Here is a 57,671-nt window from a genome sequence, read left to right on the forward strand (position 1 = left end):
ATAGTATATGGATAGGATCATCTAAAGGGCCTGTAAAAACTAAGGGGATAAAACCTGATATTGTAGCTCCTGGAGTAGATATAATTGCTCCGTTTATAAATAATGAATACAATACATCTATGGGGACAGGTGTAAGTTCATCCATTGTAAGTGGTGTATTAGCATTAATAATTGAATACATTAGAGAACAATATGAGTTTTATCTTGGAGCTTTGTATACACATCAACTTAAAACTTATCTAATGCTTGGTGCAACTAAAAAAGATATATATATATATCCTAATGTATCGCAAGGATATGGAAATTTAAATTTAAAAGACACTATGATAGCAATTGCAAATAACTTTGAATAAATATGAATTTTATAAAATATAATGTAAAAACTAATACAAAAGAAAAGAGGTGATACATATGAAAAATGAAAAATGTAAAGCTTTAAGTGGAAAGAATAATAAAAGATTAAAATCTAATAGGCCTACAAATAGCGAATGTAGTGCAGCATGGGCAGGAACTGAAGATTTAAAAAAAGAAAGTAATGTGTCTATACCCCCATTAAGTAATGTTGAAGAAGCTAAAGATTGGGTTGATAATGGAAGTAGGTTATAGATAAAATGCATGCACTTAGTGCATGCATTTTTTATTCGCTAGGAACTAAAATATAATTACCTGCCTTTAAATCATAGTCTTTAGAAACAATATCAGAGTTTTCTTTATAAACTACTTTTCTAAAATCATCTAAATTATTTATATCTTTATTATAAAATTTTATAATGTCATCCAATGTTTCACCATACTCTATAAAATGCTTAACAAAATGTCTATCACTCATAATATTTTTGTATGCATTTGTATAAGGTATTTCTGAAAGTTTATTAAAAAAAGATGTATTTTCAACTAGATAATTTACAGTATTATCCACACAAGTTATATAATTATATATTCCAGATTTTAAAGCTTCGCCTATAGAGTTACATTTATCAACATTAGGAGATATAAATAATAATATAACTATAAATATTAATATATATTTCAAAAGATAAACACCTCCTAATTAGGAGTATTAGTAAAAAAAAATAAAATAAACGTATTTCACAAAATTTTTTTATGTAAAATTGTAAAAAATAAAACGTTGACTTAAAAAAAATAAGTTGGTATAATCTTATTAAATAATTGCAATAATAAAAATAAAGACTATGAAGAGAAGAGTAGGTATAAAAGGTAGTTATAGCGAATTGAGGATGGTGGAAGCTCAATACGAAATTTATATTGAAGAACATCTCGGAGTCTCTAACCGAAATAAATTATTTAGAGTAGGCTTAGACGGGAGGTCCCGTTATAGACTGTAAGCAATGCTTAGCTAAGAGGCCAAATATTTGGCAATTAGGGTGGTACCGCGATAGTAATAGTCTTTCGTCCCTGTTTATATAGGGAATGAAAGGCTTTTTTTAATACAAAAAAATAAATTTAATTAGGAGGATTTAAAATGCAAAGAGATTTTATAGAAGTAAAAGAACTTTTTAGAAACAAAGAAGAACATATCGGAAAAACTGTAAAAGTGGCTGGATGGATAAGAACATCTAGAGCATCTAAAAACTTTGGATTTATAGAATTAAATGATGGAAGTTTCTTTAAAAATTTACAAGTTGTAATATCGGAAGATAAATTAGAGAACTTTAAAGAAATAACTAAGTTACCAATAAGTTCATCTATATTAGTAGAAGGAGAATTAGTATCTACAGATGGAGCTAAACAACCTATAGAAATACACGCTAATAATATAGTATTAGAAGGAGAGTCAGATAGTTCATATCCACTTCAAAAGAAAAGACATACTTTAGAATACCTAAGAACTATAGCTCATTTAAGACCAAGAAGTAACACTTTCTCAGCTGTATTTAGAGTAAGAAGTTTAGCAGCATATGCTATACATAAATTCTTCCAAGATAGAAACTTCGTATATGCACACTCACCAATCATAACAGGAAGTGACTGTGAAGGTGCAGGAGAAATGTTTAAATTAACTACTTTAGATTTAAACAATGTACCTAAAACTGAAGAAGGTGAGATAGATTACTCTAAAGATTTCTTTGGAAAAGAAGCAAACTTAACAGTTAGTGGACAATTAAATGCAGAAATAATGGCTCTTGCATTTAGAAATGTATATACTTTTGGACCAACGTTCAGAGCTGAAAATTCATTTACTCAAAGACATGCGTCAGAGTTTTGGATGATAGAACCTGAAATAGCATTTGCAGACTTAGAAGATAACATGGAATTAGCAGAAGATATGATAAAATATGTTATAAGCTATGTTATGGAAAATGCTCCAGAAGAAATGGAATTTTTCAATAGCTTTATAGATAAAGGATTAATAGATAGATTAAACAATGTAGTAAATTCTGAATTTACTAGAATTACTTATACTAAAGCTGTAGAAATGTTACAAGAATCAGGTCATGAATTTGAATATCCAGTAGAATGGGGAGATGACCTTCAAACAGAACACGAGAGATATTTAACAGAGCAAGTATTTAAAGCTCCAGTATTTGTTACAGACTATCCAAAGGATATAAAAGCATTCTACATGAGAATGAATGAAGATGGAAAAACTGTTAGAGCTATGGACCTTTTAGTTCCTGGTGTTGGAGAAATAGTAGGTGGATCTCAAAGAGAAGAGAGATACGATGTCTTATTAGATAGAATACATGAAATGAACTTAAATGAAGAAGATTACTGGTGGTATTTAGAGCTTAGAAAATTTGGAACAGCTACTCATTCAGGATTCGGATTAGGATTTGAAAGAATAATAATGTACATGACTGGTATGGCAAACATAAGAGACGTAATACCATTCCCAAGAACTCCAAGAAATGCTGAGTTCTAATATATAATAAAAATAAGTGAGATTAATCTCACTTATTTTTTTATTTAATAAATTTACACTTAATAGTATTAAAAAATTAATATTGTAAAATTTGATATTGTAGACATTAAAACCGTATTAGAATATAATAATAATAAGGTTTTAAGCTAAATGTTAATCAGGAGGTAGCAATATGTCAGATGATAGAATAATAGATTTTAATGAGTTAAAAAATAAAGTAAAAGATTCTGATGTTGATAAATTTGAACAATATATATATACTCTTTATAATTCAGTAATGACAGGCAGTATAACTATGGTTGAGTTTTCAAAGAAAATAATGGATTATATGAAGGAAAATAATATATCTCAAGAAAAGTTTGTGAATATACAGAAAAAGTTTATGGAGAGATATGGAATGGATCCTTCTGAAATAGATAGTCAATTAAGAAGTTTTGGTATAGATCCTAGTAACATAGACTTCAATAATATAAATAATACAAACTTTGAAGATATGAAAAAGAGTATAGGATTTTATGAAAAGTATAGCCAAAAAATAAACCCAAAAGCTGCAGTAGAAACATATATAAAGAATGACCATAATGATATAAAAATAACTATAGACAAAGAAGATGTTACTTTAATAAGTAAAGGTAAAATAAACTTAGTGGATGCAGAACTAAACGAGTTTTTATTATCTTATAAAAACGTACTAAATAAGACTATAAAAATAACTATGTGTGAAAATATAACAGAGTATGATTATTAAAAAAAGAGATAGGATAAATCCTATCTCTTTTTAGTGTTCAGAAAGATCACTTTCACTGAACTTGCTATTAAATATATCATAAATTTTATTTATAGGTTTTTTAAGTGGTAATGCAAATATTAAAGATATTATAATATATATAGATAGTATCATTATATCTTTATATAAAACTGGATTATAAACACCACCTATAGCCTCTCTTAGCATAGATATCGAATAAGTGAATGGTAAATATGGATTTACCATTTGGAAGAATTCTGGAGTAACTTCTATAGGGAATGTACCACCAGAACCAGCTACTTGAATAACTAAAAGAATTATTCCCATAGCTTTACCCATATTTCCAAATACAGATACTAAAGAGTATACTATAAATGTAAACACGATACTTGTAAATACTGATCCTAAAACAAGTAATAGTGGATTGATTGCATCAACTCCTAGAATATATATATCACCTATACTAACTATTAAGGCTTGAATTATTGCAATAGCAGTAAATGTAAGCCCTCTACCAAAGTATATTTGATAAGGTTTATAATCTCCGTGCACTTCAGCCGATAAAAGTGAAGATAATAAAAGTAGACCGACCCATAAAGACAACACAGTATAAAATGGAGTCATAGCAGAACCATAGTTTGCCATTGGATATAATTTATTTTCTTTTACAGTTACAGGCTCTTTTAAGAAGTCTTTTTCTTTTGCTATATCATTTTTAAGTAGATTTACTAAATCATTTAACTCTTCTTGATTATTAACCTGTTTTATTGAGTCTGTAAGTTCATTTACTATATTTTCAGCTTTAGGTAATTCTTCTTTTATATAATTTATACCATCAATTCCTTTATCTGACAGTTTAAATGCAGTATCTAATATACTTTCGGCTTTAGGTAATTTAGCCTCAGCTTCTTCTAAAGTTTTTATTATATCATCACTAACAGAATATCCTTTTTCAAATATATTATTTATAGGTGTTGCAATTGAAGAATCAAAGTTATTATATAGAGAAGATGTAATGTTGTTGACATCATTTCCTACTTGTAAAATAGTATTTAATATATTTGAAGTAGGAGTTTCTCCATTTTGTATTTGGTCTTTTAATACATTTAAAGAATTAGTTCCTTGTGTTAACTTTGAATCTATATCCTTTAATTTATTTATAGTATTAGTTAAAGGATGATTAGGTGTAAGATTATTTAATCTATCTAAAAAGCTTATTAATGACTTATTTATAGAAGATAAGTTATTTAACTTAGCAGATAAACTATCTATTAATGCTACAGCATCATCAGACCCATTATTTATTGACTCAATTAGTGTATTTGTAGTATCTATAATAGAGTTTGATATATCATTCATTAAATTTAAATCATTTTTAATTATAGGAATTATTCCATTTATACTATCTTGAGATGTTTTTAAAAATTCTTTAACATCGTTAGATAGACTTTTAGATTTAGTTAAAGTATCTTTTATTAAAGGAATATCCTTTTTTATATCAGTAACTAAATCTTGAACTTGAGTAGCGCCACTAGATGCTAAATCAACAGTTTCGTTAATATCATCAAATTTGCTTTGAATTTCAACTAAAGAATTTTCTATATCTGATAATTTAGGAATTTGATTTTCAAGTTCTAGACCTAATTCATTAGATGCTTCAAATAAAACTTGACTAACTGTTTCAACTACAGTTTGATTTATCTGAAGTTGAATAGTTGAAGCACCCTTATCAGTTATTTTAGGTGCTATAGCATTTATTTTTTCATTTACTGTATAAACTAGCTCTCCTTTTTTTACATCTGAAGTTATAAGAGAAGTTAAGTCTTTTGAAAAATTGCTAGGAATTTCTATAGAAGCATAGTATGAACCATCTTCAACTCCTTTTCTAGCTTTCTCTTTGTTTACAAACTTCCAACCTAAATCAGTGTTTTCTTTTAAATTACTAACAAGTTCATCACCTATATTTATATCTGTACCTTTAATTGAGGTACCTTTATCATTATTAACAACAGCAACGGAAATATTACTAGTACTTCCATATGGATCCCATGATGCTTTTATATTAAACCATGCATACAAAGATGGTAATATGCAAAGTGCGCTTACTACTATAAGCATTGCGTAGTTAGTAAAGATATCTTTTATGTCCTTTCTAAATATGTAGAAAATATTTCTCAATACAATAAACACCTCCAAAAGTAAGAATTCTAACGAATTTAAATTATAATGTTTTTAAAGTAAAAAGTCAATATTTAAAATAAAAATATTTAAATATAAATTTAAATTATATAGTAATTATAACCAAATGAAGATATTATATAAGAAATAAAAAGATGGTCATATGACCATCTTTATCTTAGTATAAGCTTTGCCAATAATGTTATAATAGGTAAAGCTATTAATGTTCTAGTTAAAAATACTATAAATAAGTCCTTTAAATTAAGTGGTATATCAGACTTAAGTATAACTGCTCCAGTTTCTGTTAGATATAAAAGTTGCGTTATAGATAAAGCTCCTATTATAAATTTAGTTAATATGTCAAATGTATCACCTGAAACCATTATAGAAGGAAGGAACATATCTGCAAATCCAACTAAAACAGCAGGTGCAGCTTCAACAGCATTTGGTATTTGTAAGGCTTTTAATATAAATACTATAGGGAATGAAATCCAATGGAATATTGGTGTAAACTCAGCTACTATAAGTGCTAAAGTTCCCCAAGCCATAACAAGTGGCAATAATGCTAAGTACATGTCTATAACAGTTTTACATCCGTTTTTTATAATTAATTGTAAAGATGGAGCATTAGAAGCTCTGTCTAAAGCTTTAGATAAAGCAAATTCTACTACGTTTTCACCATCAGGTATTAAATCTTCTTTAAGATGAGGTACATTTTGATGTGTTTCATCTTTTATTTTTGATAGTGGGTATACACGAGGCATTATAATAGCACAAGCTAGTGATGCAATACATACAGTTCCGTAAAATGGTACAAATAAGTTCATTAATCCTAATTGGTCAGCTATAACAGTAGAAAATGGTAATGATACTAATGAGAAACAAACTGATATTATACAAGCTTCTTTTGCAGTATAAAAACCTTGTTTATATTGTGTATTAGTAATCATTATTCCAAGTGTACCATCTCCTAACCAAGATGAAATCGCATCTACAGCTGAACGGCCAGGTACTTTGAATACTTTATACATGAATTTGGAAATTAAAGTTCCAACAAAATCCATAAGACCGAAGTCAACAACTAAAGGTAATAAAAATCCTGAAACTAAAAATATTGCAAGTAGACTAGGTAAAACCCCTAATATAGTTTGACCAGTAACTTCAGATCTAATAAATTCTGGTCCAAAGTTAAGAACAGTCATAGATATAAATAAAGCTCCTAATATTCTAAATACTAGCCAAAACATAGGAACATCTAGAACACTTTTTAAAAAATCATTTTTAATATTTATAAATTTACTTACTATAGATAAGATAGCAGATGAAACAATTACTACAAGAGCTATGTGGTCTAGATAATTAGCAAATGAAATTTTAAGTAATTCAGCTAAGAAGCCTATTCCTATATTTATTGATGAAATACCTTCAATAGGAACAAATTTACCATAAGGTAGAGGTATTACAAATAATAGTAAACCTATAAGCGATGGTATTAAAAATTTAAAAAAAGTATTTGATTTATTTTCGTTACAAAAATTAATATTTTTCTCCATAATAATATCTCCTTTTGAATGTTTAGTTATTAATTTATATAAATGCATTTATATTTAAAATTAAAAAAGTCCCTTGGCTAAAAGCCAAGAGACGAAAATTTTCCGCGGTACCACTCTGGTTGATAGAATATAATAAAATAAAATTATAATTCTATCCACTTAATCTCTTAAGGCGAGAACACCTATAGTCATACTTAGTTTCAAACTATATTCTCCAAAGCTCTCTTCACTTAAACTTCAATGTTAAGCTTCCACCATCCTTAACTCTCTATAAAATTCATTTAAGCTAATCTCTTTTTCACAGAATTTTTTAATATTTATTTTATATAATCGTAATAGAAAATATAAACATTGTCAATAAGAAAGTTATAAAAAATTATAAAAATTAAAAATTAAATTTCAATGATAGAATTTTAACAAATAATTAAACATATTATTATATAAGTGAAATTATATGTTTTTGGAGGGGGTTTAGATTGGATAAAAACTATGAAAAAGGAATTGAATTATTAGAAAATAATGATATTGAAAATGCAAAAAAATATTTTCTTAATTCTGTAAAAAGTGGAGAAAAGAGAGCTTTGTATTACTTAAGAAAAATAAGAAATAAACAAAATATAGATAGTAAAAGAAAAAAAGAGTATAGTTACAAAATTATTCAAAGCAATTTAGGATATAAAGTATATATACCAGATAGTTTTAAATTTTTAGATACAATAAATGATAAATGTTTTGATACCATAACAATTGAAAAAGATGATAATTTTGATTTATATAATTTAAAAACACAGGGATTTTTAATAGAAATCCCTAATGATTGTTTAGAGCTAATTTCAATAGATTCTATTATAAATCATATGCCAAATATAAGTGAAGTTATGGATTATGAAAGTGAAAATACTATTGGAAAAATTGTAAAAACTAAACCTATATATGGAATAGTTAGTTATACGTTAATAACAAAAGGATATAAGGGTATATATCAATTTAAAATATCTGTAGATGAGTTTTTAGAAAATGAATATGTAAATGTTATATATAAAATACTAAATAGTTTTGAATGTATAGACAAATAATAAAAAGCTATATGTTTTAATTAAAACATATAGCTTTTTATTATTTGTTAGCTTTTGCATTTTCAATTTCTTCAGCTAAATTATTAAGATATTCCCATCTTTCGTATTTATACTCTAATTCTTTTTCTAAGTTAGACTTTTCATTAAGCATTTCTTGAAGCTTTGTAAAATCTGTTGAATATTTATCTAAACTTTCATCAATAGTATTAATTTTTTCTTCTAATTTAGCAATATCTTCATCTATGCTATCAAATTCTCGTTGTTCGTTAAATGTAAACTTTAACTTTTGATTATTTTTAGGTTTTTCTTTTTTGATAGAATTACTATCTGTTTTAACTACTATATCGGCTGTTTCAGTAGGATTGTTTTCTTTAAAAATTAGGTAATCGCTATAATTACCAGTATATATATTAATATTTCCATTACATTCGTATGCAAATATTTTATTACATATTCTATCTAAGAAATATCTATCGTGGGATACACATATAACAACTCCAGGGAATTCATCAAGATAATCTTCTAATATGTTTAAAGTTGATATATCTAAGTCATTTGTAGGTTCATCTAAAAGCAGAACATTAGGAGCTGACATTAAAGTTCTTAGTAAATGAAGTCTACGTCTTTCACCACCTGAAAGCTTTCTTATATAAGTGTATTGCATAGTTCCATCAAATAAGAATCTCTCGCATAGCTGAGATGCAGTTACTCTTTGTCCATCTGAAGTTTCTATATAATCACTTACTTCTTTTACATAATCAATAGCACGCATATCTAAGTTCATATGAGAATCATCTTGAGAAAAACAACCTATTTTGACAGTTTCTCCAATTTCAATATGGCCACTATCAGGATTAAGTTTTCCATTTAAGATATTTATAAGAGTAGATTTACCCATACCATTTTTACCTATTATACCTATTCTATCTACACGAGAAATAGCATACTCTAAATTACTTATAACCTTCTTATCATTAAATGATTTAGAAATATTATGTATTTCTATTATTTTTTTACCTAGTCTACTTGAAGCAGTTACTATTTCAAGATTTTCTCTAGATGATAAACCATCTTGATTTATAAGTTCATCAAATCTTTGTAATCTAGCTTTTTGTTTTGTCGTACGGGCACGAGCTCCACGTTTTACCCATGCAAGTTCAGTTCTTATTAAATTTTGTCTTTTTTGTTCCATGCTAGACTCAAGAGCTAATCTTTCAACTTTTTTTTCTAGAAACATTGAGTAGTTGCCTTCATAGCTATATAAGTTACCTTTATCTAACTCTATTATTCTATTAGTAACCCTATCTAAAAAGTATCTATCATGAGTTATCATAAGTAAAGATATGCTTTTACTATTTAAATATTCTTCTAACCAATCTATAGTATCATTATCTAAATGGTTAGTTGGCTCATCAAGGATTAACAATTCACAAGGTGTTATAAGTGCTGATGCTAATGAAATTCTTTTTCTTTGACCTCCAGATAATTCAGAGATTTTTTGATTGAAATTATTTATTCCAAGTTTAGTTAAAACGGATTTTGCTTCACTTTCTAAATCCCATAAATTTAATGCGTCTATTTTGTCTTGTAATTTTATTAATTCTTTATTCAGTTCATCGTTATAATCTAAATTTAGTTTATCTAATATTTTTTGATAGTCACAAAGTAATCTCATTTCACTAGAAGTACCTTTGAATACTTGTTCTATTACAGTGGAGTTTTCATCATAATGTGGATTTTGAGGAAGATACTCTATCCTAACTTTATTTGGTTTTATAATATTTCCGGCATCTACATATTCTTGACCTGCTATTATTTTAAGTAAAGTAGATTTACCAGTACCATTTACACCAATAAGACCTATTTTATCTCCTTCATTTATTCCTAAAGATATATTATTAACTAGTACTTTTTCAGAGTAACTTTTGCTTATATTTTCTAAAGATATTAAATTCATGTTACCACCCTTATTATTATTTTAATTTACTAAATTATTATAACAGTTTTTATATTATATAGGAATTTTAAATGAAAAATAGGCATAGATAATTTATCTTTGCCTGTTTTTTATAACTTTTTTTATTTTTTTCTTTCTTTTTATGTATGATCTATCAAATGTGTCTAAAGTTTGAGATTCAAGTGTATTCTCTTCTTCAATCTTTGATTTACAAAAAATTCTTATTTCAGAAGCAAGAGCTAGTTCTTCGCCTAAGGCTATTAAAAAAGATCCGAGTATCCCTAAAGATTCATCATCTTCTATTTCTTCTGAGATTATAGCTGAAAATATTGCGACTAAGAACATATATTGATTTGCATAAGTATTACAATAATTATTATAATTTAATTTGTTTGACATATTACCTCCTTTTGTATATATATTTATAATATATGAAGAAAATAAAAGAGTGACACTTTAAATTAAATTATAAAAAGGTGGGTATTTATATAATATATTTGATTATAAATAAATATAATACTAAAATATAAATATATATATTGAAAAGTGGTGAGATAGATGAAAAAGATAAAATTTATATATAACCCAAACTCTGGAGATAAAAAAATAGTATACAAATTAGATGATATAATAGCTAAATTTCAAGATAATGGATATACAGTAGTTCCATATCGAATTTCAAAAAATAATACTATGGAACATGGATTAGGAGATATTCATGATAACTATGATTACATATTAATTGCAGGTGGAGATGGAAGTATAGATAGGTTAGTAAATTATATGAAAAAAAATAATATAAATTTACCAATAGCAATACTACCTACAGGAACAGCCAATGATTTTGCTAATGTACTTAATATACCTTTAGGTATAGATGAAGCAATAGATAAGATAATAAGCTCGACGCCTAAACACATAGATTTAGGAATTATAAATGATGATTATTTTGTTAATGTAGCAAGCTCAGGAATGTTTACTGATGTATCTCAAAGAGTTGATGAAAATTTAAAAAATTCTATAGGAAGAATATCATATATTATAAAAGGTGTTGAAGATGCTCTTCATTTAAGAAAATTTAGTGTAACTGTCAAATCAAAACAGTTAGACTATGAAGGTGATATGTACTTAATATTAGTACTAAATGGAAGAACTGCTGGGAATATAAGTTTTGCACATCAGGCTATGTTAGACGATGGGCTTTTAGATGTTATAATATTTAAAGCAATGCCAATACCAAAGACTATTCCGCTTCTTTTAGATATTATAAAAGGGGCGCCTATAGACAAATACAATGAAATAATATACTTTAAAACAGATGAGTTATTTATTGAATGTAAAGAAAATATAGTAACTGATATAGATGGAGAAAGAGGACCTGACTTTCCTCTTCACATAAAGTGCGATAAAAAAGGAATTAGAATTTTAGGAATTGAATAGAATTAAATTATAAAATCCACATTGTTATAAATGTGGATTTTAGTTTATACTTAGTAAGAAGGTTAATTAATGATTAAGAATAGGAGTCAAGCATGGAAAAGTTATATTATAAAGATCAATACATAAAGGAATTTACAGCTGAAATTATAGATATAAAAGAAATTGGTTCAAAGTTTCATATTCAATTAGATAAAACTGCATTTTTTCCAGGAGGAGGAGGTCAGTTTTGTGATACTGGTAAAATAGAAAGTCATGACATTGTAGAAGTATATGAAAAAGACGGAATAGTATATCATGTAAGTGAAACTAAACCTATTAAAATACATAAAGTAAAATGTTTTATAGATTGGGATAAAAGAGAAGATGGAATGAATCAACATTTTGGACAACATGTACTTTCGGGTTGTTTTTTTAAGTTACTAAATGCAAATACAGTAGGGTTTCATTTAGGAAGTGAGTTTAGTACTGTAGATATAGAAGGAATACTAAATGAAGAACAAATAAGAAAAGTTGAAAAATATGCAAATGAAATGATAGAAAAAGATATATTAACAGAGTTTTTAACACCAAGCAAAAAGGAATTAAAAAAAATTAGGCTAAGAAGAGCTATACCGAATACAAATGAGCAAATAAGAGTAGTTAAAATAGGTGATTTAGATATAAATGCTTGTTGTGGAGTTCATCCAAGATCAACATTATCCCTTAGAATGATAAAAATAAGAAGATTTGAAAAATGTAGAAGTGCAACTAGAATAGAGTTTTTAGCAGGTAAAAGAGCTATAGAAGATAGTCTTAAAAAAGATGAACATTTAAGTGAAATATGCAGATATTTAAGTTGCAATGAGAAAGAAGCTATACAAGGAATTAAAAATTTAAAAGATAAGTTAGATGATATATCATATAAGAATAGAAAATTAGAAGAAAAAATTTCTGATTATCAAATAAAGGAAATGATAGAGGAATCAGAGAAAATAGGAAAAGTAGCATTAATAAAAAAAATATATAAAGATGTAGATGTGAAGTTTGCTTCTAAGCTTTCAACTAAATTAGTTGAAAATGATAATATAATCTCTATAATGGCAATAAAATTAGATGGAAAATCAAACTTTATATTTTCAAAATCAAAAAATATAGATAAATTAAACATGAGTGATTTATTGAAGGATTCGATAAAATTAGTAGATGGAAGAGGTGGTGGAAGTCCCGTATTAGCTCAAGGTGGAGGAAAAGATAATGGTAACATTGAAGCTGTTTTAGATTATGTATCAAATAAAATAAAAAATGAATTAAAATAAAAATAGAGTAGGAATATTCCTACTCTATTAATATATTTTTTAATTTATCTACGTCTATTAATTTTACATAGTCATTAGTATAATCAATTAAATTATCATTTTTCATATTTATAAACTCTCTAGATAATGATGGTCTAGGTACGCCTAAGCTTTCAGCTAATTTAGTTTTAGTTGTAGGCATCTTTATAAAATTACTTTTTTGACTTTCATATTCATCAAGTAGAAAACTTGAGATTTTTTGTCTGATACTCAAATAAGAAACCGTTTTAACTGCTTTATTAAGCTCTATTATCTTATTAGTCATATCATTAAAAAATGATATTAAAACTTCCTTGTTTGTGGAACAAAAATCTACAAAATCATATTTATTTATAAACATTATTTCGCTCTTAGAATTAGAAATAACTGTAGCTGGATACACATTAACATCTGAAAATGTTATAACTTCTCCAAATAAGTTGCCTTTTGAAAATGAAGACATAAGAATTACCTTATCTCCTGGTAAAATTCTTTTTATATCGACCCCACCTTTAAGAATCAAACCTATAGAAGTACAAGGATGCCCTTCAAGAGCTATAATATCATCTTTATTGTAATGTTTTATAATATAATTAGATCCTTTAAATAAGTTTAGTATTTCATTTCTTGTTAAATTTTTAAACATATAGTCACCTTATTAAATTATTAGTATAGATATATTGTACATCAAATATTATTATTTATCCAATAATATGTACTCTATTTTTACAACATAGAGTAGTATTCAACAGCAAAATCTCTAAAAATTTTAGCTGATTTACTCATGTAATTATTATGATCCCATGAAATATTTAAATATCTCTTACAAGATGGGTCTATTATTTTAAGTAATTTTAAGCAATTATCACTTTGCATATTCCATGATACTTTAGGAATAAAACTTATCCCTAAACCAGCTATAATTAATTGGCGAACTATGTAAGGAACATCACTTTCAAACACTATTTTAGGGCTAAAACCAGAATAGTAACATAATGAATCGGAAATTTTTCTAAATGGCTTGTCTGATTCAAAACTAATAAAATTTTCTTCAGAAACTTCTTCTAAAAAAATACTATCTTTAGATGCTAAAGGATGGTTAATTGGAACGCCTATTAACAACTCTTCTTCCAATAAGTTAATAGAAGTAGGGCTTTTTACCTCATCTAAGGTTGATGATATGCAAAAATCAAAGTCATTATATTCAAGGTTTTTAGACATATGTTGATGTAATTTAAATGTAACATCAGGATGTAGTTTTTTAAAGTTTAATATTAAGTTAGACAAGGTAGTAGATCCTGCTAAAACCAAAAGTTTGATCTCATTATTTGATTTATCATTAACATCTAAGAGTTCCTTAGTTCCGTTTTCTAATATAGATAGACACTCATTAACAGTTCTTAAAAAAATTTTGCCATTAGAATTTAATTTAATAGATTTTCCATTTCTATCAAATAAATCTATGCCTAACTCTTTTTCTAAAGAGTTAATGGTTCTACTCAATGCAGGTTGTACTATATTTAATTTTTTAGCCGCATTAGTCATATGTTCAGTTTTAGCAACTGTCTGAAAGTATTTAAGGTGCAATAATTCCATATAAATAAATCACCATCCTATATATTTATATAACAAATTTGCTACTAATGTATAACAAATTATATATTATACTTTTATTAAATTGTAGATTAAAATATTCTAAAAGGCAAAATGTTTTCTTTGAAATCATCAAGTATACTCAATTGACGTAGATACATATAACCTCTAGGCATATATTTAAGGAAAAAGAAGTAAGATGTAATAAGGGGGGATGCAAATGAGTTTTGATTTTGCAAGTGTATTTTTAAGCCAATTTATTTTGATGTTCTTAGCAATAGTTACAGGACTTTTATTTGGAAAAATTAAGTTTGGTAAATTTAGGTTTGGAATATCAGGGGCATTATTTACAGGATTGTTAATTGGATGGGGGGCTTTTAAGTATGCAGCATCAGTGCCTGAGGGTGCAGCAGCATTTAAAGCATCGCAAAAACTACTATCAGTAGGTGTTGTATCAAGTGATTTCTTTAATATATTCTTAATATTATTTGTTTGCGCAGTAGGCCTTTTGGCAGCAAAAGATATGGGAATCGTATTGAAAAAATATGGATTAAAGTTTGTTATATTAGGAATGGTTATAACTTTCACAAGTGCAGGAGCTACATATGCGGCAACATTCTTTAGTAAAGATGCAAATCCATATGAAGTATCAGGCGTGTATACAGGTGCGCTTACAAGTTCACCAGGTCTTGCAGCAGCAATAGAAACAGCTAAAGGGCATGCAACTGAAAGAACTAAAGAATATGACAAGATGAATACAGAAGAAAAGAAAAAATTCTTGCAAATGGCAGGAGTAGAGAACATACCAGAAGATATAGAGGCATTTCAATTAACAGATGAAATAAAACAACAATATATAACAAATGCAGAAGCAAGTATAGGAGCAGGTCATGCAATAGGATATCCATTCGGAGTTTTAATAGTTATATTAGCAGTAAACTTCTTCCCAACAATATTCAAAATAGATGTAGAAAAAGAAAAATTACAATATAAGAAAGAACTAGATGATGCAAGAAAATCAAGTAATACAGGTAAAGAAATAAAAGAAAGTAAGTTTGATATATTAGGATTTGTAATAGCTTGTACTTTCGGATATATAATTGGAAATATAAATATATACTTACCATTTATAGGATACTTTAGTTTAGGATCTACAGGTGGAGTGTTAATAGGAGCACTAGTGCTTGGATATATAGGTAAGATTGGAAATATAAGCTTTAGAATGGATTCTAAAGTACTAGGAGTTATAAGAGATATTGCATTAGCATTTTTCTTAGCAATAGTAGGTTTAAGATATGGTTATAAAGCTGTTGATGCACTAGTAGGAGCAGGAGCATATCTAGGAGTAGTATCATTAGTAGTAGGTGTAGTAGGTATGTTAATAGGCTTCTTCTTAGGCAAATATGTATTAAAGATAAATTGGCCAATGTTATCAGGTGCAATATGTGGAGGAATGACTTCAACTCCAGGGCTAGGAGCTGCAGTTGAGGCACTAGGAAGCGATGAGCCAGCAGCAGGGTATGGGGCTACTTATCCTTTTGCACTTTTAGGTATGGTTATATTTACAATTATACTTCATAAACTACCTATGTAAAGGATAGATAAAAAATTAAATTATATACAGGGGGAAACTTATGAATAATAGATTAAGATGTAATGAATTACAAAATAAAGTAATGAGTGCTAAAGATGCAGCAAAATTATTTGAAAATGATATGATAGTTGGAACTAGTGGATTTACACCTGCAGGATATCCTAAGGCAGTACCATTAGCAATAGCAGATAGAGTAAAAAATGGAGATAATATAGAATTGACATTAATAACAGGTGCATCTGTTGGACCAGAATTAGATGGTGCACTAGCTGAAGTAGGAGCAATAAAAAGAAGATATCCATATCAAACTAATGCAAATTGTAGAAATTCAATAAATAATTCAAAAATAAATTATTCAGATATGCATTTAAGTCATACACCACAATGGGTAAAATACGGTTTCTTTGGCAATATTGATATAGCTATAGTAGAAGCTGTAGCTATAACAGAAGAAGGGTATATAATTCCATCTACTTCAATAGGAAATTCAAATGTATTTGTAGAGTGCGCAGACAAAGTAATAGTGGAGATAAATACATCACAACCAATAGAATTAGAAGGAATACATGACATATATAATGTAGATACACCACCAAATAGAAAACCCATACCTTTAATAAGGGTTGATGATAGAATAGGTACAAATTATATACCTTGCGACAAAGAGAAAATAGCAGCAATAGTATTTACAGATTTAAAAGATCAAACAAGACCAGTAGCACCTATTGACTCAGTTTCTGCAAAAATGGCTAATAATCTTATAGAATTTTTAAAAGATGAAGTAAAAGCAAATAGACTTCCTAAAAATTTACTTCCACTTCAATCAGGAGTTGGAAGTGTTGCAAATGCAATACTTGGAGGATTAGTAAACTCTGAATTTGAAGATTTAGTAGTATATTCAGAAGTTATTCAAGACAGTGTTATAGACCTAATTGAATCTGAAAAAGTTAAATTTGCATCAGGAACATCTCTTACTATATCGCCAGAAAGATTAGATAAGTTTTATGATAATTTTAGTAAATATAAAGATAAGCTAATACTTAGACCACAAGAAATTAGTAATAGCCCTGAGGTAGCTAGGAGATTAGGCGTAATAGCTATAAATACGGCTATAGAAGTTGATATTTATGGAAATGTAAATTCTACGAACATAATGGGAAGTAGAATGATGAATGGAATAGGTGGATCAGGAGACTTTGCTAGAAATGGATATTTAACAATATTTACAACTGAATCAATAGCTAAAAATGGGGATATTTCAAGTATAGTTCCTATGGTATCACATCATGACCATACAGAACATGATGTGATGGTAATAGTTACCGAACAAGGAGTAGCTGACTTAAGAGGATTATCTCCAAAAGAAAGAGCTTTAGCTATAATAGAAAATTGTGCACATCCAGATTACAAAGATGAATTGTATGATTATTTCAATAGAGCATGTACAGGAAAATATAAGCATACACCTCATATTTTAGAAGAGGCATTATCGTGGCATGATAAATTCTTGAAAAAAGGAAGTATGATGGAAAAAGAAGTTAATGTATAAAAATTATTTTTAAAAATTAATGAAAAATGCTAATAAATAATTGCATACGATATCATTCAATTAAGTAAAAATTATGAAAAAAAGGTAGTTTAACTATAATTAATTTAATTATATTTTAACAGTATGAAAGATTAAATTTAGAAAATTTCAAATTTTACAATCTATCAATCATATGGAGGAAAAGCTTGGGAAAAACGATTGCAAAATAGGGGGCATATATGTAATAATTTTATTAAAAGGACATTCTAAAGGGGAGATAAGGGATTAAGATTTATATTAATTTAATGTATAAAAACTCTAAATAAAAATTTATTATCAACAAGATATATTTTAGAGATAAAAGAATAGGGGGATTTTGTATGACGAGTAACAAAGAACAAATTCAAGATGGATTTAAAAAATGGGAAGAAGGTAAGGTTAATAAATCTATAGCTAGATTTCCAGAAAGAAAAGAAAAATTTGAATTTGATACAGGTCAAGAAATGAAAAGATTATATACACCATTAGATGTAGAAACTGACTATGAAAATGATTTAGGTTATCCAGGACAATATCCTTTTACAAGAGGGGTTCAACCTACAATGTACAGAGGAAAGTTTTGGACTATGAGAATGTATGCTGGATTTGCTACAGCAGAAGAATCAAATAAAAGATACAAATATCTAATAGACCAAGGATCTATGGGGCTTTCAGTAGCATTTGACCTTCCTACACAAATGGGATATGACTCAGATGATGCAATAGCTGAAGGAGAAGTAGGAAAGGTTGGAGTTTGCATAGATTCATTAGCAGATATGGAAATACTATTTGATGGAATACCACTAGATAAAGTATCTACATCAATGACTATAAATGCACCAGCATCAGTACTTTTAGCTATGTATATAGCAGTTGCTGAAAAGCAAGGTGTATCACCTGATAAATTAAGAGGTACTATACAAAATGATATATTAAAAGAATATGTAGCAAGAGGAACATATATATTCCCAGTAAAACCATCTATGAGATTAATAACTGATATATTTGAATATTGTTCAAAAGACGTTCCAAAGTGGAACACGATAAGTATATCAGGATACCATATAAGAGAAGCAGGATCAAATGCAGTTCAAGAAGTTGCATTCACATTAGCAGATGGTATAGCTTATGTTAATGCAGCTATAGAAGCAGGTTTAAACGTTGATGACTTTGCACCAAGACTTTCATTCTTCTTTAATGCACATAACAACTTATTAGAAGAAGTTGCTAAATTTAGAGCAGCAAGAAGAATATGGGCAAAAGTTATGAAAGAAAGATTTAACGCAACTAATCCAAAATCATGGGCACTTAAGTTCCATACTCAAACAGCAGGTTGTACACTAACAGCTCAACAACCTGAAAACAACATAGTTAGAGTTGCAATTCAGACATTAGCAGCAGTACTTGGAGGTACTCAATCACTACACACAAATTCAAAAGACGAAGCACTAGCACTTCCAACAGAAGATTCAGTAAGAGTAGCACTTAGAACACAACAAATAGTAGCACACGAAAGTGGTGTTGCAGATAGTATAGATCCATTAGCTGGTTCTTATTATGTAGAAAGCTTAACTAATCAAATAGAAGAAGAAGCTTTAAGACTAATAGGAAAGATAGATGAATTAGGAGGAGCTCCTCAAGCTATAGAAAAAGGATTTATACAACAAGAAATAATGGATAGTGCATATAGATATCAAAAAGAAATTGAAAATAAAGATAGAATAATCGTTGGTGTTAACAAATTCCAAATAGAAGAAGAGGCTCCTAAGGGATTATTAAGAGTTGATCCAATGGTAGGAGAAAGACAAAAAGACAAAATAAAAGAACTTAAAGAAAGAAGAGATAATGAAAAAGTAAAATTAGCCTTAGAATCTTTAAGAAAAGCATGTAACTCTGATGAAAATGTAATGCCATATATACTAGATGCAGTAAGAGAATATGCAACTTTAGGAGAAGTATGCGGAGTTATGAGAGAAGAATTTGGTGAATATAAACAAACGGTTATGATATAGGAGGGTAAGTGTATGAGACCAATAAGAGTATTAGTTGCAAAACCAGGCTTAGATGGCCATGATAGAGGTGCAAAAGTAATAGCTAGAGCTTTAAGAGATGCAGGTATGGAAGTTATATATACAGGACTTAGACAAACGCCAGAGCAAATAGTTGCAGCAGCTATACAAGAAGATGTTGATGTAGTTGCTATGAGTATATTATCAGGAGCACATAATCATTTGCTTCCAAAAGTAGTAGAATTATTAAAGACTGAAGAAGCGGATGATATATTAGTAATAGGTGGAGGAGTTATACCAGAAGAGGATATTCCGTATTTAAAAGAAAAAGGAATAGCTGAGATATTTACTCCTGGAACTCCAACATCAGTAACAATAGATTTTATAAAAGAAAACCTAAAAAGAGCATTAGCTTAAAAAGGAGATTACAATGAAAGATATAGTGAATAGAGTCCTAGAAGGCAAAAAAAGAGATTGTGCTAGACTTATCACTATTGTAGAAAATGAGCAGCCAGGATATGAAGAGGCTTTAAAAGACATATATAAACACACTGGGGGAGCATATGTTATAGGAATAACTGGCCCTCCTGGTGCTGGTAAATCTACTCTAACTGATAAGTTAGTAAAATTAATAAGAAAAGAAGATAAGAAAGTAGGAATTATAGCTATAGACCCAACAAGTCCATTTACAAAAGGAGCTATTCTTGGAGATAGAATAAGAATGAACGATTTAAATACAGATAAAAACGTATTTATAAGGTCTATGGGGACAAGAGGAAGCTTAGGCGGTTTATCAAATGCAACTCAAGCCGCTATTAAAGTATTAGATGCTTATGGGTGTGATTATATATTCATAGAAACAGTAGGTGTAGGACAATCAGAAATTGATATAGTAAAAACAGCAGATACAACGCTTATGGTAATGGTTCCAGGTTTAGGTGATGATATACAAGCTATAAAAGCTGGAGTAATGGAAATCGCTGATGTGTTCGCTATAAATAAAGCAGATAAAGATGGTGCAAAGAAAACATCTTTGGAAATAGAAATGATGTTAGATTTTAAGAAAGATTGGGATTTTAGACCTCCTGTAAGTTTAGCTGTAGCTGAAACTGGAGATGGAATAGATAAAGTATTTGAAAATATTTTAAAACACAGAGCTTTTTTAGAAGAAAATAATAAATTAAATGAACAAAGGTTAGAAAGAAATAGGATAGAGGTTAAAGAGTTAGTACAAAGAAAAGTTTCTAAATTAGTTAAGAACTTAGAATATACTGAAGAAGTTGATAAGTTATTATCTAAGACTATAACTAAGGAGATAGATCCTTATTCTATAAGTAATATGTTGTTTGAAAAGGTTACAAAATAACTATTTAGGGGGAAATCGTATGAATATATTAAGAGTTGACCATGTTGGAATAGCTGTAAATAATTTAGAGGAAACTTTAAAGTTTTATGAAGAAGTTTTAGGTTTAAAATGTGAAGGAACTGAAGTTGTTGAAGACCAGAAGGTAAAGGTAGCTTTCTTACCTGTAGGAGATACAGAGTTAGAATTATTAGAATCAACTACTGAAGATGGTCCAATAGCTAAATTTATAGCTAAAAATGGAGGTCGTGGAGGAATACAACACGTTGCAGTAAGAGTAGATGATATAGAAAAAGCTATAGAAGAAGTTAAGGAAAAAGGATATAAAATGATAGATGAAAAACCTAGATATGGAGCTGGAAATGCTAGAATTGCATTTTGTCATCCAAAGGGAACTGATGGAGTATTATTAGAATTAAGTGAGAGAAAATAACTAGAAATTAAAATCTTTGGGGGTGATTTTATGTCACAAGAAAAACTAAATTTACTTTATGAAAAAAGACGAAAAATAGAGCAAGGTGGGGGACAAAAAAGAATAGATAAGCAACATGCATCAGGAAAATTAACTGCAAGAGAAAGATTAAATAAATTATTTGATGATAATACTTTTGTAGAGTTAGATGCATTTGTTAAACATAGATGTACTAATTTTGGTATGGAAAAGCAAGAAATACCAGGTGAAGGAGTCGTTACTGGATACGGAAAAGTTGATGGGAGATTAGTATGTGCATTCGCTCAAGATTTCACAGTACTTGGAGGTTCTCTTGGAGAAATGCATGCTAAAAAAATTGGAAAAGTAATGGATACGGCACTAAAACTAGGAGCTCCAGTTGTTGGACTTAATGACTCTGGAGGAGCCAGAATACAAGAAGCAGTTGATGCTCTTGCTGGATATGGAGAAATATTTTATAAAAATACAATAGCATCAGGAGTAGTACCTCAAATATCTGCAATAATGGGACCTTGTGCAGGTGGAGCTGTTTACTCTCCGGCATTAACTGACTTTATATATATGGTAGATCAAACTAGCCAAATGTTTATAACAGGTCCGCAAGTCATAAAGACAGTAACAGGAGAAGAAGTAACAGCTGAAGAATTAGGTGGAGCATCAACTCACAATACTACTTCAGGAGTTGCTCATTTTATAGCAGCAAATGATGAAGATTGCATATTACAAATAAGAAAACTATTATCATTCTTGCCTTCAAACAACTCAGAAAAAGCACCTATAGGAGAATGTTTAGATAATCCAAATAGAAAAAACGATGTATTAAATAGTATAATACCAGAAGCTTCAAATAAGCCTTATGATATGAAAGATATAATTTACGAAATAATAGATGATGGAGACTTTTATGAAGTTCAACCATTCTTTGCTCAAAATATAATAACTGGATTTGCAAGAATAAATGGAGAAAGTGTAGGGATAATAGCAAACCAACCAAAAATTATGGGTGGATCACTTGATATAAATGCTTCTGACAAATCAGCTAGATTTATAAGGACTTGTGATGCATTTAATATACCAATACTTAATTTAGTCGATGTTCCAGGATTTTTACCAGGTACTTCACAAGAGTATGGTGGAATAATAAGACATGGAGCTAAAATGCTTTATGCATATAGTGAAGCAACTGTTCCAAAAGTTACACTAATAACTAGAAAGGCATATGGAGGATCATACCTTGCAATGTGTTCAAAAGACTTAGGAGCAGATATGGTTTTAGCGTGGCCAACAGCGGAAGTTGCTGTTATGGGACCAAGTGGAGCAGCTAATATAATATTTAAAAATGATATAAAAAATGCAAAAGATCCTAAAGAAATGAGAGAGTTAAAGATAAAGGAATATACAGATGAGTTTGCAACTCCATATAAAGCGGCAGAAAGAGGATATATAGATGACGTTATAGAACCTTCATTGTCTAGAATAAGAATAGCAGATGCTATAGATATGTTAGCTTCTAAGCGAGAAGATAGACCGCCTAAAAAGCATGGAAATATACCTTTATAGGAAGGTGGTAAATTATGAATATTAGCCAATTATTAGAATCATTGAAAGATCCATCAGCAGTACTTTCATTAGGAGAAAAGTTATTAGTAGGGGTTAGTGTAGCTATACTTTCTATGACCGTAGTTTTTATAATACTAGTTATGATAGCACTTATAATAACTATATTACAAAAAGATAGAAGTGGTAAAAAGGAAGTTAAATCTGAAGTGAATTTAGAAAATGAAGTAGTTGAAATTCAACAAAGTAATAATGAAGATTTTGGGGAATTAGTATCTGTGATAACTGCAGCAATAGCAGCGACTACAGGAAATAGTACAAATAATATAATAGTTAGAAAAATACAAAGAAGTAACAATAATAAAACAAATTGGGAAAGAATGGCTAAAAATACTACTAAGTAAAACAGGGGGAATTTACTATGATAAAAAAATATAATATAACTGTCAATGGAAATACATATGAAGTGGAGGTTGAAGAATTAGGAGTAGAAGCATCAGCGCCAAGGCCACAAGTAGCTCAAGCTCAACCAAGACCGCAACAAGCTCCAAAGGTACAAACAGCAAAAGCACAAACAGCTCCAGCGGCAGGTGGAGGTAGCGTTGTAGCTCCAATGCCAGGAACTATAAATGATGTACGTGTTAATGTGGGAGATAGTGTTAAAAAAGGTCAAGTATTACTTATACTTGAAGCTATGAAAATGGAAAATGAAATAATGGCAAGTTGTGATGGTACTGTTAAAGCTGTAAATGTATCAAAAGGGGCATCTGTTAGTGCAGGAGATGTTTTAGTAACTATAGGTTAAATTACAAAATTTTAAAAGGGGGATTTACCCGTGGGAGAGGTTATTAATAATTTTATTCAATCAATGGGTATTGTTAATATAGACTGGCGACAAATTGTAATGATTCTAATCGCCTGTGTATTATTATATTTAGCAATAGCAAAAGGATTCGAACCTTTATTACTGGTACCTATAGCTTTTGGTATGTTACTTACAAATCTTCCATTAGCAGGTGCTATGAATACACCAATGTCATCAATAAGTGATATTTCAGTAACTACAGATTCAATTAATGGATCTATTGCTACAAAATCACCAGGAGGTTTGCTATATTACTTGTACCAAGGGTGTAAACTTGGTATATTTCCACCACTTATATTCTTAGGGGTTGGAGCGATGACTGACTTTGGACCTATGATATCAAATCCAAAGAGTATATTATTAGGGGCTGCAGCTCAGTTTGGTATATTCTTTACATTTATAGGGGCGTTACTTTTAGGATTTACTGGACCAGAAGCTGCATCTACAGGTATAATAGGCGGAGCAGATGGACCTACTGCTATATTTTTAACGACGAAATTAGCACCACATTTACTAGCACCAATTGCGGTTGCAGCTTATTCATACATGGCTTTAGTTCCAATTATACAACCGCCTATAATGAGAGCTTTAACAACTAAAGAAGAAAGAACGATGGTTATGACTCAATCAAAACCAGTATCTAAAAAGGTAAAAATAATATTTCCTATAGTAGTTACAATAGTTGTATCACTATTATTACCATCAGCGGCTATACTAGTTGGATTATTAATGTTTGGAAATTTACTTAAAGAATGCATGGTTACAGATAGATTATCAGATACTGCATCTAATGCATTAATGAATATAGTAACTATATTTTTAGGTTTATCTGTTGGAGCATCAGCAGAAGCAGAAATATTTTTAAGTGCTCAGACTATAAAAATATTTGCATTAGGGGTAGTAGCTTTTAGTATAGGAACAGGATCTGGAGTGCTTTGTGCAAAACTTATGAATAAGCTTAGTAAAGATAAAGTAAATCCATTAATAGGAGCAGCAGGTGTTTCAGCAGTACCTATGGCAGCTAGAGTAGCGCATAAAGTTGCTCAAGAAGAAAATCCAGGGAATTTCTTACTTATGTATGCAATGGGACCTAATGTTGCAGGTGTTATAGGATCGGCAGTAGCTGCAGGTATACTGTTGAGTTTATTTGGATAGCAAAAAGGATATGAACTAAGTTCATATCCTTTTTAGATTACCTTAGATATAAAATATATAGATATTAAGTTAAAGATTATTGCAAGAGGGATTCCTATTGTAAATTTAGGGTGTTTAGTTTTATGTCTAAAAGTATACATACCTAAATAAGCTCCGATACCTCCACCTAATATAGAGAAATTTATTAAAGTTGCTTCTGATATTCTCCACTCGCCCTTAATAGCTTTATGTTTATCTATATACATAAGAGAGAATGTTATAATACACATTACTAAAAAATAAATAATTACTATTTTCATAAAATAACCTCCTATACATAATTAATTAATATTATAATATAAGTATGGGGAGGGATTATGAAATATAAAAGAAATATTTTAGAAAAAAAAGCTTTTGAGAAATTAATAGATAAGCTAAGAGATATAAAAATAAGCAAACGAATACTTTGTTCATATCTTATAATTTCTATACTTCCAGTTATATTATTGTTTATATATGTAAATTATACAGCTACAAACTTAATAATAAACAATACGGTATCATCAGATAAAATAGCATCTAACTTAATAAAAGAGTCTATAAGTAGTTATATAGATAAATTTGACTCAATTACAAATGAAATTATATGGGACTCTACATTATTAAATGATATAAAAAATTATACATCACTTACAAAAAATCAAAAAAAAATTTTTAATGAAAAAATATTTAAAATATTAAAATCAAGGACATCATACATATCAGATATAGCAGATTTTACAATATTAGATGAAAATTTCAATGTGGTTTACAATGAAGGATTTAGATATATAAGCTATAGTACTAAACTAGATAAAGTAAAAAAAGGTATAAAAGATTCGAAAGCTATAAATTGGACATCAATAAACCAAGGAAAATCAAATTATATAGTAATGACAAAGCCAATAAAAATACAAGATTCTGCTTATGGGTATTTATTTTTAGCTCTGAAAGATAAAGTTATTTTGGATATGTTCAAAGATTATAATAAAAATTTTAATGGATTTGGGATTATAGCAGACGAATTTAATACGATTATTTGCACAAATAGTGATTATATAAAAAGTAATTTAAATAATATTAAGAGTAGTAAACTAAAAGAATTTTATTTTGTAAAAAATATAGATAAAAATGTAGACATTGTAAAATATAATAATAAAAAATTTATATTATCAACTCAAAAAATAAGTTATACATCTTGGACTTTGTACGGATTGATTCCGTATTCATATATATATATAAGTTGTATGAATCTATATAAAACACATATCATAATTAGCTTATTTGTTATAGCTATATCAATAATAATATCAATTTTAATATATAAATCTATTGTAAACCCACTAAACGAAATTGTACAAGCTATGAATGAAATGAATGAAAATAACATTGGAGATGAAATTCATATAAGTGGAAATGATGAAATATCATTTATAATGAAGCAGTACAATAAAATGTCTAGAAATATTAAAAATTTATTAAACACAGTTAAAGTTAGAGAAAATGAAAAAAGAGATGTTACCTTTAAAATGTTACAAGCACAAATAAATCCTCATTTTTTATTTAATACACTAGGAAGTTTAAGATATATAGCATTATTAAATGATGATAATAGTGTTGCGAATGGACTAGAATCATTAGCTAAACTTTTAAGAAATATTATACTAAATAAAAATGATTTTATTACAATAGAACAAGAAATTGAAAATATAAAAAATTATATAACTATACAAAAAATAAGATATGGAGATAATTTTGATATAAATTTTGATGTTGATAAAAAACTTTATAGTCAAAAAATGCTTAAATTTATATTACAGCCAATAGTTGAAAATAGTATATTGCATGGATTTGAAGAATTAAATGAAGAGAGTTATATAAAAATAACATTAAGAGAAAAAGATAATATGATAGCTTTTGAAATCGAAGATAATGGATTAGGAATAACAGATGATAAGCTTGAAAATGGTAATTTTGATATAGATAGATTTGCAGGTATTGGAGTAAAGAATATAAAAGATAGATTGAATTTATATTATGAAGGAGTATTTTTATTTGAAATAAAATCAGCTAAATATAAAGGTACGAAAGTAAAGATAGTTATTCCTAAAAACTAGGGGGAAGAGTAAATGAATATATTAATTGTTGAAGATGAATATATAACTAGAACTTTTTTAACTTCTATAATAAATTGGAAAGAAAATAATATGAATTTGATAGGAACGGCAAAAGATGGATTTGAGGCAATGGAGATAATCAAACAAGAAACAATAGATATAATAATAACAGATTTAAAAATGCCAAAGATGAATGGTAATGATTTAATAAAAGAATTAAGAAATGTTAATTTTGATGGAAAGATTATAGTATTAAGCAATTACGATGAATTTGATATGGTAAAAGATGCTATGAAAAATGGAGCTTTTGAATACTTATTAAAAGCAACTATAAATAAAGATGAATTATTAAAAGTAATAAATAATGCAAAGAAAGAACTAGAAAGTACTAATAAAAATATAAAAAGATACAATTTAATAGATATATCTAATGAAAAGTTAAAAGTACAAGAATTTTTAGAAGAATACTTAATAAATAAAGATACTATTGAATTAGAAGAAAATTTAAAGTGTAAATATCTTACTAATTTAAATTTAATTTATGCAATAGCAGAAAATAAAGATATAGATGATGTGAAAAAAGAAAAAAAGCTAGGAGAGTTTATTAGTAACATAGTGAACACTCATGCTTTATATACAAATTTAGATTTTACATCGGTTATTAATATCAGAAGAAATGAATATGTAATTATAATAAAAATTAATAAAAAAATTGATTTGGAATTATTATTATCTAATATAAAAAGAAATGTACATTATTACTTAGGTATAAACTTTAAAGAAGTATTTTTAGAGAAATTTAATGACATAAATAGTGTATTAAAATATATAAATAAAAAGTATGAAGAAGATAAATATAAATTTAATGATAAAGTATATAATTGTAGACTTGAAGTAAAAAAAGTTATAGGATATATAGAAAATAATATCAGTAAAAAAATTTCACTTGAAAAGTTAGCTAGCGTTGTAAATATGAATGAATCCTATTTAAGTAGAATATTTAAAGAAGAACTAAATATTACTATATCAGACTACATAAAATTAAAAAGATTGGAATATGCAAAGGAACTATTAAAACAAAAAAATATGAGAATAAAAGATGTTGCAATAAATGTAGGAATATCTGACCAATTGTACTTTAGTAGAATATTTACAAAACAATTCGGAATTACTCCAAGTGACTATAGAGACAAATATAACAGGATGTAATTATTATCCATATATACGTAAAGATTTTATATTAAAACATAAGTTAAAATTATGTTAAGAATATGATTTCATAAGGGTTAAGGAGGTATGTATGAAACATCCATTTAAAAAAATAATGTCTATTATGGCAATTACTACAATGATATTAGGATCTATAGTAGGGTGTTCATCAACTGGAGAAGACAATAAGAGTGAATCAGTAGAGACATCTAGTGAAAACAAAATCGAAGGTAAATTAGATGTAGCTGTATTTGAAGGGGGATTTGGAACTGCATTTTGGGAAGAAGCAGAGAAAAAGTTTGAAGAAAAATACCCAGAAGTTGATGTTGTATTAAATGCAAGTCCAAATATAGGAGATGTAATAAGACCTCAAATAGCTAGTGGAAACTCACCTGATTTTATATATCATAGTGCACAAAATGCACAAAGCGTTGCAAAAGCGCTTATAAAAGATAAAAACTTAGCAGATTTAACAGATGTGTTTGAAAGTCCTGCTCCAGGTGAAGATACACCTATAAAAGATAAAATTATGGATGGATTTTTAGATAAACCATCATGTGCACCATATGGAGATGGAAAAATATATTTAGCACCTTTATACTATAATGTAACAGGTCTTTGGTACAATAAAGCTTTATTTGAAGAAAAAGGGTATGAAGTTCCAAAAACATGGAATGAGTTTTATGAATTAGGTAAAAAAGCTAAAGAAGATAATATAGCTTTATTTACTTATCAAGGTCAGCACCCAGGATATTTAGAAGCGTTAGTATGGCCAACAATAGCATCACAAGCAGGTGAAGAAGCTGTAAATGATATATTTAACTTTGAAAAAGATGCTTGGAGCAAACCAGAGATAAAAACAGCTCTTGAAAATATAGAAAATATAGGAAAAGAAGGGTACTTATTAGATGGAACAGTAGCTATGTGTCATATACAAGCTCAAACATCTCATTTAAAGGGAGAAGCATTATTCTGTCCTAACGGAAACTGGTATGAAGGGGAAATGAAAGATGCAATACAAGAAGGTTGGGAATGGGGATTCATGGCTCCTCCAGCTGCTAAAGATAGTTCAGAACAATATGTATCTACGATGATAGAAGAAATGTATATTCCTGGAAATTCAGACAATATAGGAACTGCTAAAGAATTTATGAGATTTTTATATAGTGATGAAATGATAGAAGCTAATGCTAAATTAAATCAAGCGGTAGTTCCTACAAAAGGAGCTTTAGAAATGGCAAAGCCGTATTTAGCTGAATCTGCATATAATTGTTTAACTGTGTTTGATAGTGGAGTTAAACCAATAGTAGAAGCTTGGAAGACAGTGGAAAATACAGAGATAAATATGAGAGATGAAGTTTTCAATTCAGCTAGTTCTGTATTTAATGGAGAAAAGACTGCATCTGACTGGGTGGATGGATTAAAAAAATCAAATGAAAAAATAGTTGAATCTATAAATAAATAATAAAAAATAAGAGGTAGGCTTATCCTATCTCTTATTTTCGTTTGTATATATGCTATTGGGTAATATATTTGAATTGCTACATACTATATTAATAGATTGCTGATTGTTTAATATATAATCTACTTTTTTTAATAATTCAGTTCCTACTGTATAGCTGCTATTTTGTCTAGTTGATCTATTTGAGGTTAACAAATAAAACATAAAATCCTCCTAAAATAATATTTATTAGAAGGATTAACTATAATTAAAATAATTATTCAAAATTTCTAGATACGTATAAAAGTTTTTTTATATTTTTATTTAAAAATTTTATAAAAGGAATACACTGGTAATTATAAGGATTAGATTTGTTTGAAATTAAGTTAAGATTTTTTCTGCAGCCTCCACCACAAAGCTTAAAATATTTACAAGACTTACAATTATTGGAGATATTTAAAGAACGATTAAAAAATAATCTAGAAGTATCATTAAACCTCATTTCTGAAAATAAATTATCATGAACATTTCCTAATTTCCAATCATCTATGCAATAAAAATCACAAGGATATACATCTCCATTAGCCTCTATAACTGTATGAATGCTACAAAATCCTCCCATACCACAACTATTAGGATTAAGTCCATTTAAAACCTCTATATAGTCCATAAAGTTTCTGATATAGATATAGTTATTATTTAGAAAATCTTTAAACCATAAATCAAATAAATTACTTAAAAAAATATAATAATTATTACTAGTCATTACATAGCTATCATTAGAATCAATTGTTTTTATGCAGGGAATAAATTGTATGTATTTAAAATTATTATCCTTAAAAAACTCATATATATAATTAATATATTGAGAAGAATAATTAGTTATAACACATAAAATATTAAATTCAATATCATAATGTTTCAATAATTTAATGGTAGACATAATTTTATTAAAAGTTTTAGATTTATCTAAAGAGAGTCTATTTAAATCATGTATAAATTCAGGTCCATCCAAAGATACTCCAACTAAAAAATTATTATCTTTGAAAAACTTAATATAATCTAAATCAACATTATACCCATTTGTTTGTATTGAATTTATTATTTTTATGTTATTTTTATTAAACTTGTTTTGTAGATATATTAAATATTTATAAAAATCTAAGTTAATTAATGTAGGCTCACCACCTTGAAACATAAAATTTATACAGTCTATGTTTTCTTTAAAAGCATTCTCTACTATAGTTCTTAATGTGTTTTTTGACATAAATCCAGTATCAGATATTTTTCTAGATTTAGAAATGTTTTTATAAAAGCAATAATTACAATTTAAATCACATTTACTAGAACAAGGTTTTATTAACAATGTTAACGTTTTCATAAAAATTCCTCCACATATATACTTATAAATAAAATATAGCATAGAAAATATATAAAACGTATAAAAATACAAAACGTAAGTACGAAATTACAAATACATATGATATTTAAATACATACAATATTATTGTAAAGATTAATAAGGAGGGATATAATTGGAAGCTATATCTAAAAAAATATTGGGAATAGAGTTAAAAGATTTAGAAAACTGTAAGGGAATAAACACAGCTAATGAAATTGTACAACAGCCTGATGTATGGAGAGAAGCCACAAAAAATTTATATGATAACAAAAGTAATATAAAAAAATTTATAGAAAACTTTTTAGAAAAAGAAAATGGTAGAGTAATTTTAACTGGAGCTGGAACTTCTGCATTTGCAGGAGAAACTTGTGAACCTTATTTAACTAAAACAATTGGGAAAAGAGTAGAAGCTATAGCAACTACAGATTTAGTTGCAAGTCCAAAAAACTATTTTGTAAAAAATATACCAACACTTTTAATATCTTTTGCAAGATCAGGAAATTCTCCTGAAAGTGTTCATGCAGTTAATCTAGCGAATGAATTAGTAGAGGATTTTTATCAAATTATAATAACTTGTAATGAAGATGGTAAACTAGCTATAAATACAAAAGATGATAATAATAGTCTACTATTACTTATGCCATCAAAGACTAATGATTTAGGATTTGCAATGACAAGTAGTTTTACGACTATGGTACTAAGCTGTATAGGTATTTTTAATATAGAAACTATAGATACTTTTGTCAGTGATACAGAGAAATTAGCAATATCGGTGGAAAAATTTATAGATAGTAATATAGATAAAATACAGAAATTAGTGAATGAAGATTTTGAAAGAATAATATACTTAGGATCATCAACTTCAAAGGGAATCGCAAGAGAAAGTGCTCTAAAAGTTCTAGAACTAACAGCAGGAAAAGTAAATGCAAGCTATGATACTCCTTTAGGATTTAGACATGGTCCAAAATCTGTAATAAATAATGAGAGTGTAACTATAATTTATATATCAAATGATAAATATACAAGATTATATGATGTAGATTTGGCAAAAGAAATGCTAGCTCATAGAAAAGAAGATAAAGTTATTTTAGTAGGATGTAATATAGAAGATGAATTGAGAGATAAGGCAAATTATGTATTTGAATTAGAAAAAATCAATTATGATATAGCTGATGAGGCATTATTACCACTACAACAAATTATATTTGGGCAAATTTTATCGTTTTTAAAGTCAGAAAGTCTAGGTATAACACCAGATAATCCTTGTCCAACAGGGGAAGTTAACAGAGTAGTCCAAGGGGTAGTACTACACGATTTAATACAGTAATTAAGTTATAACAGGGGGGAAAGAGAATGAGTTTAATATCAACAAAGGAAATGCTATTAAATGCTCAAATTAAAGGGTATGCTGTACCGGCATTTAACATACACAATTTGGAGACTATACAAGTAGTTCTTGAAGCTGCTAATGATTTACAATCACCTGTAATATTAGCAGCCACGCCATCTACAGTAAAATATGCAGATAGAAATTATCTTTTAGCTATAATAGAGAAAGCAAGTGAATTAAATAATATACCTGTAGCATTTCACTTAGATCACCATGAAAATGTAGAAGATATAAAGGAAATAATAAAACTTGGATGCAAGTCAGTTATGATAGATGCTTCTAAATATGAATTTAAAAAAAATATTGAGATAGTAAAAGATGTTGTTGACTTTGCACATAAATATGGAGCGACAGTAGAAGCTGAACTTGGTAAACTAGGTGGAGTAGAAGATGATCTAGAAGTTGATGAAAAGGATGCATTTTTAACAGATCCATTAGAAGCTTGTGAATTTGTAAAGTTAACAGGTGTAGATTCGTTAGCAGTAGCAATCGGAACAGCACACGGATTATATAAAAGTGAGCCTAAACTAGACTTTGATAGATTAGAGAAAATAAAAGAAGTAGTTGATATACCTTTAGTTTTACATGGGGCATCAGGGGTACCATACGACTTTGTACAAAATGCAATAAAAAAAGGAATATGTAAAGTGAATATAGCTACAGAACTTAAAATACCTTTTTCAAATGCAATAAAAAAATATTTTAATGAAAACCCAGAGGCTTCAGATCCAAGACAATATTTAATTCCTGCAAAAAAGGCAATGTATGATGTAGTAGCTGAGAAAATAAAAATGTGTAAAAGTGAAAACAAAGCATATGATTACAGTTGTAACCTTTAATCCATCTATTGACAGACTTTATAAAGTTGAAAATTTTGAGATTGGATCTGTCCAAAGAGCACATTTTGTGAATCCAACAGCAGGTGGAAAAGGAATAAATGTAGCAAAGGTATTAAAAAAGTTGGGGCAAGATATTAATTGTGTAGGTTTTTTAGGGGGATTTAATGGAGATTATATAAAATCTAAAATAGAAAGTTTAGGAATTAAAGATAATTTTACTAAGATAGAGGAAGAAACTAGACTATGTATAAATATTATAGATAGAAATAATGTTAGTACAGAAGTTCTAGAGAATGGTCCATATATAAATCAAAATGAAATTATGGAATTTGAAAATAATCTATTCAATATTTTAGAAAATACAAAAGTATTAGTAGCATCAGGTAGTTTAGCTAAAGGTATACCAAAGGACTATTATTACAAATTAGGTAATTTATGTAATGAAAAAAATATAAAATTTATACTAGATAGTAGTGGGGAAAGTTTAAAATTCGGACTTAAGGCTAAACCCTATCTTATAAAACCAAATGTGGAAGAATTAGAAAATTTAAGTGGTAAAAAAATAAGAAATATAGATGATGTAATAGATATAGCTAAAGATATTTTAAATACAGGTGTAAAAAATGTATGTGTATCTCTTGGAAAAGATGGAATGATTTTGATTAATAGTAATATTATTTATAAAGTAGAAATACCTATCATAGAAGTTGTAAATACTGTTGGAAGTGGGGATTCTTCTATAGCTGGTTTTTCACTAGGGATTTTAAATGAACATAATTTAATAGATACATTAAAGCTAGCCAATGCATGTGGAATGTCAAATGCTATGAGTATATCTACAGGAGATATAAATTTAGACGATGTAAATAAATTTATAGATAATATAGAGGTATATGAGTATGTTTATAAAAGTTAATATTTTAGGATAGGGGGATTACCTATGTATTATATAGGTGTAGATGGTGGAGGAACAAAGACTACTTTTACCATGATTGATGATAGAGGATATAAAGTAGCTCAGTATACTACAACAACGACACATTATGAACAAGTAGGATTTGATGGAGTAAAAGAGGTATTAACTAAAGGTTTAAATAAATTAATAGAGATATCGAATATAGAAAAATCTGACGTAAAAAGTGCATTTTTAGGATTACCAGGATATGGTGAAGTAAAGAGTGTTGCATACGAAATAGATAGTATAGTTGCAGAGATATTTGAAAGTATAAAATTTAAAGTTGGAAATGATGTTGAAGTTGGATTAGCGGGATCTTTAGCAGGAAAATCAGGAATAAATATAGTTAGTGGAACAGGATCCATAGCACTTGGAAAAGATATAAATGGTAAAACTATAAGATGTGGCGGTTGGGGAGATTACATAGGGGATGAAGGATCCGCTCATTGGATAGGAAAAAAAACTATTGAAGTGTTTTCTAAAGAGGCAGATAGAAGAATTACAAGAGGAATGATTTATAAAACTATAAAAGAAAAGTTGAATATAGATGATGACTTTGAGATAATTGATTATGTATTAAATAATATAAAAAAAGATAGAACACAAGTTGCACAATTTTCAAAAATATGTTTTGAAAGTGCAATGAAAAATGATAAAAATGCAATAGAAATATTTGACGAAGCTGGGTATGAACTTAGCTTATTAGTAAAAATGATAATAAATGAATTAGAGTTTAATGATGAAATAATGATTTCATATTCAGGTGGAGTTTTCAAAAGTGAAGATTTAATACTAAACCCATTAAAAAAATACTTAAATGAATATAATATTAAGCTTGTTAAGCCTATATTAGGACCTGATATGGGAGCATGTTTGCTGGCTTATAAATTGACTAATAAAGAAGTTGAAAATAGTTTTATCGAAAATATGGTTAATAATTTAGAATGTAGCTTAGCATAAAAAATAGGTAGATTTAAATCTACCTATTTTTTATTTATATATAGATTTTGAATATTCAGTTGGGGATATACCGAAATGAGATTTGAATTTTTTAGAAAAATAGTGTATTGAAGAAAAACCTAATATTTCTGAAATTTCACTAAAAGTATAAGATGAGTTCTTTATAAGTTCTTTGCCTTTATTTAATTTAAGATTGTTTACATAATTTTTAACGGTAATATCCATATTTTTTTTAAATAAAGAATGAAGTGTTGTTGGGCTTATAGAGAAATTAGAGCATATTGTTTCTATACAAATTTTATTGTAAATATTATTATTTATAAAACTTAAGATTTCATTTAATAAATTATTTTCATAACATTGCTGCATGTGTGTAGTAGGCTTACTGTAACTAGATAAATTTTTTGTTCGTAAAATATTTATTATTAATTGTTTTAAGTAGCAAAGTGACAAATCATCAGAATAAATATCGCTTAAGGAAAGTTCTTTTATTAAAAAATTTATAGTACTGTATGAAGTTCTATCTAATGTAAATACTTTGTCACAAAGTAATTTAAATTTATCAAATTCCATATTGAAATTTATTGTTAAATATGAGCAAGATTCATTATCTAAAGTATATTGAGTATGAAACTGGAAAGGAGAATAAAACATCAGATCTCCTTGATTTAAAACATATGTACTGTTATTTACATTTGTATATAAACACCCTTTATCTACATAAGTCAATTCCCAATAAGGATGAGACTCTCCATTAAATCTATAATTTATTCCTTTTTCCTGATAAAATTTAGTATAAATCTCGGTTATGTTCAAAGAAGATGAAATAGATGAGTATATATAACTTTGACTTAAAGATAAAAAGCTATAGGAGTTAATAGTATTAGAAATAGAAATTAAAGATTTATTAGAAATAGAAATAAAATTGAAATAAATTCCTTTTTTTAACTTTATAGGTCTATTTAATATAAAAGAGTATATGTTGTTTGGGTCAGTAGCTACTAATATCATAGTAAGTCCATTTATAGTTTTTATATATGTATCATCTTTGGTTGTAATATTTAAATTAGTGACACTTTTATTGCTAAATTCGTAGAAATTCATATTAATAGGATCAATATCTTGGGATAAACATAATCCAAATTGTTTGAATTTAGGAGAGGTAGTTTTTTCAAACATTTTAATTTCCTCCTTATTTATTGATTTATATAAATTATATATCAAATAGTAGGTATAATAAATAGCTTAATATAGACCAAAGTAAAAATTATCTATATATGCGTAGAATTAATCCATTTTAATATAAAGTAAATATAATTAATATTAAATTATAATAAGTTTAATTTATATCTAAGGGGGAGTTATAGTGAATGCTAAAGTAAAAAATCCTAAAAAAGCAGAAAATAAAAATTCTAACAAAAAAAATATATTAGGCAAAAACTCTAAAGAAAGAAGTAAAAATATTTTTATATTTTTCTGCGTAGTTCCAACCTTTTTATTGTTTTTGTTATTTAAAATTTATCCTATGATAGATGCAGCAAGGATGTCTCTTTATAGATCATCAGGACTTACAAGTACACCTAAGTTTATAGGATTTGAAAACTTTGAGATATTAATTAATGACCCTATATTTTGGAAAGCCTTAGGAAATACATTTTTCCTATTATGTGTATTCCCTTTAGTTACTATGTTACTAGCACTATTTTTAGCGGTAATATTGACAAAAGGAAAGCTATTTGAATGGGAAAAAACTTTATATAGATTAGTATATTTTTTACCTAATGTACTGTCAATGGTTGTAATAGGAATGTTATTTATGTATATATATGACTTTAATCTAGGTATATTGAATTCATTTTTAGATTTTATTGGAATGGAAGGGCTAAAGAGAACTTGGTTAGGAGAAAAAGATACTGTTTTATGGGCATTGTCGTTTACTATGGTTTGGCAAGCTGTAGGATATTATATGGTTATGTATATAGCGGGAATAAATCGAATCCCACAAGATTTATATGAAAGTGCAACATTAGATGGTGCGGGACCAATAAAGCAATTTTTTTTAATAACACTGCCGCTAATATGGGAAGTTGTAAGAGTTACTATAACATTTTTTATAACAGGAACCTTTAACTTAAGTTTTGTTTTTGTAAAAGTAATGACAAAAGGCGGTCCTGATAATGCATCTCAGACATTAGCAAACTATATGGACACTCAAGCGTTTATGAATGCAAACTATGGATATGCAATGGCTATTTCTATAGTAATGTTTATAATAGCTATAGGACTTGCATTAGTAGTAAAAAAGATTACAGAAAAAGAAGTTGTAGAACTATAAAAGGAGAATTGTTATGAGAAAATATAAAAACTTAACACCGATTAATATAATGTCAGCATCATTCCTTAGATTAATTTTGATAGCTTTTTTGTTTATGGTGGTAGTTCCATTGTTGTGGACTATAATGCAATCCTTTAAAACTTCACAAGAGTTCTTTACAGATGCGTGGGCATTACCTAGTTCATTTAATCTCACTAATTATATAAGTGCATGGAATAAAGCAAATATGTCTGGTTATTTTTTCAACTCAGTATATGTAACAATAGTATCTACTATATTTTTAATGATATTATCAATACCAACATCATATTGTTTAGCTAGATTTAAATTTAGAGGGTGCGAAATTATAATGCTAGCTATGACATTAGGCTTATTTATTCAACCAACATATATTTTAGTTCCTTTATTTTTACTGGTTAATAAACTAAATCTATTAAATAATTTAACGGCATTAAGTTTAATATATGCAGTAATTCAATTACCTTTTTCTATATTCATACTTACTGGATTTATAAAAGGAGTATCTAAAGAATATGAAGAGGCTGCTGAAATTGATGGTTGCAGCAGAATTCAAACTATAAGACATGTAGTACTTCCGCTAATAAGACCTGGAGTACTTACTGTATTAATATTTAATTTTATGGGATTTTGGAATGAATATGCTATGGCATTTACTCTACTAATAGATGATAGCAAGAAAACACTACCAGTAGGCCTTCAAAATCTTATGGAAGTTCAAAGATTCTCTACTGATTGGGGAGCATTGTTTGCAGGGATGGTAATTGTAATAATTCCAACAGTATTAGTATATGCAGTATTAAATAAAAAGCTTACAGAAGCAGTAAATGTAGGTGGACTTAAGGGGTAGATATTATGAAACCAAATATAGTTGTATTTTTTTCAGATCAGCAGAGATATGACACCATAGGTTGCTATAATGAAGATATAGACATAACTCCTAATTTAGATTATATGGCAAGTGAAGGTGTCCTATTTGAAAATGCATTTACGTGTCAACCTGTATGTGGACCGGCGAGAAGCTGCATGCAAACAGGTAAATATGCAACTCAAACAGGGTGTTTTGTAAATGATATAGGACTTAAAGAAGATGAAGAAACTATGGCAAAGATATTGTCTAAAGAAGGTTATGAAACGGCATATGTAGGAAAGTGGCATTTAGCTTCCACAAGAAACGAATGTGACTTTTCTACATCTCCAGTACCTGATGAAAAACGAGGTGGATATAAAGACTATTGGATGGCATCAGATATATTAGAGTTTACCTCTCATGGATATGATGGATATGTATTTGACAAAGATATGAATAAGATAGATTTTAAAGGATATAGAGCTGATAAAATAACAGATTTTGCAATTGATTTCCTAGGAAATAGAGATAAAAATAAACCGTTTTTATTATTCATATCACATATAGAGCCTCACCATCAAAATGATAGAAAAAAATATGAAGGACCAAATGGATCAAAAGAAAAATTTAAAAATTATAAAATACCAGATGATTTGAATATTTTAAGTGGTGACTATAAAGAACACTATGCAGATTATTTAGGTTGTTGCGAGTCATTAGATTATAATCTAGGAAGAATAAGAGAAAAGTTAAAAGAGCTAAGAATAGAAGATAATACGATAGTAATTTATACTAGCGATCACGGTTGTCACTTTAAAACTAGAAATAAAAAACTACCAAATGGAGGAGCTGATGATTATAAACGTAGCTTTTATGATAATACTATAAAAGTACCTTTAATAGTCTATGGGCCAAAATTTAAAGGTGGTAAAAAAGTTAGTGAATTAACAAGTTTAATAGATATTCCTAAAACTATAGTAGAAATTGCAAGTGAAAATAACTATCCTGAAATAGAAGGTATACATCTTAATCATTTAATAAATAAAGATATATGTAGAGAAGCCGTATTCATTCAAATTAGTGAAAGTTATGTGGGGAGAGCTATTAGAACTAATAAATATAAGTACTGCATCGTAGATGAAAGCAAAAACCCATACAAAGAAATGCAAAGTGACTCATATAAAGAATTATATTTGTATGATTTAGAAAATGATAGTTTAGAACAAAATAATTTAATAAATGATATAAAGCATGAAAACACAAAAATTCATATGAGAAAATTGATTAAAAGTTTTATTAAAGAAATTGAAAATATAGATGTAAAAATAGTATATTAAAATATTTTAGAAACTTTCGTATAAAATAATTACGAAAGTTTTTTATTGTAAACAATTAAAGTATAAAGCAAGATTAATTTAAATATGGTAATATTAGGGTATGAATTTTAAAAAAGAAAAAAGGTGATAAGATGAAAGCAGAAATTATAACTGTAGGAACTGAAATTTTACTAGGTGATATTGTAAATACTAATTCTCAGTTTTTATCAAGAGAGTTAGCAACTCTTGGAGTAGAGGTTTATCATCAAGAAACTGTAGGCGATAATGAAAATAGGCTTATAGAAGTATTAGAAGATAGTTTAAAAAGATGTGATATAGTAATAACAACAGGAGGTCTAGGGCCTACGAATGATGATATAACCAAAGAAGTTGCAGCTAAATGTTTTGATCAAGAGTTAGTTTTATATAGTGATATATGGGAAGATATAAAATCTTATTTTTCTAAATTAGGGAAAGAACCTACTGAAAATAATAAAAAGCAAGCATATTTTCCAAAGGAATGTGTAATATTGGAAAATAAAAATGGAACAGCTCCAGGAGCTATATTGAAAAAAGATAATAAAATGATAATACTTCTTCCTGGACCTCCAAAGGAAATGATACCTATGTTTAATAATGAAGTGAAAAGATATTTAAATGATTTAACAGATTATACATTAGTATCTAAAACCTTGAGATTTATAGGAATAGGGGAATCTGAGTTAGAGTCTAAATTAATAGATTTAATTAATAAGCAAAGTAACCCAACTATAGCTCCATATGCAAAAGAAGGAGAAGTTACTATTAGAATTACAGCTAAAGCAAATGATGAGAAAATAGCAAATGATTTAATCATAAATACAGAAGAATTAATAAATAAAAGAGTTGGTATGTATTTGTATGGATATGATGATACTACATTACAAGAAACTGTAGCTAAATTACTAGTTGAAAAAAATATGACAATAGCTGTAAGTGAATCTTGTACAGGTGGAATGGTTTCTTCAATGCTTATAGATTATCCAGGCATATCCAAATGTTTTATAGAAGGCTGTGTTACATATTCGAATGAAGCTAAAATGAGTAGACTAGGAGTTAAAAAAGAAACTTTAGATAAATATGGACCAGTTAGTGAAGAAACTGCTATAGAAATGGCAGTAGGGGTAGCGAAAAATCTAAATACTAATATTGGACTATCAACAACAGGAGTTGCAGGACCAGGAGGTGGAACTGATGAAAAGCCTGTTGGATTGGTATATGTTGGGTTGTATATAAATGGTAAAACAAAAGTTAACAAATATAACTTTACAGGAAATAGAGAGAATGTAAGAAATAAAGCCACGAAGGAAGCATTAAATTTATTAAGACTAGAACTTATACAGTAAAAGGAGTAGGCAAATGATAAAATATATATTTTGTGATTTAGATGGAACATTATATCATAATGGGATATCAAGCGAAGATGGTAATGCAATAAAAGAGATAGAAAATGAAGGTATAAAGTTTAATATAGCTACAGGAAGAATATTTCCACAAGCTGTAAGAATGGTTAAAGATGATATAAATATGAATGGATATTATATATGTGAAAATGGATCTTATATATATGATAGTGAACATAACCTAGTATTCAAAGGAACTATAGATGACAATATAGTAAAAAAGGTTATTGCGGAATTTAATTCAGATTATGCAACTATATATTTTAAGTATGATGGTAAAGTTGTATTATTAGAAGAAAATAAGTTTTTTAAAAATTATTCAAATGAATATATAGTAGATAAAGAATTTTCAAAAAGAGAAAATTATGATAATTTAGTAGGAAACATAGGGATAGTTTCTCAGAATATAGATGAGTTATATAGTTTAGAATCATCTTTAATAGAAGAGTTTAATGATGTATTAGATGTTTATTTTTCGTCTGAACATACGTTAAACTTAGTACCTAAAGGTGTATCTAAACATGAAGCTATAAAATATATTTGTGATAAAATAGGAATAAGTTTAGATGAAGTGGCTACTATAGGAGATTCTCCTAATGATATAAGTATGTTACAAACTACTAAATATAGTTTTGCTATGAAAAATTCAAGAAAAGAAGTTTTAGAAAGTGCTAACTACTTAGCTGATTCGGTAAGTGATGCAATATTACAAATAAAAAACATAAATAAGGAATTTAATAATTAGGAGGGAAAAATGAAAAATATATTAGTTTTATTAGCAGAAGGATTTGAGGAAATAGAAGCATTAACAGTTGTAGATGTATTAAGAAGAGCAAATGTAAATTGTCATATGTGTTCTACTGAAGAAGAATATGTAAAAGGAACTCATAATATACAAGTTAAATCAGACGTAATAATAGATGAAGTAGATATAAACAAATACGATGGAGTAGTATTACCAGGCGGTCTTCCAGGTGCTTACAATTTAAGAGACAACAAAAAGGTAAAGCATATAGTTACAAGTTTAAACGATAATAAAAAAATAGTAGCTGCTATATGTGCAGCTCCAGAAGCATTAGAAAGCTTTGGGATACTAAATAATAAGAAATGTACATCTTATCCAGGATTTATACAAGATAGAAATAAAGTAGAGTATATAGAAGATACAGCTGTTGTAGAAGATGAAAATATAATTACTAGTAGAGGTCCAGCAACAGCTATAGAATTCTCATTAGCTATATTGAAAAAATTAGGATACGAAAATGAATGCAATGAAATAAAGGATGGAATGTTAGTAAATTTTTATAAAAGTTGTAAATAAAAAATAAAGTAGGTTAACCTACTTTATTTTTTATTTATATATTTTCTAATTAACCTATTTGCTCGAGTTTGTGATATATCAAGAGCTTTAGCAAGTTTATATGAACTAGGATTATTTTTATAATACTTTTGTATTAATATTTTCTCATAGTTAGACATCAATAAATCTAGAGAATCAGGATAATCTTTTTTTACTAGGTTACTGTGATTAATAACTGACTTTGGAAGATTATCTATAGTTATTGATTCAGATGTTGATGTAACTAAAATATTTTGTATAATATTTTCAAGCTCTCTCATATTACCTGGATAATCATAATCTAATAATGCATTTATGGCATTTGTAGATAAAGTTTTATTTATATTAAATAAATTTGAGTATTTTTTAAAAAAGTAAAAGATAAGCTCCAAAAGATCTTCTTTACGATCTCTAAGAGGAGGAACTTTTAATTCAACAACATTTATTCGATAATATAAATCTTCTCTAAATTTTTTTTCATTTACAGAATTCAGTAAGTCAACATTTGTTGCAGAGATAAACCTTATATCAACTTTTTTAGTCTTAGTACCTCCAACAGAAGTAAAAGTTTTATCTTGTATTAATTGTAAAAATTTTGACTGTAATTCTGTTGGTATATCACCTATTTCATCTAGAAATAGAGTACCTCCATTAGCTAATTCAACGAGTCCTATTTTACCCTTAGAGTTAGCACCAGTAAAAGCTCCACCTTCATATCCAAAAAGCTCTGATTCAAGTAAATTAGGAGAAATAGTAGAACAATTTATAGTTATAAAAGGTTTAGTAGAACGATTACTGTTTAAGTGAATATGTTTTGCTAATGTAGTTTTACCACACCCTGATTCACCTAACAATAATACATTAACATCAGTCTTTGCAACATTTTTAGAAATTTCAAGTATAGACTTCATACTATCACCTTTTATAGCTGTATCATGATAAATTAAATCATTAGAATTATTTAAAGAATGTAATTTATTTTCATATTCTTTTATTTGTTCTTTAGAGAATTCAAGTTTATTTTTTATATTATTTAATTCACTTATATCTCTAGAATTTTCAACTATAAATTCTATATTACCTTCATAGTCAAATACTGGAGTAGCAGTTATTATAAGCGTTTTTCCTGTGATTGTTTTTTGTTCCATGGAAATTTTTTTTCTATATTTCAAAACATTAGGCACAGGTGTCTGGTTAGAATAACCTTCCTTATTTAAAAACATAACTGTTTTACCAATCATTTCATCTCTATTTATACCATAGTTTGCTTCAAATGCTTTGTTGCAATAAATCATATAACCATCTTTATCACAAACGAAGATTTCATCATGAGAAGCTTCAACTACTCTTTCAAAGAAGTCATTTTTATATCTCAAGTGTAAGTACCCCCAATTACCATTATATAAGCAAAAATTATTATATTACACTAATGAGTTAAAATCAACTTAGTATACTGGTAAAATTGCATTAAAATTTACAAATAAGTCCAAAAAAACTTATAAAAATTAGTAAAATAAGTTTAAAACGACTCAATATAGTATCTTATTTATAAAAACTTATTTAAATTAAGCCATTAGATGTATTTAATTAAGTTGGCATAAAATTTGCTTTAATAAAAAAACGATATCACATAATTGATAAGGAGGTAAAAAAATGGAACAAAGAAGTAGAGGCTATGCCTTTGTGGTTATAGCTGGAGTTTTATGGGCAACTATTGGATTATTTGTAAACACATTGTTAAATAAAGGATTAACTCCAGAGCAGGTTGCATTTTTAAGGTTGTTTTTAGGTTTTCTGATATTATTTATTTATAGTTTTATAAAGATGCCAAATGCACTAAAAATAAGCAAGAAAGGATTAGGATACTGTATAATGGTAGGGATTATAAGTCAAGCCGGGTTTAATATATGCTACTTTAACTCTATAGATTCGATAGGAGTATCAGCATCTGCAGTACTTTTATATACATCACCATTATTTTTAGCTTTTTTATCAATGATTGTATACAAAGAAAAGCTAAATAGAATAAAACTAATATCATTAGCAGTTTGCTTTATGGGATCTATATTAGCGGTTACAGGAGGTAGCTTAGAATTAGGGCAACTTAATATGAATGGAATATTATTAGGTGTAATGTCTGCCATTACATATGCTTGTATGTCTATAATAAGTAAAGGTGCACTTAAAGAGTGTGAAGGTATAACCTTATTAATATATGGATTTTTAATTGGATCAATATTAATGATACCACTAGCAAAACCTACTCAGTTAATATCGTATACAAGTGATATTGAAATATTATTTGTAATGTTAGGGTTAGGAGTAATTCCAGCAGCAGGAGCATATATATTTTATTTAAATGGAATATCTACTGGAATTGATTTATCAATAGCAGGGATATTGGCTTCAACTGAGTTAATTGTATCTGTAATTATAGGTTGGACACTATTAGGAGAAGATTTCTCAATTGTAAAATCAATTGGAGTGGTATTTATGATTGTATCTGCATTTATTGCTATAAAGAAACCAAAAGAAAAAAGTAATAGTTATAATATAAGTGATACAGAATTAAAAGCTGTACATTAAAATAAAGGCTTAGTAGATAGCATCTATTAAGCCTTTATTTTATTATTTATTATACTTTATACCTTGATAAGAATTTCTTTCTTTCATAGTAGCATCTATAGCATTTAAAACTTCCCATTTTTTTAAGCTCCACATAGGACCTACCATTTCATCCCTTTTACCATCTCCAGTAAGTCTATGAACTATCATTTCAGGCGGTAATATCTCTAATTGATCACAAACTAAGTTTATATAGTCATCTTGGTCCATTAAATCAAACATACCTTTTTCAAGCATTTTTTCCATTGGGGTATCTTTCAATACATGTAGAAGATGAATCTTAATTCCATGAACTCCTAGCTTGGAAACTGCTTTTGCTGTTTCCATCATCATATTATAGTCTTCACCAGGTAATCCATTTATTATATGGACTACAGTTTTTATATTGTGTTTTTTAAGTTTTTCAACACCTTCTAAAAATGCATTATAGTCATGACCTCTATTGATTATTTTAGATGTTTTATCGTGAATAGTTTGCAAACCAAGTTCAACCCAAAGGTTAGTTCTTTTGTTAAGATCAGCTAAATACTCTAAAACATCATCAGGCAAGCAATCTGGTCTAGTTGAAATGGATAATCCAATAACATCATCTAAATTAAGAATAGTTTCGTACTTTTCCTTTAATACATCTACAGGAGCATGTGTATTTGTATAAGCTTGAAAATAACCTATATATTTAGCATTAGACCACTTCTTGTGCATCATTTCTTTTATATCTTCAAACTGCTTTATTAAATTATCATTAGGATTACCAGCAAAATCTCCAGATCCTTGCTTACTACAATAAGTACATCCTCCATAAGCAACTGTTCCATCTATATTAGGACAAGAAAAACCTGCATTTATAGATACCTTAAAAACTTTCTCTCCAAAAGTATTTCTAAGGTAATAATTCCATGTATGATATCTTTTATTATCGAATGCATATTTAAAATTTGTCAAATTAATCACCTTTTCTTTAGTTATTATTAAATTTACTATACAATATTATCACAAAAACTATTCATGTACAAACTAGTAAGATAAAATAACAAAAATAGTACCTTATTTAAATAAGGTACTATTTTTTATGATTTCTTTAATTTATTTCCTGTTGATAATAATTGAAAACCTATTAAAACCATAATTAAAGCTAAAGATGTAGCTATAAATCCAGATAAAAACAATGGAGAAATTATTAATATTAATCCACAAATTAACAAAAATCCATTAAACCCACTAAAACTTATATAAGCGTTATTTTTACTTTTAATTAAAAGCATAATTTGAGTTGCAACAAGGTATGCTCCTAAGATAGAAGAAAAGAAACCTTGTATCCTTTGAGGAAATATTAAAAATAGTATAGCTACTATTAAAAGTAAAATCTGCTTATTTATATATGGTCGTATCTTATCTTTAGACTCGTATCTTCTAAGTTCATTTATTGTTTTTAAGTTTAAATAAGCTAAAAATAAAGTTATAGCTCCCAATCCATAGGACAATAACTTAATACCTAAATTTCTAAATAATAAAGAAATAGTTCCAACAACTAAAAGTAAAACACCTAAAATTATAAAATTATTTGCATTTTTTTTGTTGTTAAAATTATTAAAATTAAAACTTACATTCATTATATCACCTCTTTAATTGTTAAAGTGATTATATCAAAAAAATAATTATCATAAAATACTTTATTTAAAATTTTTATAAATTTGTAATTTAAAATGGACTTGCATCATAAGCTTTTACTATAAAAAAAGGGGGTAATAAGTTGTTCAAAATAACTTCAATACTATTTGCAGTTTTAGCAGGATGTTCAACAGCTTTAGAGGCTCTTATAAATGGGGAGTTAGGTAAAAGTACATCACCACTTATTGCAACATTTGTAAGCTTAGTTGTTGGATCTGTATTTTTTTTAATTAGTATGATAATAACAGGTGATATAAAATCATTTTTAGCTTTAGATTATATAAGTCCTAAATTTTTATTAGGAGGTATATTTGGAGGGGGTATAATATACTTTACAGTTAAAGCGATACCAGGATTGGGATTATCTAATACTTTGACTATTATAGTTGTATCTCAAATACTAATAGCTCTTTTTGTAGATGTAGTAATTTTAAAGGAACAAACTATGCACCTATATAAATGTATAGGCGCTATATTATTATTTATAGGAACTTTTTTTATAGTTAGTTAATTAGATACTTGTTAATTAGTATATATATGCTAAAATTAACTTAAAATACTATATATTTTAGGAGAGAAATAGCAATGAATAATAAATTTATTATGTCATTTAGTGGAGGAAAAGACAGTACATTAGCATTATATAGAATGATAAAAAAAGGATATGAACCTATAGCGCTTTTAACAACTATAAAAAAAGATGCTGATAAGTCATGGACCCATGGTTTAACAAATAGACTTTTGCAACAAGTGAGTGAAAATTTAAATATACCGCTTCTTAAAGTAGAATGTGATGTATGTGAATATGAAAAGGAATTTGAAAATGTTTTAAAAATTGCAAAAGAAAATGGTGCAAAAATATGTGTATTTGGAGATATAGATATACAACAGCATAAAGAATGGGATATTGCCAGATGTGAGAAGGCAGGCTTAAAAGCCGAGTTTCCTTTATGGCAAGAAGATAGAGAAAGTTTAGTATATGAATTTATAGATAGTGGATTTACAACAATAATAAAAACCGTTAACTTAAAATACTTAAGTAAGGATTTTTTAGGAAAAAAATTAACAAAAGATATAGTTGAAAAAATTAAAGAAACAGGAGCTGATCCATGCGGAGAAAATGGAGAATATCATACTTTTGTAATAGATGGACCATTATTTAAATCTGATATTAAATTTGAAAATAAAGGTATAGTAATTGAAAATAATTATGGACATTTAGATATAATATAGAAAAAAACTGCTTTAATTTAATTAAAGCAGTTTTTATTTTTAATACAAATTAGGTAAATATGTCTATGGGAATTATGTAAAATAGTAACCATTATATAAATACCTACTTAAGACAATAATAATAAAACAAACACTAAATTGACTTAAGAAGGTGACATTTTATGAAATCATCTAAGGTAATTAGTTATTTTATTTCTATGCTTATAATTACATTAGTATTATTACCAAATAATATTTATTCAATGCAAAAAAATGAAAAAATACCTGATGAAGTTATTATAGGTGGAGAACTTTTGCATATTGAACTAAATACAAATAAAGTTATGATATTTGGAGTAAATCAAGAATCCAAATTAAAAGATTATGATTTAGTAGAAAGTGTGGAAGGAAGTATTGTAAAAAAAGTTTTTAATAAAGAAAATATGAAAATAAAATCAAAACAAGAATTAATAAAACTTCATATTTCTATGAAAGATAATGATGAAATAATAATGAATGTTAATAGAAATAATAATTTTGTGAAATTAAAATTAAATAAAAATGAATTAAGATATAATAATTTAATTGATAAAATTCCATATACAGCAACACTAACATATATAAACCCTAAAAGTAGAAGCTTTAAAGCTGTAGGTCATAGTATAGGATTTGACAAAAACAATGTCAAATTAAAAAATGAAGGTGAGATTTTCTATTCTAATATATTGAAATTAGAAAAATCTAAAAAGAAATATGTTGGAAATATAACAGGAGATAAGAATTCAAAATCAAAAGGAGAAATAACTAATATTGATAGGTATGGAATAAGTGGACATATAAATGAGAAAAAAAGTATAAATAGAACATATAAAATAGCAGATGAAAAAGATATTAAGCTAGGTGAAGCATATGTAGTTATGAAACATAATTGTGAGGAAAAAAAGATACATTACAAAATAAATGTATCAAAAATAAATAAAGATAAAGATAATAATATAAAAAATTTTAATTTTAAAATAGTAGATAAAAGGCTTATAAGTAATTATGGAGGAATAGTACAAGGAATGAGTGGATCTCCAATAATTCAAAATAATAAAATTATAGGAGCTCTTTCTCATGTTATAACAACAGATACAACCAATGGAGTAGGAGTTTATATAAAAATAATGATGAAAGAATAATTCTTTCATCATTATTTTGTATTAAAGTTAATCCATATAGGAGCTGTAACTGATACTTTATTGTTCTTTTGATATACTTTAACGTAGTAAAAAGAATTTTTAAGACATTGTAATTTAAATTCTAATTTTGCTAAATTAGAGTTGAATTGTTTTGAAGCTACAACTTTGCCATTGTTGGACAATATATCTATTTTTTGTATTTTATCGTTTAAATCAGTATCTATAACACTTATATTAAAATATAAATTAGAAGCATTATTTATAGTAGAGCCCATTACAGAATCATTTATTGTATAGTCTATTTTTATATTTTTATCTTGAGTTGCATAAACTCTCATATTTTTTAATGAATCATAAAAAGAGCTTTCATTTAGGTCAGTACATAATACGACTGTTCTAAATTCATTTGCAACTCCCCAATTTTCTCTATGATTATCTTGGTTAGAACTTGGAGCTAGATGCCAACCACAATCTAATGCTTTTTGATAATCATCAAAAGAAAGTTTATTTTTATTTATATTCTTATTATATCCATTACACACCTCTATTAAAGATATTACATTATCAGCATATTTATCATACTTGAAATTGTTAAACCTACCAAATATATCACACGGATGATTAAACTGACCTATGATATTATCCTCTTTAGAAATAGCTTTATAAAACGATTTAAGATCACTATAAATAGGATTATTAGTAGATATAAAACCTTTAGAATTATATATGTTTATATGTCCTATAGGATTTTCTATATTTATATATGGATAAGTCATCTCAAATCCTTTTAGAGCTAAAAATTTTCCATTTGAATTATAATTAGAAGCTACTTTGGATAAATTATTCCATGTATTACTATTACTTCTTGATAATGTTGAATCAATATCATTATCAAAATAGTTAGAGTGCTCTGTTATTGCAAAAAAATCTAACTTAGCATTAAATTTAGCTGTGTAGTAAGCATCTTCAAAGCTCCCTTTTCCATCGCTATTTGATGTATGGGAATGAAGCAATCCATAATAATGATTATACTTTGGGGTACCTACATTAAAATACCACTCTAATTTTATTTTGTTTTTATTTATATCAAAAGCCTCAATTTTAACAATTTGAGTTCCTCTTTTTAATTTTTTTGAAGGAGTATAAGTTAAACAATCATCTTGTATTAAACAATCATTAGTTACATCTTTATAATTTAAATAAAACTTAATTGATTTTATGTTTATTTCATTACTATTGTTTAATTTAGCTTTTATTGTTGGTCTAGAAATAATATACTGTTGAGCATTTAAAGGAGAAACAATACTTATATTAGCATCATTAGTATTCCCATCTAAACAATAAATTAGTGATAATTTGCTTGAAATAAAAATAGCTAAAATCAATATAAATATATATTTAAAAAATTTCATAATAATCAATCCTTTATATATTATTTAATTATTATACTTAGCTAATTAATTTATAAAAATGTATGTAAAATAATACAAAAAATATAAACTTATGAAATAAATAAAGTATATAAAATTTAAAAATTAACACAATAAATACTAGCGTTGGATATAAAAGCAAAGAGTTAGAGTAAGGAGGAATAAATTTGGATATAGCAATAAGTCTTATTGGAGGATTAGGATTATTCTTATATGGAATGAACTTAATGGGAAATGGACTTCAAAAATCTGCAGGAGAAAAACTTAAAAATATCATAGGGCTTCTAACCAGCAATATATTAATGGGTGTATTAGTTGGAGCAGTTGTCACAGGTATAATACAAAGTAGTAGTGCTACAACTGTTATGGTCGTTGGTTTTGTTAATGCAGGAATAATGACATTAACACAAGCTATAGGTGTTATAATGGGAGCCAACATAGGAACTACAATAACTGCACAGTTGGTATCTTTTGACTTAGAGGGAATAGCGCCAATTGCATTAGGAATAGGTATAGTTTTATTCTTATTTACTAAGAAAGCTAAAACTAAAAATATTGCAGAAATACTAATTGGATTTGGTATATTATTTACAGGTATGGAATTTATGAAGGATGCAGTAAAACCTCTGGCTGAATATGAAGGTTTTAGAAATGCACTTATATATTTTGGGCAGCATCAAGTACTAGGGGTGCTAGCGGGATTTGCTATAACTGGAATAGTACAAAGTTCAAGTGCATCTATGGGAATGTTAATAGCACTTGCAACACAAGGGTTAATACCTATAAGCTCAGCTTTACCAATATTATATGGAGATAATATTGGAACGTGCGTTACATCATTAATCTCAAGTATAGGAGCTAATAGAAATGCAAAAAGAGCAGCTATTATGCATTTAACTTTTAATGTTATAGGAACGTTATTATTTATAATTATATTAAATAAACCTATAGTAGCATTGGTTACACGTATAAATCCTAATGATGTTGCGAGACAAATAGCAAATGCACATACATTATTTAATGTTGTAAATGTTATAATACTACTTCCTTTTGCTAAAGTTATAGTTAACATAGCTATGAAGTTAGTACCTGAAAAAGAAGAAGAAAGAGAAGAAAAAGAAACTAAATATTTAGATGAACGTATGTTAGAAACACCATCAATAGCTTTAGGAAATGTAACAAAAGAAATTACTAGAATGGGAATTAAATCTAAAGAGAATCTAAACAATGCAATAGAATCATTTATTAATCAAGATATGGGAAAAGTGAATAAAACTTTAGAACAGGAGAAAGTTATAAACAAATTACAAAAACTTATTTTAAATTACTTACTAAAATTATCAAAATGTCCGTTAGATGATGAGGAAAGAGAATTTGTTGACTTAATGTTTAATACTGTCAATGACATCGAAAGAATAGGAGACCATGCTGAAAATATTGCAGAGTTAGCAAAGGGATCAATAGAAAATCAAATAAAATTATCGGAAAAAGGGCAAATTGAAACAAAGGAAATTTATGAAAAAGTATTAATGAGTGTAGAATATTCAATAAGTGCTTTAAAAGAAGATAATAAAGATTTGGCAAATAGTGTATTTGAAATCGAAAATGAAGTTGATGCCATGGATAAGTCATTTAGAGCAAATCATATGAAAAGATTAAACGAAAATACTTGTAGTATCGATTCGGGTATAATATATTTAGATTTATTAAATAATTTAGAAAGAATAGCAGATCACTCTTTAAACATAGCTCAAAGAGTATTATAAAAATAGGTAAGCGTGTAAGCTTACCTATTTTTATAATCTTTAAATTTTACATACATTAAAATACTATATAGTTTAATATAATTTATAAAGAGTAAAATATATCTTAGGAGGGCAATAATGCTAGTTGACGCTATAGAAGTAAAAGTTAAAAAAAGTGATATAAAGAAAATAGAAAGAGATAAAATACCATTAATGAGTAAAGTAGTTCAATTAAACCCTAGGATAAAAAATACAACACTTCAATACATAGAATACAAAATTATAACTTATGAAATTTTTATAAAAATCAAAGGTAAAAATATATTCAAACAAGATATAAATAAAGATAAATTGACTTTATTGGTAAATACTCATACGGGGGTATCTAAATCTATAATAAATGAACCTGATACATCACGAATAAATGTATCTAAAAAATGTATAAAAAGATCTAATATAGACGAAGCAGGCATGTTAGAAATCATAAAAGGAGAAATAATTAAATTAATAAAAAATAATAATATTAATAACAAGTGTCATATTCATGATATAAAACTAATAGATATAAAAAGCATTTATAAACCGTATTGGGTAGGGATATATAATGGAAAATCAATTTTACTAGAGGCATAAAAATAATAATACAGATGTATACATCTGTATTATTATTTACTTTGTATTATTTTAGGATCTTTATCATTACAATTATTATTTTTTGTAAGATAATCTAAGGTTTTAAGTTGATATCCTTCTTTTTTCCACTGAGTTATAATTTCATCAAGTATATCAGTGTTTGTTTTTGAGTTAGGATGAAGTAATAATATTGCACCAGGATGTGTTCTAGAAAGTATTTTCTTTTTTGCATCTTCATGAGATGGTTGTCTATCTTCGAACCAATCTACATATGCAAAACTCCAAAAGATAGTATTGTATCCTAGTTTTTGAGTATACTCTAGTGATAACTGGCTAAATTTTCCCATAGGAGGCCTAAAATATTTGGGCATATTTTTACCTGTAATATTTTTATAGCTCTCCTCTACAGATAAAATCTCTTTTTTAAAGTCATCAAAATTAGTTATACTAGCCATTGAAGGATGGCTTCTAGAGTGATTACAAACTAAATGACCTTCATTAGTCATTCTTTTTATTAAATCGGGGTTTGTTTTTAAATAATGATCTACAACAAAGAAAGCTGCAGGTACATTATGTTTTTTTAGTGTATCTAATATTTTTTCTGTATTTCCACTTTCATAGCCAGCATCAAAAGTTAAATATAAAACTTTTTCATTAGGATTTCCAACGAAATGAGCATCATATTTACTAAAAAAAGATGCTTCTTTAATAGGAGTAGGTTGCTTTCCATCTTCTCTAGGATTAAAATACCAATTATACTCCTGCGTAGATGAATCTGGGTTTAGAATTTGAGTTTTTATTTTATCAAAAATATCAAATTCTCCATTTATAAGAAATCCTGTAAGTATAAATATTGCAATTATAAAGAAAGAATTTCTTTTATGTGCTCTATTCATAAAATCACCTCTGTAAATTAAGTGTTAAATATATTTTATACAATTTACATAAATATAACCTATGAAAATATAGGATATAAAATGCAACCTTAACAAATACTATAAATAAGTACTTTATTTGGAGGTAAAGCATGAAAAGAGTAATTTTGATAATAATATCTATAACAATTTATATAAATTTGTATATTAATATATTTGGAAATGATAAGTGTATAACAAATAAAATTGATAAATTTATAATTAATAATATAGATTCAAAGTATATATTAGAATATATAGATTATAATTACTCTAATATAGAGGATAAGAACTTAAAACAATTAGTAGTAGAAAAATTTATAAAGTATAATGAAGAAAATATTAGTATGTATCAATTTGAATTTGATAATATGTACGTAAAAAATGTAACAAACCTTCAAACTAAACAGAATTTAAAGTCAGAGCTGATATTACTTAATAAAGTTTCCGATTATAGTGAGTTCAATCAACATAGGTTTAATTTTACAGACAATAAACCTAATATAGTAAATAATTTAGTAAAAATATATACAAGAGGCTACAAAGTGATTTTAGAAAATAATAAATTTAAAATAAAAGTAAATTATAAAATAATTAAAGAGATGTCTCACCAATAATGAGACATCTCTTTAATTATTTTATATCTATTAACTCATTTAAAAATAGCTCAAACATTACTCCGTCGTTTCTATCGTGGTTAAACTTCGATGTATATGAAACTGTATTGTGAATAAATTTATTAGCTTTATTAATGCTATCTTCTAATGAATATCCATTTAGAATCATACCTGTAATTATTGAAGTAAAGATATCTCCAGTTCCACTATAAGATATATTATTAAATTCTGATGAAGTAAAATATATCTTATTTGATAGTTTATCAAATGCTAAATTAGATATTATACCATTAGATATTATACCAGTTATAATTACTTTATTAGGACCTAGATTAGATACTTTTTTAGCCAGTTCAATTAACTCAGCTTTGTTAAGGTTGTTTTTACTATAATCCTCACCTACTAATATAAGAGCCTCGGTTATATTAGGAGTAACTATATCTGATTTTTTTACTAAATCTCTTATTTTATCACATATAATATTGTTAAACACTGGATATATTGAACCATCATCCCCCATTACAGGATCAACCACAATAAGAGCTGATTTATTATTATCTATAAAATCAGATACTATATCGATTTGATTTATTGAACCTAAAAAGCCACTGTATATACAATCAAATTCAATATTAAGTTCCTGCCAAATATTTTTATAAGTATTCATTTCATTAGTTAAATCTAAAAAAGAATATTTAGGATAACCAGTTTGGCTAGATAGTATAGCTGTTGGAAATGGGCAACATTGTACCTTTAAAGCTGATAATATTGGAAGAGCTACACTTAAAGAACATCTTCCAACTCCAGATAAATCATGAATAGCTGCTACTTTTTTTATCATATTATAATTCTCCTTAAAACATAGTAATAACTATATATTACTATGAAAACAATATATTTAATATATTTTTTAATAAAATGATAGATTGTATTAATACAATCTATCATTACAGTTTTAAATATACTTATAAATATAGATCTATATGGATAACATAAGTTTAAAAGAATAAAAAGGAGAACTTAAATGAGTTACATATTACTTATAATTGGATTTATTATACTTATAAAAGCTGCTGATTTTTTTGTAAGTGGAGCATCATCTATAGCTAAAGCTCTTAGAATACCTACTATAATAATTGGACTTACTATAGTTGCATTTGGGACAAGTGCACCAGAAGCAGCAGTAAGTGCAACAGCTGCATTTAAAGGGAATAATGATATGGCTATAGCAAATGTTGTTGGATCAAATATATTCAACTTGTTAGCAGTAGTAGGAATATCTTCTATGATTAAACCTGTTAAAGTACAAAAAACTACAATATTAAAAGAATTTCCATTTGTACTTTTAGCATCCTTAGTTCTTTTAATATTATCTCATGATATAAAGTTTCAAGGTTACCCTGAAAATACATTAACAAAGTCAGATGGGCTTATGCTATTGGCTTTATTTTCTATATTCATGTATTACTTACTAGAAATGGCTATAACTTCTAAAGAAGAAATGGAAGTAGAACAAGGAAGCTCAAAAGCTTCAATACCAAAGAGCATATTAATCAGTTTACTTGGAATAATTGGAATTATTTTAGGTGGAAAAATAGTTGTAGATAGTGCTACAAATATAGCATTAGCATTGGGGATGAGTGAAAATTTAGTGGGTCTTACTATAGTGTCTATAGGTACATCTCTCCCAGAACTAGTAACTAGTGTAGTAGCTGCTAGAAAAGGTGAAAGTGATATAGCTATAGGAAATATAATAGGGTCTAACATATTTAATATATTATTTGTACTAGGGATATCTTCATTTATTCATACAATATCAGTACATACTATAGTATTTGTTGATATGTTTATCATGTTCTTAGTATCTATTGTAACTTATATATTTGCAACTACTAAAAAAGAAGTTAATAAACTAGAAGGGGTAATTTTATTTTGTATGTATATAGCTTATATGGTATTTATAATTGTAAGACAATAGAATTATAGTAAAAAGCTATACTATATGTATTTAGTATAGTTTTTTACTATTGTACATAAAAATAATATATATGATAAAATTTCATTGTAAATCATTATAGTTATTGGGGGAAATAAGATGATATCACTACCAGAAAAATTTGAGGACTTTAGTGAAGCAAGAAGAAATGGATTTATAAAAGCTAAAGAATTAAAAGAAAGTGGGAAAAAATTAGTTGGCGTATTTTGTGCATTTACACCAGTTGAAATACCTATGGCAGCAAATGCAGTGACAGTAGGGGTATGTGGAGTAAGTGAAGAGCCTATACCAGAGGCTGAAAAAATACTTCCAAGAAATTTATGTCCACTTATAAAATCAAGCTTTGGGCATGCTATAACAGATACATGTCCATATTTTTATTTTTCAGATTTATTAATTGCAGAAACTACATGTGATGGAAAGAAAAAAATGTATGAAGAGTTAGCAAAAATAAAAGACTTACATCTAATGCAACTTCCAAATAGCAAAAAAGGTAAGTATGCATATGAACTGTGGAAAAATGAAATTATAGAATTAAAAGAAGAAATAGAAAGAAAGTTTTCAGTAGAAATAACAGAAGAAAATTTAAAAGATGCAATAAAAGATAAGAATGAAGAAAGAAGATTATTAAAAGAATTTTATGAATTATCTAAGTTAGTGCCACCACCTATGAGTGGATATGATATGCACCAAGTTTTATATAATTCAGGATTTAAA

56 protein-coding genes and 2 other annotated features (2 of these 58 running past the window's edge) are annotated in these 57,671 nt (G+C 27.3%); of the genes, 39 read left to right on the forward strand and 17 right to left on the reverse strand.

The features are described from left to right. Nucleotides 1-353 carry the 3' end of a bile acid germinant receptor pseudoprotease CspC gene (gene cspC, locus ACEXNK_RS05690; RefSeq protein WP_373600929.1) on the forward strand. Its footprint begins 1,342 nt before the window's first position, so 353 of the gene's 1,695 nt are visible here — the last part of the coding sequence; the start codon falls outside the window, past its left edge; the stop codon is at nt 351-353. Between the two features lie 58 nt (nt 354-411). Further along, entirely contained in the window at nt 412-606 is a 195-nt protein-coding gene (locus ACEXNK_RS05695) for a DUF3787 domain-containing protein (RefSeq protein ID WP_373600930.1), read from the forward strand. A gap of 31 nt (nt 607-637) precedes the next feature. Here the strand turns inward: ACEXNK_RS05695 and ACEXNK_RS05700 are convergent, their stop codons facing one another. Then, nucleotides 638-1,033 carry a hypothetical protein gene (locus ACEXNK_RS05700; protein WP_373600931.1) on the reverse strand — a complete coding sequence of 132 codons (396 nt, stop codon included), beginning with the start codon at nt 1,031-1,033 and terminating at the stop codon, nt 638-640. Nucleotides 1,034-1,184: 151 nt separating this feature from the next. After that, nucleotides 1,185-1,421, forward strand: a binding site (T-box leader). A 62-nt stretch (nt 1,422-1,483) separates the two neighbouring features. Between ACEXNK_RS05700 and asnS the strand changes: the two genes are divergently transcribed. Beyond that, nucleotides 1,484-2,884: an asparagine--tRNA ligase gene (asnS, locus tag ACEXNK_RS05705; protein WP_373600932.1), complete on the forward strand. Its 1,401-nt coding sequence runs from the start codon at nt 1,484-1,486 to the stop codon at nt 2,882-2,884. Between the two features lie 172 nt (nt 2,885-3,056). Then, nucleotides 3,057-3,632 (forward strand): DUF3867 domain-containing protein, encoded by a 576-nt coding sequence (locus tag ACEXNK_RS05710; RefSeq protein ID WP_373600933.1) that lies wholly within the window; start codon nt 3,057-3,059, stop codon nt 3,630-3,632. Between the two features lie 30 nt (nt 3,633-3,662). On the opposite strand, the gene ACEXNK_RS05715 is transcribed toward ACEXNK_RS05710, so the two are convergent. After that, nucleotides 3,663-5,810 (reverse strand): YhgE/Pip domain-containing protein, encoded by a 2,148-nt coding sequence (locus tag ACEXNK_RS05715; protein ID WP_373600934.1) that lies wholly within the window; start codon nt 5,808-5,810, stop codon nt 3,663-3,665. Between the two features lie 173 nt (nt 5,811-5,983). Further along, nucleotides 5,984-7,363: a YjiH family protein gene (locus ACEXNK_RS05720; protein ID WP_373600935.1), complete on the reverse strand. Its 1,380-nt coding sequence runs from the start codon at nt 7,361-7,363 to the stop codon at nt 5,984-5,986. A gap of 84 nt (nt 7,364-7,447) precedes the next feature. After that, nucleotides 7,448-7,674, reverse strand: a binding site (T-box leader). Between the two features lie 165 nt (nt 7,675-7,839). On the opposite strand from ACEXNK_RS05720, the gene ACEXNK_RS05725 reads away from it, so the two are divergent. After that, the gene (locus ACEXNK_RS05725; protein ID WP_373600936.1) at nt 7,840-8,439 is read left to right on the forward strand and encodes a hypothetical protein; all 600 of its coding nucleotides are present in this window, start codon (nt 7,840-7,842) and stop codon (nt 8,437-8,439) included. A 40-nt stretch (nt 8,440-8,479) separates the two neighbouring features. On the opposite strand, the gene ACEXNK_RS05730 is transcribed toward ACEXNK_RS05725, so the two are convergent. Beyond that, nucleotides 8,480-10,396, reverse strand: coding sequence for an ABC-F family ATP-binding cassette domain-containing protein (locus ACEXNK_RS05730; protein WP_373600937.1), 1,917 nt, complete (start codon nt 10,394-10,396; stop codon nt 8,480-8,482). Nucleotides 10,397-10,489: 93 nt separating this feature from the next. Next, nucleotides 10,490-10,795, reverse strand: coding sequence for a hypothetical protein (locus ACEXNK_RS05735; RefSeq protein ID WP_373600938.1), 306 nt, complete (start codon nt 10,793-10,795; stop codon nt 10,490-10,492). A gap of 159 nt (nt 10,796-10,954) precedes the next feature. Here ACEXNK_RS05735 and ACEXNK_RS05740 point away from each other — a divergent pair, with 159 nt between their 5' ends. Next, complete coding sequence (locus ACEXNK_RS05740; protein WP_373600939.1) at nt 10,955-11,836, forward strand: YegS/Rv2252/BmrU family lipid kinase; 882 nt, start codon at nt 10,955-10,957, stop codon at nt 11,834-11,836. A gap of 92 nt (nt 11,837-11,928) precedes the next feature. Continuing rightward, on the forward strand, nt 11,929-13,131 hold the full coding sequence (locus ACEXNK_RS05745; RefSeq protein WP_373600940.1) for an alanyl-tRNA editing protein: 1,203 nt from the start codon (nt 11,929-11,931) through the stop codon (nt 13,129-13,131). 19 nt (nt 13,132-13,150) lie between these two features. Here ACEXNK_RS05745 and ACEXNK_RS05750 read toward each other — a convergent pair whose 3' ends face one another. Further along, the gene (locus ACEXNK_RS05750; protein WP_373600941.1) at nt 13,151-13,795 is read right to left on the reverse strand and encodes a Crp/Fnr family transcriptional regulator; all 645 of its coding nucleotides are present in this window, start codon (nt 13,793-13,795) and stop codon (nt 13,151-13,153) included. A gap of 80 nt (nt 13,796-13,875) precedes the next feature. Beyond that, nucleotides 13,876-14,745 carry a LysR family transcriptional regulator gene (locus tag ACEXNK_RS05755; protein ID WP_373600942.1) on the reverse strand — a complete coding sequence of 290 codons (870 nt, stop codon included), beginning with the start codon at nt 14,743-14,745 and terminating at the stop codon, nt 13,876-13,878. 217 nt (nt 14,746-14,962) lie between these two features. On the opposite strand from ACEXNK_RS05755, the gene ACEXNK_RS05760 reads away from it, so the two are divergent. From ACEXNK_RS05760 to ACEXNK_RS05805, 10 genes are all read left to right on the forward strand, one after another. After that, entirely contained in the window at nt 14,963-16,336 is a 1,374-nt protein-coding gene (locus tag ACEXNK_RS05760) for an aspartate-alanine antiporter-like transporter (RefSeq protein WP_373600943.1), read from the forward strand. A gap of 40 nt (nt 16,337-16,376) precedes the next feature. Then, nucleotides 16,377-17,885 carry an acetyl-CoA hydrolase/transferase family protein gene (locus ACEXNK_RS05765; RefSeq protein ID WP_373600944.1) on the forward strand — a complete coding sequence of 503 codons (1,509 nt, stop codon included), beginning with the start codon at nt 16,377-16,379 and terminating at the stop codon, nt 17,883-17,885. A 359-nt stretch (nt 17,886-18,244) separates the two neighbouring features. Further along, nucleotides 18,245-19,915: an acyl-CoA mutase large subunit family protein gene (locus ACEXNK_RS05770; RefSeq protein ID WP_373600945.1), complete on the forward strand. Its 1,671-nt coding sequence runs from the start codon at nt 18,245-18,247 to the stop codon at nt 19,913-19,915. A 12-nt stretch (nt 19,916-19,927) separates the two neighbouring features. Continuing rightward, nucleotides 19,928-20,329 carry a cobalamin B12-binding domain-containing protein gene (locus ACEXNK_RS05775; protein WP_373600946.1) on the forward strand — a complete coding sequence of 134 codons (402 nt, stop codon included), beginning with the start codon at nt 19,928-19,930 and terminating at the stop codon, nt 20,327-20,329. Nucleotides 20,330-20,342: 13 nt separating this feature from the next. Next, a complete protein-coding gene (gene meaB, locus ACEXNK_RS05780) occupies nt 20,343-21,278 on the forward strand; it encodes a methylmalonyl Co-A mutase-associated GTPase MeaB (protein ID WP_373600947.1) in 936 nt (311 codons plus the stop codon). A 19-nt stretch (nt 21,279-21,297) separates the two neighbouring features. Continuing rightward, nucleotides 21,298-21,708: a methylmalonyl-CoA epimerase gene (gene mce, locus ACEXNK_RS05785; protein WP_373600948.1), complete on the forward strand. Its 411-nt coding sequence runs from the start codon at nt 21,298-21,300 to the stop codon at nt 21,706-21,708. Between the two features lie 30 nt (nt 21,709-21,738). Next, nucleotides 21,739-23,286, forward strand: a complete 1,548-nt coding sequence (mmdA, locus tag ACEXNK_RS05790; RefSeq protein ID WP_373600949.1) for a methylmalonyl-CoA decarboxylase subunit alpha — start codon at nt 21,739-21,741, stop codon at nt 23,284-23,286. A 14-nt stretch (nt 23,287-23,300) separates the two neighbouring features. After that, nucleotides 23,301-23,687: an OadG family protein gene (locus ACEXNK_RS05795; protein ID WP_373600950.1), complete on the forward strand. Its 387-nt coding sequence runs from the start codon at nt 23,301-23,303 to the stop codon at nt 23,685-23,687. Nucleotides 23,688-23,704: 17 nt separating this feature from the next. Beyond that, entirely contained in the window at nt 23,705-24,088 is a 384-nt protein-coding gene (locus ACEXNK_RS05800) for a biotin/lipoyl-containing protein (RefSeq protein WP_373600951.1), read from the forward strand. Between the two features lie 63 nt (nt 24,089-24,151). Beyond that, nucleotides 24,152-25,303 (forward strand): sodium ion-translocating decarboxylase subunit beta, encoded by a 1,152-nt coding sequence (locus ACEXNK_RS05805; protein WP_373600963.1) that lies wholly within the window; start codon nt 24,152-24,154, stop codon nt 25,301-25,303. Nucleotides 25,304-25,335: 32 nt separating this feature from the next. On the opposite strand, the gene ACEXNK_RS05810 is transcribed toward ACEXNK_RS05805, so the two are convergent. Next, entirely contained in the window at nt 25,336-25,602 is a 267-nt protein-coding gene (locus tag ACEXNK_RS05810; RefSeq protein WP_373600952.1) for a DUF1294 domain-containing protein, read from the reverse strand. A 57-nt stretch (nt 25,603-25,659) separates the two neighbouring features. Here ACEXNK_RS05810 and ACEXNK_RS05815 point away from each other — a divergent pair, with 57 nt between their 5' ends. The 3 genes from ACEXNK_RS05815 to ACEXNK_RS05825 all read left to right on the forward strand — a co-directional run bounded on the left by ACEXNK_RS05815 (nt 25,660) and on the right by ACEXNK_RS05825 (nt 30,112). Further along, the gene (locus tag ACEXNK_RS05815; RefSeq protein ID WP_373601565.1) at nt 25,660-27,438 is read left to right on the forward strand and encodes a sensor histidine kinase; all 1,779 of its coding nucleotides are present in this window, start codon (nt 25,660-25,662) and stop codon (nt 27,436-27,438) included. Nucleotides 27,439-27,450: 12 nt separating this feature from the next. Beyond that, nucleotides 27,451-28,647 carry a response regulator transcription factor gene (locus tag ACEXNK_RS05820; protein WP_373600954.1) on the forward strand — a complete coding sequence of 399 codons (1,197 nt, stop codon included), beginning with the start codon at nt 27,451-27,453 and terminating at the stop codon, nt 28,645-28,647. A gap of 91 nt (nt 28,648-28,738) precedes the next feature. After that, the gene (locus ACEXNK_RS05825) at nt 28,739-30,112 is read left to right on the forward strand and encodes a carbohydrate ABC transporter substrate-binding protein (RefSeq protein WP_373600955.1); all 1,374 of its coding nucleotides are present in this window, start codon (nt 28,739-28,741) and stop codon (nt 30,110-30,112) included. A gap of 24 nt (nt 30,113-30,136) precedes the next feature. On the opposite strand, the gene ACEXNK_RS05830 is transcribed toward ACEXNK_RS05825, so the two are convergent. Together ACEXNK_RS05830 and ACEXNK_RS05835 are read right to left on the reverse strand one after the other, a co-directional pair. Further along, nucleotides 30,137-30,313 carry a hypothetical protein gene (locus ACEXNK_RS05830; RefSeq protein ID WP_373600956.1) on the reverse strand — a complete coding sequence of 59 codons (177 nt, stop codon included), beginning with the start codon at nt 30,311-30,313 and terminating at the stop codon, nt 30,137-30,139. Nucleotides 30,314-30,365: 52 nt separating this feature from the next. Further along, nucleotides 30,366-31,469, reverse strand: coding sequence for an SPASM domain-containing protein (locus tag ACEXNK_RS05835; RefSeq protein WP_373600957.1), 1,104 nt, complete (start codon nt 31,467-31,469; stop codon nt 30,366-30,368). Nucleotides 31,470-31,622: 153 nt separating this feature from the next. Between ACEXNK_RS05835 and ACEXNK_RS05840 the strand changes: the two genes are divergently transcribed. Genes ACEXNK_RS05840 through ACEXNK_RS05855 form a run of 4 tightly spaced genes read left to right on the forward strand, consistent with a single transcriptional unit; the run spans nt 31,623 to nt 35,633 of the window. Further along, a complete protein-coding gene (locus tag ACEXNK_RS05840; RefSeq protein ID WP_373600958.1) occupies nt 31,623-32,816 on the forward strand; it encodes an SIS domain-containing protein in 1,194 nt (397 codons plus the stop codon). Between the two features lie 26 nt (nt 32,817-32,842). Continuing rightward, nucleotides 32,843-33,718: a tagatose bisphosphate family class II aldolase gene (locus ACEXNK_RS05845; protein WP_373600959.1), complete on the forward strand. Its 876-nt coding sequence runs from the start codon at nt 32,843-32,845 to the stop codon at nt 33,716-33,718. Then, entirely contained in the window at nt 33,696-34,634 is a 939-nt protein-coding gene (gene pfkB / locus ACEXNK_RS05850) for a 1-phosphofructokinase (RefSeq protein ID WP_373601566.1), read from the forward strand. The genes ACEXNK_RS05845 and pfkB overlap by 23 nt, the downstream gene beginning before the upstream one ends. A 24-nt stretch (nt 34,635-34,658) precedes the next feature. After that, a complete protein-coding gene (locus ACEXNK_RS05855) occupies nt 34,659-35,633 on the forward strand; it encodes an N-acetylglucosamine kinase (RefSeq protein ID WP_373600961.1) in 975 nt (324 codons plus the stop codon). 30 nt (nt 35,634-35,663) lie between these two features. Here the strand turns inward: ACEXNK_RS05855 and ACEXNK_RS05860 are convergent, their stop codons facing one another. Next, entirely contained in the window at nt 35,664-36,812 is a 1,149-nt protein-coding gene (locus ACEXNK_RS05860; protein WP_373601567.1) for an AraC family transcriptional regulator, read from the reverse strand. A 187-nt stretch (nt 36,813-36,999) separates the two neighbouring features. Here ACEXNK_RS05860 and ACEXNK_RS05865 point away from each other — a divergent pair, with 187 nt between their 5' ends. The 6 genes from ACEXNK_RS05865 (at nt 37,000) to ACEXNK_RS05890 (ending at nt 42,915) form a co-directional block, all read left to right on the forward strand. Next, the gene (locus ACEXNK_RS05865) at nt 37,000-37,968 is read left to right on the forward strand and encodes a carbohydrate ABC transporter permease (protein ID WP_373601343.1); all 969 of its coding nucleotides are present in this window, start codon (nt 37,000-37,002) and stop codon (nt 37,966-37,968) included. 13 nt (nt 37,969-37,981) lie between these two features. After that, complete coding sequence (locus tag ACEXNK_RS05870; RefSeq protein ID WP_373601342.1) at nt 37,982-38,836, forward strand: carbohydrate ABC transporter permease; 855 nt, start codon at nt 37,982-37,984, stop codon at nt 38,834-38,836. Nucleotides 38,837-38,841: 5 nt separating this feature from the next. Then, the gene (locus tag ACEXNK_RS05875) at nt 38,842-40,173 is read left to right on the forward strand and encodes a sulfatase-like hydrolase/transferase (protein WP_373601341.1); all 1,332 of its coding nucleotides are present in this window, start codon (nt 38,842-38,844) and stop codon (nt 40,171-40,173) included. A gap of 131 nt (nt 40,174-40,304) precedes the next feature. Then, nucleotides 40,305-41,537, forward strand: a complete 1,233-nt coding sequence (locus ACEXNK_RS05880; RefSeq protein WP_373601340.1) for a competence/damage-inducible protein A — start codon at nt 40,305-40,307, stop codon at nt 41,535-41,537. 13 nt (nt 41,538-41,550) lie between these two features. Next, complete coding sequence (locus ACEXNK_RS05885; protein ID WP_373601339.1) at nt 41,551-42,339, forward strand: Cof-type HAD-IIB family hydrolase; 789 nt, start codon at nt 41,551-41,553, stop codon at nt 42,337-42,339. Between the two features lie 9 nt (nt 42,340-42,348). Continuing rightward, complete coding sequence (locus ACEXNK_RS05890; RefSeq protein WP_373601338.1) at nt 42,349-42,915, forward strand: DJ-1 family glyoxalase III; 567 nt, start codon at nt 42,349-42,351, stop codon at nt 42,913-42,915. Nucleotides 42,916-42,938: 23 nt separating this feature from the next. Here the strand turns inward: ACEXNK_RS05890 and ACEXNK_RS05895 are convergent, their stop codons facing one another. After that, nucleotides 42,939-44,309 carry a sigma-54 interaction domain-containing protein gene (locus ACEXNK_RS05895; protein ID WP_373601337.1) on the reverse strand — a complete coding sequence of 457 codons (1,371 nt, stop codon included), beginning with the start codon at nt 44,307-44,309 and terminating at the stop codon, nt 42,939-42,941. Between the two features lie 277 nt (nt 44,310-44,586). Between ACEXNK_RS05895 and ACEXNK_RS05900 the strand changes: the two genes are divergently transcribed. Continuing rightward, nucleotides 44,587-45,519, forward strand: a complete 933-nt coding sequence (locus ACEXNK_RS05900; protein ID WP_373601336.1) for a DMT family transporter — start codon at nt 44,587-44,589, stop codon at nt 45,517-45,519. Nucleotides 45,520-45,561: 42 nt separating this feature from the next. Here the strand turns inward: ACEXNK_RS05900 and ACEXNK_RS05905 are convergent, their stop codons facing one another. Together ACEXNK_RS05905 and ACEXNK_RS05910 are read right to left on the reverse strand one after the other, a co-directional pair. Then, nucleotides 45,562-46,500, reverse strand: coding sequence for a TIGR01212 family radical SAM protein (locus ACEXNK_RS05905; RefSeq protein ID WP_373601335.1), 939 nt, complete (start codon nt 46,498-46,500; stop codon nt 45,562-45,564). Nucleotides 46,501-46,625: 125 nt separating this feature from the next. Continuing rightward, a complete protein-coding gene (locus tag ACEXNK_RS05910; RefSeq protein WP_373601334.1) occupies nt 46,626-47,168 on the reverse strand; it encodes a DUF308 domain-containing protein in 543 nt (180 codons plus the stop codon). Nucleotides 47,169-47,308: 140 nt separating this feature from the next. On the opposite strand from ACEXNK_RS05910, the gene ACEXNK_RS05915 reads away from it, so the two are divergent. The 3 genes from ACEXNK_RS05915 (at nt 47,309) to ACEXNK_RS05925 (ending at nt 49,619) form a co-directional block, all read left to right on the forward strand. Further along, the gene (locus ACEXNK_RS05915) at nt 47,309-47,737 is read left to right on the forward strand and encodes a DMT family transporter (protein ID WP_373601333.1); all 429 of its coding nucleotides are present in this window, start codon (nt 47,309-47,311) and stop codon (nt 47,735-47,737) included. A 74-nt stretch (nt 47,738-47,811) separates the two neighbouring features. Beyond that, nucleotides 47,812-48,459 (forward strand): diphthine--ammonia ligase, encoded by a 648-nt coding sequence (locus ACEXNK_RS05920; RefSeq protein ID WP_373601332.1) that lies wholly within the window; start codon nt 47,812-47,814, stop codon nt 48,457-48,459. A 161-nt stretch (nt 48,460-48,620) separates the two neighbouring features. Beyond that, on the forward strand, nt 48,621-49,619 hold the full coding sequence (locus tag ACEXNK_RS05925) for a SpoIVB peptidase S55 domain-containing protein (RefSeq protein WP_373601331.1): 999 nt from the start codon (nt 48,621-48,623) through the stop codon (nt 49,617-49,619). 11 nt (nt 49,620-49,630) lie between these two features. On the opposite strand, the gene ACEXNK_RS05930 is transcribed toward ACEXNK_RS05925, so the two are convergent. Beyond that, nucleotides 49,631-51,031 carry a CehA/McbA family metallohydrolase gene (locus ACEXNK_RS05930; RefSeq protein ID WP_373601330.1) on the reverse strand — a complete coding sequence of 467 codons (1,401 nt, stop codon included), beginning with the start codon at nt 51,029-51,031 and terminating at the stop codon, nt 49,631-49,633. Nucleotides 51,032-51,216: 185 nt separating this feature from the next. Here ACEXNK_RS05930 and ACEXNK_RS05935 point away from each other — a divergent pair, with 185 nt between their 5' ends. Both ACEXNK_RS05935 and ACEXNK_RS05940 read left to right on the forward strand, forming a co-directional pair. After that, on the forward strand, nt 51,217-52,815 hold the full coding sequence (locus ACEXNK_RS05935) for a Na/Pi cotransporter family protein (protein ID WP_373601329.1): 1,599 nt from the start codon (nt 51,217-51,219) through the stop codon (nt 52,813-52,815). 117 nt (nt 52,816-52,932) lie between these two features. Continuing rightward, nucleotides 52,933-53,427: a hypothetical protein gene (locus ACEXNK_RS05940; protein ID WP_373601328.1), complete on the forward strand. Its 495-nt coding sequence runs from the start codon at nt 52,933-52,935 to the stop codon at nt 53,425-53,427. Between the two features lie 32 nt (nt 53,428-53,459). On the opposite strand, the gene pdaA is transcribed toward ACEXNK_RS05940, so the two are convergent. Further along, nucleotides 53,460-54,323, reverse strand: coding sequence for a delta-lactam-biosynthetic de-N-acetylase (gene pdaA, locus ACEXNK_RS05945; RefSeq protein ID WP_373601327.1), 864 nt, complete (start codon nt 54,321-54,323; stop codon nt 53,460-53,462). Between the two features lie 131 nt (nt 54,324-54,454). Here pdaA and ACEXNK_RS05950 point away from each other — a divergent pair, with 131 nt between their 5' ends. Then, on the forward strand, nt 54,455-54,958 hold the full coding sequence (locus ACEXNK_RS05950; protein ID WP_373601412.1) for a hypothetical protein: 504 nt from the start codon (nt 54,455-54,457) through the stop codon (nt 54,956-54,958). 16 nt (nt 54,959-54,974) lie between these two features. On the opposite strand, the gene ACEXNK_RS05955 is transcribed toward ACEXNK_RS05950, so the two are convergent. Then, nucleotides 54,975-55,799 carry a pyridoxamine kinase gene (locus ACEXNK_RS05955; RefSeq protein ID WP_373601413.1) on the reverse strand — a complete coding sequence of 275 codons (825 nt, stop codon included), beginning with the start codon at nt 55,797-55,799 and terminating at the stop codon, nt 54,975-54,977. A gap of 183 nt (nt 55,800-55,982) precedes the next feature. Here ACEXNK_RS05955 and ACEXNK_RS05960 point away from each other — a divergent pair, with 183 nt between their 5' ends. Continuing rightward, nucleotides 55,983-56,936 (forward strand): calcium/sodium antiporter, encoded by a 954-nt coding sequence (locus ACEXNK_RS05960; RefSeq protein ID WP_373601414.1) that lies wholly within the window; start codon nt 55,983-55,985, stop codon nt 56,934-56,936. A 117-nt stretch (nt 56,937-57,053) separates the two neighbouring features. Next, nucleotides 57,054-57,671, forward strand: partial view of a double-cubane-cluster-containing anaerobic reductase gene (locus ACEXNK_RS05965; RefSeq protein WP_373601415.1) — the 5' portion only. Its footprint extends 537 nt past the window's final position; the window shows 618 of its 1,155 coding nt (coding positions 1-618); the start codon lies at nt 57,054-57,056; the stop codon falls past the right edge of the window.

Source organism: Paraclostridium bifermentans, from assembly GCF_964259345.1.
Lineage (GTDB): Bacteria > Bacillota > Clostridia > Peptostreptococcales > Peptostreptococcaceae > Paraclostridium > Paraclostridium bifermentans_B.

Bases quoted from the DNA above. Each gene is read 5' to 3' on its own strand.
- ACEXNK_RS05695 (WP_373600930.1), top strand. From the start codon at position 412: ATGAAAAATGAAAAATGTAAAGCTTTAAGTGGAAAGAATAATAAAAGA.
- asnS (WP_373600932.1), top strand. From the start codon at position 1,484: ATGCAAAGAGATTTTATAGAAGTAAAAGAACTTTTTAGAAACAAAGAA.
- ACEXNK_RS05710 (WP_373600933.1), top strand. From the start codon at position 3,057: ATGTCAGATGATAGAATAATAGATTTTAATGAGTTAAAAAATAAAGTA.
- ACEXNK_RS05720 (WP_373600935.1), bottom strand. From the start codon at position 7,363: ATGGAGAAAAATATTAATTTTTGTAACGAAAATAAATCAAATACTTTT.
- ACEXNK_RS05730 (WP_373600937.1), bottom strand. From the start codon at position 10,396: ATGAATTTAATATCTTTAGAAAATATAAGCAAAAGTTACTCTGAAAAA.
- ACEXNK_RS05735 (WP_373600938.1), bottom strand. From the start codon at position 10,795: ATGTCAAACAAATTAAATTATAATAATTATTGTAATACTTATGCAAAT.
- ACEXNK_RS05740 (WP_373600939.1), top strand. From the start codon at position 10,955: ATGAAAAAGATAAAATTTATATATAACCCAAACTCTGGAGATAAAAAA.
- ACEXNK_RS05745 (WP_373600940.1), top strand. From the start codon at position 11,929: ATGGAAAAGTTATATTATAAAGATCAATACATAAAGGAATTTACAGCT.
- ACEXNK_RS05750 (WP_373600941.1), bottom strand. From the start codon at position 13,795: ATGTTTAAAAATTTAACAAGAAATGAAATACTAAACTTATTTAAAGGA.
- ACEXNK_RS05755 (WP_373600942.1), bottom strand. From the start codon at position 14,745: ATGGAATTATTGCACCTTAAATACTTTCAGACAGTTGCTAAAACTGAA.
- ACEXNK_RS05760 (WP_373600943.1), top strand. From the start codon at position 14,963: ATGAGTTTTGATTTTGCAAGTGTATTTTTAAGCCAATTTATTTTGATG.
- ACEXNK_RS05765 (WP_373600944.1), top strand. From the start codon at position 16,377: ATGAATAATAGATTAAGATGTAATGAATTACAAAATAAAGTAATGAGT.
- ACEXNK_RS05770 (WP_373600945.1), top strand. From the start codon at position 18,245: ATGACGAGTAACAAAGAACAAATTCAAGATGGATTTAAAAAATGGGAA.
- ACEXNK_RS05775 (WP_373600946.1), top strand. From the start codon at position 19,928: ATGAGACCAATAAGAGTATTAGTTGCAAAACCAGGCTTAGATGGCCAT.
- meaB (WP_373600947.1), top strand. From the start codon at position 20,343: ATGAAAGATATAGTGAATAGAGTCCTAGAAGGCAAAAAAAGAGATTGT.
- mce (WP_373600948.1), top strand. From the start codon at position 21,298: ATGAATATATTAAGAGTTGACCATGTTGGAATAGCTGTAAATAATTTA.
- mmdA (WP_373600949.1), top strand. From the start codon at position 21,739: ATGTCACAAGAAAAACTAAATTTACTTTATGAAAAAAGACGAAAAATA.
- ACEXNK_RS05795 (WP_373600950.1), top strand. From the start codon at position 23,301: ATGAATATTAGCCAATTATTAGAATCATTGAAAGATCCATCAGCAGTA.
- ACEXNK_RS05800 (WP_373600951.1), top strand. From the start codon at position 23,705: ATGATAAAAAAATATAATATAACTGTCAATGGAAATACATATGAAGTG.
- ACEXNK_RS05805 (WP_373600963.1), top strand. From the start codon at position 24,152: ATGGGTATTGTTAATATAGACTGGCGACAAATTGTAATGATTCTAATC.
- ACEXNK_RS05810 (WP_373600952.1), bottom strand. From the start codon at position 25,602: ATGAAAATAGTAATTATTTATTTTTTAGTAATGTGTATTATAACATTC.
- ACEXNK_RS05815 (WP_373601565.1), top strand. From the start codon at position 25,660: ATGAAATATAAAAGAAATATTTTAGAAAAAAAAGCTTTTGAGAAATTA.
- ACEXNK_RS05820 (WP_373600954.1), top strand. From the start codon at position 27,451: ATGAATATATTAATTGTTGAAGATGAATATATAACTAGAACTTTTTTA.
- ACEXNK_RS05825 (WP_373600955.1), top strand. From the start codon at position 28,739: ATGAAACATCCATTTAAAAAAATAATGTCTATTATGGCAATTACTACA.
- ACEXNK_RS05830 (WP_373600956.1), bottom strand. From the start codon at position 30,313: ATGTTTTATTTGTTAACCTCAAATAGATCAACTAGACAAAATAGCAGC.
- ACEXNK_RS05835 (WP_373600957.1), bottom strand. From the start codon at position 31,469: ATGAAAACGTTAACATTGTTAATAAAACCTTGTTCTAGTAAATGTGAT.
- ACEXNK_RS05845 (WP_373600959.1), top strand. From the start codon at position 32,843: ATGAGTTTAATATCAACAAAGGAAATGCTATTAAATGCTCAAATTAAA.
- pfkB (WP_373601566.1), top strand. From the start codon at position 33,696: ATGATTACAGTTGTAACCTTTAATCCATCTATTGACAGACTTTATAAA.
- ACEXNK_RS05855 (WP_373600961.1), top strand. From the start codon at position 34,659: ATGTATTATATAGGTGTAGATGGTGGAGGAACAAAGACTACTTTTACC.
- ACEXNK_RS05860 (WP_373601567.1), bottom strand. From the start codon at position 36,812: ATGTTTGAAAAAACTACCTCTCCTAAATTCAAACAATTTGGATTATGT.
- ACEXNK_RS05870 (WP_373601342.1), top strand. From the start codon at position 37,982: ATGAGAAAATATAAAAACTTAACACCGATTAATATAATGTCAGCATCA.
- ACEXNK_RS05875 (WP_373601341.1), top strand. From the start codon at position 38,842: ATGAAACCAAATATAGTTGTATTTTTTTCAGATCAGCAGAGATATGAC.
- ACEXNK_RS05880 (WP_373601340.1), top strand. From the start codon at position 40,305: ATGAAAGCAGAAATTATAACTGTAGGAACTGAAATTTTACTAGGTGAT.
- ACEXNK_RS05885 (WP_373601339.1), top strand. From the start codon at position 41,551: ATGATAAAATATATATTTTGTGATTTAGATGGAACATTATATCATAAT.
- ACEXNK_RS05890 (WP_373601338.1), top strand. From the start codon at position 42,349: ATGAAAAATATATTAGTTTTATTAGCAGAAGGATTTGAGGAAATAGAA.
- ACEXNK_RS05900 (WP_373601336.1), top strand. From the start codon at position 44,587: ATGGAACAAAGAAGTAGAGGCTATGCCTTTGTGGTTATAGCTGGAGTT.
- ACEXNK_RS05910 (WP_373601334.1), bottom strand. From the start codon at position 47,168: ATGAATGTAAGTTTTAATTTTAATAATTTTAACAACAAAAAAAATGCA.
- ACEXNK_RS05920 (WP_373601332.1), top strand. From the start codon at position 47,812: ATGAATAATAAATTTATTATGTCATTTAGTGGAGGAAAAGACAGTACA.
- ACEXNK_RS05925 (WP_373601331.1), top strand. From the start codon at position 48,621: ATGAAATCATCTAAGGTAATTAGTTATTTTATTTCTATGCTTATAATT.
- ACEXNK_RS05930 (WP_373601330.1), bottom strand. From the start codon at position 51,031: ATGAAATTTTTTAAATATATATTTATATTGATTTTAGCTATTTTTATT.
- ACEXNK_RS05940 (WP_373601328.1), top strand. From the start codon at position 52,933: ATGCTAGTTGACGCTATAGAAGTAAAAGTTAAAAAAAGTGATATAAAG.
- pdaA (WP_373601327.1), bottom strand. From the start codon at position 54,323: ATGAATAGAGCACATAAAAGAAATTCTTTCTTTATAATTGCAATATTT.
- ACEXNK_RS05950 (WP_373601412.1), top strand. From the start codon at position 54,455: ATGAAAAGAGTAATTTTGATAATAATATCTATAACAATTTATATAAAT.
- ACEXNK_RS05955 (WP_373601413.1), bottom strand. From the start codon at position 55,799: ATGATAAAAAAAGTAGCAGCTATTCATGATTTATCTGGAGTTGGAAGA.
- ACEXNK_RS05960 (WP_373601414.1), top strand. From the start codon at position 55,983: ATGAGTTACATATTACTTATAATTGGATTTATTATACTTATAAAAGCT.